The sequence below is a fragment of the Paenibacillus sp. PL2-23 genome (genome assembly GCF_040834005.1).
Taxonomy (GTDB): domain Bacteria; phylum Bacillota; class Bacilli; order Paenibacillales; family Paenibacillaceae; genus Pristimantibacillus.
The window spans coordinates 1,537,226-1,594,896 of sequence record NZ_CP162129.1; the positions used below are offsets into that span (position 1 = coordinate 1,537,226).

49 protein-coding genes and 1 pseudogene (2 of these 50 running past the window's edge) are annotated in these 57,671 nt (G+C 53.0%); 37 read left to right on the forward strand and 13 right to left on the reverse strand.

The genetic code is table 11. From position 1 onward, the window contains the following. Both tatC and AB1S56_RS06495 read right to left on the reverse strand, forming a co-directional pair. On the reverse strand, nt 1-501 hold the 5' portion of the coding sequence (gene tatC / locus AB1S56_RS06490) for a twin-arginine translocase subunit TatC (protein WP_340869617.1). The gene continues 246 nt to the left of window position 1, outside the view; the window shows 501 of its 747 coding nt (coding positions 1-501); the start codon lies at nt 499-501; its stop codon lies beyond the left edge, outside the window. Continuing rightward, nucleotides 498-758 (reverse strand): MerR family transcriptional regulator, encoded by a 261-nt coding sequence (locus AB1S56_RS06495; protein WP_340869619.1) that lies wholly within the window; start codon nt 756-758, stop codon nt 498-500. The genes tatC and AB1S56_RS06495 overlap by 4 nt, the downstream gene beginning before the upstream one ends. Nucleotides 759-1,097: 339 nt before the next feature. On the opposite strand from AB1S56_RS06495, the gene AB1S56_RS06500 reads away from it, so the two are divergent. The 10 genes from AB1S56_RS06500 (at nt 1,098) to AB1S56_RS06545 (ending at nt 13,395) form a co-directional block, all read left to right on the forward strand. Continuing rightward, nucleotides 1,098-2,699, forward strand: a complete 1,602-nt coding sequence (locus AB1S56_RS06500; protein ID WP_340869621.1) for an FAD-dependent oxidoreductase — start codon at nt 1,098-1,100, stop codon at nt 2,697-2,699. Nucleotides 2,700-2,739: 40 nt separating this feature from the next. Continuing rightward, nucleotides 2,740-3,294, forward strand: a complete 555-nt coding sequence (locus tag AB1S56_RS06505) for a RidA family protein (protein ID WP_340869623.1) — start codon at nt 2,740-2,742, stop codon at nt 3,292-3,294. Nucleotides 3,295-3,340: 46 nt separating this feature from the next. Continuing rightward, nucleotides 3,341-3,538: a twin-arginine translocase TatA/TatE family subunit gene (locus AB1S56_RS06510; RefSeq protein ID WP_340869624.1), complete on the forward strand. Its 198-nt coding sequence runs from the start codon at nt 3,341-3,343 to the stop codon at nt 3,536-3,538. Between the two features lie 152 nt (nt 3,539-3,690). After that, nucleotides 3,691-5,469 carry a sensor histidine kinase gene (locus AB1S56_RS06515; RefSeq protein WP_340869625.1) on the forward strand — a complete coding sequence of 593 codons (1,779 nt, stop codon included), beginning with the start codon at nt 3,691-3,693 and terminating at the stop codon, nt 5,467-5,469. Continuing rightward, a complete protein-coding gene (locus tag AB1S56_RS06520; RefSeq protein ID WP_340869626.1) occupies nt 5,466-6,254 on the forward strand; it encodes a response regulator in 789 nt (262 codons plus the stop codon). Before AB1S56_RS06515 ends, AB1S56_RS06520 begins: the two co-directional genes overlap by 4 nt. A 109-nt stretch (nt 6,255-6,363) precedes the next feature. After that, nucleotides 6,364-7,698: an extracellular solute-binding protein gene (locus AB1S56_RS06525; protein WP_340869628.1), complete on the forward strand. Its 1,335-nt coding sequence runs from the start codon at nt 6,364-6,366 to the stop codon at nt 7,696-7,698. Nucleotides 7,699-7,814: 116 nt separating this feature from the next. Continuing rightward, the gene (locus tag AB1S56_RS06530) at nt 7,815-8,696 is read left to right on the forward strand and encodes a sugar ABC transporter permease (protein WP_340869630.1); all 882 of its coding nucleotides are present in this window, start codon (nt 7,815-7,817) and stop codon (nt 8,694-8,696) included. A gap of 20 nt (nt 8,697-8,716) precedes the next feature. Beyond that, nucleotides 8,717-9,601, forward strand: a complete 885-nt coding sequence (locus AB1S56_RS06535; protein WP_340869631.1) for a carbohydrate ABC transporter permease — start codon at nt 8,717-8,719, stop codon at nt 9,599-9,601. A 135-nt stretch (nt 9,602-9,736) separates the two neighbouring features. Further along, nucleotides 9,737-11,470 (forward strand): ABC transporter ATP-binding protein, encoded by a 1,734-nt coding sequence (locus AB1S56_RS06540; protein ID WP_340869632.1) that lies wholly within the window; start codon nt 9,737-9,739, stop codon nt 11,468-11,470. Nucleotides 11,471-11,532: 62 nt separating this feature from the next. Then, nucleotides 11,533-13,395, forward strand: coding sequence for an ABC transporter ATP-binding protein (locus tag AB1S56_RS06545; protein ID WP_340869796.1), 1,863 nt, complete (start codon nt 11,533-11,535; stop codon nt 13,393-13,395). Between the two features lie 71 nt (nt 13,396-13,466). Here AB1S56_RS06545 and AB1S56_RS06550 read toward each other — a convergent pair whose 3' ends face one another. Further along, nucleotides 13,467-14,399: an AEC family transporter gene (locus tag AB1S56_RS06550; protein WP_340869633.1), complete on the reverse strand. Its 933-nt coding sequence runs from the start codon at nt 14,397-14,399 to the stop codon at nt 13,467-13,469. Between the two features lie 129 nt (nt 14,400-14,528). On the opposite strand from AB1S56_RS06550, the gene AB1S56_RS06555 reads away from it, so the two are divergent. Continuing rightward, on the forward strand, nt 14,529-14,687 hold the full coding sequence (locus AB1S56_RS06555; protein ID WP_367903438.1) for a hypothetical protein: 159 nt from the start codon (nt 14,529-14,531) through the stop codon (nt 14,685-14,687). Nucleotides 14,688-15,052: 365 nt separating this feature from the next. Here AB1S56_RS06555 and AB1S56_RS06560 read toward each other — a convergent pair whose 3' ends face one another. Continuing rightward, nucleotides 15,053-15,727 (reverse strand): hypothetical protein, encoded by a 675-nt coding sequence (locus AB1S56_RS06560; protein WP_340869635.1) that lies wholly within the window; start codon nt 15,725-15,727, stop codon nt 15,053-15,055. 269 nt (nt 15,728-15,996) lie between these two features. Here AB1S56_RS06560 and AB1S56_RS06565 point away from each other — a divergent pair, with 269 nt between their 5' ends. Continuing rightward, the gene (locus tag AB1S56_RS06565) at nt 15,997-17,835 is read left to right on the forward strand and encodes an ABC transporter ATP-binding protein (RefSeq protein WP_340869637.1); all 1,839 of its coding nucleotides are present in this window, start codon (nt 15,997-15,999) and stop codon (nt 17,833-17,835) included. Nucleotides 17,836-17,977: 142 nt separating this feature from the next. Here the strand turns inward: AB1S56_RS06565 and AB1S56_RS06570 are convergent, their stop codons facing one another. The 3 genes from AB1S56_RS06570 to AB1S56_RS06580 all read right to left on the reverse strand — a co-directional run bounded on the left by AB1S56_RS06570 (nt 17,978) and on the right by AB1S56_RS06580 (nt 20,423). Continuing rightward, nucleotides 17,978-18,820 (reverse strand): M23 family metallopeptidase, encoded by an 843-nt coding sequence (locus AB1S56_RS06570; RefSeq protein ID WP_340869638.1) that lies wholly within the window; start codon nt 18,818-18,820, stop codon nt 17,978-17,980. Nucleotides 18,821-18,972: 152 nt separating this feature from the next. Further along, complete coding sequence (locus tag AB1S56_RS06575) at nt 18,973-19,968, reverse strand: aldose 1-epimerase (RefSeq protein WP_340869640.1); 996 nt, start codon at nt 19,966-19,968, stop codon at nt 18,973-18,975. Between the two features lie 119 nt (nt 19,969-20,087). Then, the gene (locus tag AB1S56_RS06580; protein ID WP_340869641.1) at nt 20,088-20,423 is read right to left on the reverse strand and encodes a hypothetical protein; all 336 of its coding nucleotides are present in this window, start codon (nt 20,421-20,423) and stop codon (nt 20,088-20,090) included. 156 nt (nt 20,424-20,579) lie between these two features. On the opposite strand from AB1S56_RS06580, the gene AB1S56_RS06585 reads away from it, so the two are divergent. Continuing rightward, on the forward strand, nt 20,580-21,671 hold the full coding sequence (locus tag AB1S56_RS06585; RefSeq protein WP_340869643.1) for a lactonase family protein: 1,092 nt from the start codon (nt 20,580-20,582) through the stop codon (nt 21,669-21,671). A 117-nt stretch (nt 21,672-21,788) separates the two neighbouring features. Further along, nucleotides 21,789-22,934 (forward strand): MFS transporter, encoded by a 1,146-nt coding sequence (locus AB1S56_RS06590; protein ID WP_340869799.1) that lies wholly within the window; start codon nt 21,789-21,791, stop codon nt 22,932-22,934. 105 nt (nt 22,935-23,039) lie between these two features. Here the strand turns inward: AB1S56_RS06590 and AB1S56_RS06595 are convergent, their stop codons facing one another. Then, nucleotides 23,040-24,203 carry an ROK family transcriptional regulator gene (locus AB1S56_RS06595; RefSeq protein ID WP_340869644.1) on the reverse strand — a complete coding sequence of 388 codons (1,164 nt, stop codon included), beginning with the start codon at nt 24,201-24,203 and terminating at the stop codon, nt 23,040-23,042. Nucleotides 24,204-24,379: 176 nt separating this feature from the next. On the opposite strand from AB1S56_RS06595, the gene xylA reads away from it, so the two are divergent. The 8 genes and pseudogenes from xylA to AB1S56_RS06635 all read left to right on the forward strand — a co-directional run bounded on the left by xylA (nt 24,380) and on the right by AB1S56_RS06635 (nt 37,826). After that, on the forward strand, nt 24,380-25,693 hold the full coding sequence (gene xylA / locus AB1S56_RS06600; protein WP_340869645.1) for a xylose isomerase: 1,314 nt from the start codon (nt 24,380-24,382) through the stop codon (nt 25,691-25,693). Between the two features lie 39 nt (nt 25,694-25,732). After that, nucleotides 25,733-27,229, forward strand: a complete 1,497-nt coding sequence (gene xylB / locus AB1S56_RS06605) for a xylulokinase (RefSeq protein ID WP_340869646.1) — start codon at nt 25,733-25,735, stop codon at nt 27,227-27,229. A 607-nt stretch (nt 27,230-27,836) separates the two neighbouring features. Then, nucleotides 27,837-29,168, forward strand: a complete 1,332-nt coding sequence (locus AB1S56_RS06610; RefSeq protein WP_340869647.1) for a DUF2087 domain-containing protein — start codon at nt 27,837-27,839, stop codon at nt 29,166-29,168. Nucleotides 29,169-29,368: 200 nt separating this feature from the next. Continuing rightward, nucleotides 29,369-30,337, forward strand: a complete 969-nt coding sequence (locus tag AB1S56_RS06615) for an S-layer homology domain-containing protein (protein ID WP_340869648.1) — start codon at nt 29,369-29,371, stop codon at nt 30,335-30,337. 24 nt (nt 30,338-30,361) lie between these two features. Further along, entirely contained in the window at nt 30,362-31,618 is a 1,257-nt protein-coding gene (locus tag AB1S56_RS06620; protein WP_340869649.1) for an S-layer homology domain-containing protein, read from the forward strand. 47 nt (nt 31,619-31,665) lie between these two features. Then, nucleotides 31,666-32,496, forward strand: a pseudogene (locus AB1S56_RS06625) (hypothetical protein); the annotation flags it as partial. A 33-nt stretch (nt 32,497-32,529) separates the two neighbouring features. Beyond that, nucleotides 32,530-37,329: a hypothetical protein gene (locus AB1S56_RS06630; protein ID WP_340869650.1), complete on the forward strand. Its 4,800-nt coding sequence runs from the start codon at nt 32,530-32,532 to the stop codon at nt 37,327-37,329. Nucleotides 37,330-37,427: 98 nt separating this feature from the next. Beyond that, a complete protein-coding gene (locus AB1S56_RS06635; RefSeq protein ID WP_340869651.1) occupies nt 37,428-37,826 on the forward strand; it encodes a hypothetical protein in 399 nt (132 codons plus the stop codon). 80 nt (nt 37,827-37,906) lie between these two features. On the opposite strand, the gene AB1S56_RS06640 is transcribed toward AB1S56_RS06635, so the two are convergent. Further along, a complete protein-coding gene (locus AB1S56_RS06640; RefSeq protein ID WP_340869652.1) occupies nt 37,907-39,169 on the reverse strand; it encodes an NAD(P)/FAD-dependent oxidoreductase in 1,263 nt (420 codons plus the stop codon). 117 nt (nt 39,170-39,286) lie between these two features. Here AB1S56_RS06640 and AB1S56_RS06645 point away from each other — a divergent pair, with 117 nt between their 5' ends. The 7 genes from AB1S56_RS06645 to AB1S56_RS06675 all read left to right on the forward strand — a co-directional run bounded on the left by AB1S56_RS06645 (nt 39,287) and on the right by AB1S56_RS06675 (nt 44,196). After that, complete coding sequence (locus AB1S56_RS06645; RefSeq protein ID WP_340869653.1) at nt 39,287-40,138, forward strand: lysophospholipase; 852 nt, start codon at nt 39,287-39,289, stop codon at nt 40,136-40,138. Nucleotides 40,139-40,166: 28 nt separating this feature from the next. Next, nucleotides 40,167-41,828, forward strand: coding sequence for an ATP-binding protein (locus tag AB1S56_RS06650; protein ID WP_340869654.1), 1,662 nt, complete (start codon nt 40,167-40,169; stop codon nt 41,826-41,828). 83 nt (nt 41,829-41,911) lie between these two features. Then, entirely contained in the window at nt 41,912-42,049 is a 138-nt protein-coding gene (locus tag AB1S56_RS06655; protein WP_340869656.1) for a hypothetical protein, read from the forward strand. A 152-nt stretch (nt 42,050-42,201) separates the two neighbouring features. Beyond that, a complete protein-coding gene (locus tag AB1S56_RS06660; protein WP_340869658.1) occupies nt 42,202-42,636 on the forward strand; it encodes a BrxA/BrxB family bacilliredoxin in 435 nt (144 codons plus the stop codon). Between the two features lie 13 nt (nt 42,637-42,649). Further along, a complete protein-coding gene (nadE, locus tag AB1S56_RS06665) occupies nt 42,650-43,459 on the forward strand; it encodes an ammonia-dependent NAD(+) synthetase (protein ID WP_340869661.1) in 810 nt (269 codons plus the stop codon). A 46-nt stretch (nt 43,460-43,505) separates the two neighbouring features. Beyond that, nucleotides 43,506-43,904, forward strand: coding sequence for a holo-ACP synthase (gene acpS, locus AB1S56_RS06670; protein WP_340869663.1), 399 nt, complete (start codon nt 43,506-43,508; stop codon nt 43,902-43,904). A 64-nt stretch (nt 43,905-43,968) separates the two neighbouring features. Beyond that, nucleotides 43,969-44,196, forward strand: coding sequence for a hypothetical protein (locus AB1S56_RS06675; protein ID WP_340869664.1), 228 nt, complete (start codon nt 43,969-43,971; stop codon nt 44,194-44,196). Between the two features lie 157 nt (nt 44,197-44,353). Here the strand turns inward: AB1S56_RS06675 and AB1S56_RS06680 are convergent, their stop codons facing one another. Then, nucleotides 44,354-44,701 carry a cytochrome c gene (locus AB1S56_RS06680; protein ID WP_340869665.1) on the reverse strand — a complete coding sequence of 116 codons (348 nt, stop codon included), beginning with the start codon at nt 44,699-44,701 and terminating at the stop codon, nt 44,354-44,356. Between the two features lie 116 nt (nt 44,702-44,817). Between AB1S56_RS06680 and mutY the strand changes: the two genes are divergently transcribed. The 3 genes from mutY to AB1S56_RS06695 all read left to right on the forward strand — a co-directional run bounded on the left by mutY (nt 44,818) and on the right by AB1S56_RS06695 (nt 47,999). After that, nucleotides 44,818-45,987, forward strand: coding sequence for an A/G-specific adenine glycosylase (gene mutY / locus AB1S56_RS06685; protein WP_340869666.1), 1,170 nt, complete (start codon nt 44,818-44,820; stop codon nt 45,985-45,987). 44 nt (nt 45,988-46,031) lie between these two features. Further along, entirely contained in the window at nt 46,032-46,661 is a 630-nt protein-coding gene (locus AB1S56_RS06690; RefSeq protein ID WP_340869668.1) for a bifunctional 4-hydroxy-2-oxoglutarate aldolase/2-dehydro-3-deoxy-phosphogluconate aldolase, read from the forward strand. 147 nt (nt 46,662-46,808) lie between these two features. Next, entirely contained in the window at nt 46,809-47,999 is a 1,191-nt protein-coding gene (locus AB1S56_RS06695) for a transglutaminase domain-containing protein (protein ID WP_340869669.1), read from the forward strand. A 64-nt stretch (nt 48,000-48,063) separates the two neighbouring features. Here AB1S56_RS06695 and AB1S56_RS06700 read toward each other — a convergent pair whose 3' ends face one another. Continuing rightward, nucleotides 48,064-49,209 carry a conserved virulence factor C family protein gene (locus AB1S56_RS06700; protein WP_340869670.1) on the reverse strand — a complete coding sequence of 382 codons (1,146 nt, stop codon included), beginning with the start codon at nt 49,207-49,209 and terminating at the stop codon, nt 48,064-48,066. Nucleotides 49,210-49,897: 688 nt separating this feature from the next. Here AB1S56_RS06700 and AB1S56_RS06705 point away from each other — a divergent pair. The 5 genes from AB1S56_RS06705 (at nt 49,898) to AB1S56_RS06725 (ending at nt 56,398) form a co-directional block, all read left to right on the forward strand. Beyond that, on the forward strand, nt 49,898-50,995 hold the full coding sequence (locus AB1S56_RS06705) for an MBL fold metallo-hydrolase (RefSeq protein WP_340869671.1): 1,098 nt from the start codon (nt 49,898-49,900) through the stop codon (nt 50,993-50,995). A 73-nt stretch (nt 50,996-51,068) separates the two neighbouring features. Then, entirely contained in the window at nt 51,069-52,136 is a 1,068-nt protein-coding gene (locus AB1S56_RS06710; protein WP_340869673.1) for a Gfo/Idh/MocA family oxidoreductase, read from the forward strand. Nucleotides 52,137-52,301: 165 nt separating this feature from the next. Then, a complete protein-coding gene (locus AB1S56_RS06715; RefSeq protein ID WP_340869674.1) occupies nt 52,302-53,921 on the forward strand; it encodes an ATP-binding cassette domain-containing protein in 1,620 nt (539 codons plus the stop codon). Nucleotides 53,922-54,122: 201 nt separating this feature from the next. After that, nucleotides 54,123-55,010, forward strand: a complete 888-nt coding sequence (locus AB1S56_RS06720; RefSeq protein WP_340869677.1) for a cation diffusion facilitator family transporter — start codon at nt 54,123-54,125, stop codon at nt 55,008-55,010. A gap of 320 nt (nt 55,011-55,330) precedes the next feature. After that, nucleotides 55,331-56,398 carry a C40 family peptidase gene (locus AB1S56_RS06725; protein WP_340869678.1) on the forward strand — a complete coding sequence of 356 codons (1,068 nt, stop codon included), beginning with the start codon at nt 55,331-55,333 and terminating at the stop codon, nt 56,396-56,398. Nucleotides 56,399-56,523: 125 nt separating this feature from the next. On the opposite strand, the gene AB1S56_RS06730 is transcribed toward AB1S56_RS06725, so the two are convergent. Then, entirely contained in the window at nt 56,524-57,123 is a 600-nt protein-coding gene (locus AB1S56_RS06730; RefSeq protein WP_340869679.1) for a VTT domain-containing protein, read from the reverse strand. Nucleotides 57,124-57,311: 188 nt separating this feature from the next. Next, nucleotides 57,312-57,671: the 3' end of an NAD-dependent malic enzyme gene (locus AB1S56_RS06735; RefSeq protein ID WP_340869680.1), read on the reverse strand. Its footprint extends 1,056 nt past the window's final position; 360 of the gene's 1,416 nt are visible here — the last part of the coding sequence; the start codon falls outside the window, past its right edge; the stop codon is at nt 57,312-57,314.

Consider the following 57,671-nt stretch of genomic DNA (forward strand, 5'->3'; position numbering starts at 1 on the left):
GAAGGCGGCTCCCATGGGGAGCACAATATTCATCATGAAGCTGAAATATTGGGTAGCGCCGTAGGTCTCCACAAGGTTCAGCTTAGCGGAGATGTCGCTGACGAAGGAATAGCTGATGGGCAGCAGCACGAAATAACCAAAGGCGAGACCAAGCAGCAGGCCAACTGCGCTGTAAGGCACATATCTCAAGGCAGCTGAGCGTTCATGGGCATGCAGGCCTTGCTTGACGAAGCCCCACAGCAAGTACAGTGCTGACGGAATCGTAACGGTGGCGGCGACCACCATTGCGATGTTCATATACATCCGTACGCCGTCAAACGGGGAGAATACATTCCATTCCAGCTCGGAGGCGGGCGGCCGGCTCTTCAAATAGTCGAGCAAGTATGGCGCGGCCGCCAGGCCCCCGATCAGACTAATGGCAAAAATAATAAGAATAGCGATTAACTGCTTGCGAAGCTCTGCGATATGGGTAAGGAGCGGCATGATCGGCAGCTTGTTCATGAGCGAAAACGCCTCCTTGTACCCCCCTCGTCACTACGATTATCCAGACCTTTGCGAAGCTCGAATGTATGGAAGCCATCCCGCAGCTTGCGATGAATTTCCTTCAGCAGCTCGACGTCCTCGAATGAAAACTTTCTTGCCCCGCCATTCGTTCTCTCCGGAAATACCAGCTGCTTGTCCTCATAATAGCGAATCTGTCGCTCCGACAAACCTGTCAGCTGCTTCACAGTACCAATGCCCATTACCTTAAGACTCATAGCTCCGCCTCCTGGAACGATTAGTGAACAGCCGCTGGAGTGAGATCTGGATGTCACAACTGTGTAATATTATTTCACATTAACAGCTGTTGGGTGAAATTTTAGCAAGGATCGGAAGCTTTTGACAATGGTAGAAACGAACTATCCTTTATAAAGTTGGTATTAATTAGGTCATAAATCTAGGTTATTCAGCCTATATTCAGGAAGTTTATCGAACTGCGCTCATGGTGAAAAATTAATTTATGTTAGGTATCCTTACAAAAGTTTAGATACAGCCGTAAGCTCCGTGTTATCGTTTCGGTGTGTCCACAACGAAGCTGATGAATAGGAGTGAGCGGGATGGAATCGACCAAAACGCCGGAGATGTCAAGGCGGCAATTCTTGAGCACGGTTGGCAAGCTGGGAGGGGGAGCGGCAGTATTCAGCGTCATGGGGACAATGGGGCTGCTGTCGCCGGAAACGTTGAAAGCGGCGGATTTTACTCCGCCAGATAAGAACGAGCTGTCCATGACGAACCGGAATGGCAAAAAAATTATCATTCTGGGTGCCGGCATCGCAGGTATGACCGCAGCCTATGAGCTGGGGCTTGCTGGATACGACTGCACGATTCTGGAGGCCCGCGCAAGATCGGGCGGCCGCGCATGGACGGTTCGCCGCGGCACGACGGTTGCGGAGATCGGTGCCGCCAAGCAGGTGGCGAGATTCGATAACGGGCTTTATTTCAATGCCGGACCGATGCGTATCCCGCAATTCCACGTCACAATGGAGTATATACGCAAGTTCGGGATACCGATCGAGCCGTTCGGGAATGTCAATGATCACGCGTATTATTATAACGAGAAGGTCGGAGAGCTGTCGGGCCGGAAAGTGAGGAAACGCGAGGCGAAGGCCGATGTTCGCGGCTACGTCAGCGAGATGATGGCGAAGGCTGTGAACCAAAACGCGCTGGACATGCCATTAACCGCCGAGGAGAAGGAGAAACTTGTCGCTTATTTAAGAGCGGAGGGAGGCTTGAATTCGGATTTGTTTTATAAGGGGTCGTCGCGAGGCGGCTACAAGGACGAGCCCGGCGCTCGCCTGGACGCCGGCGTGATCCGTGATCCCTTCAGCCTGAAAGCCATCATCAATTCCGGCTTCGGCAATTTCTTCAGCAGTGAATACGGCTATGATCAGCAGATGATGATGTTCCATCCGGTCGGCGGCATGGATGCCATTCCACTGGCGTTCGAGAAGCGGCTGAAGGGCAAGATTAAATTCCATACCGAGGTTACCGAAATTAAGCAAAGCGACAACGGCGTTACGGTCAGCTGCAAAAATCTCGCTACTGGCGAGACAAGCCAGCTGGAAGGCGAATACTGTATCTGTACGATTCCGCTCTCCGTGCTGAAGAAGATTAAATCCGATTTCTCCCCGGAAATGAAGACTGCTATTGACAGTGTCGGCTATGCCTCCGCGGGCAAAATAGGCTTGCAGTTCAAGCGTCGCTTCTGGGAGGAGGATGAGCAAATCTACGGCGGCAACACGCTGACTAACATGGACATCTCGTCCATCTACTACCCGCCCACCGGCTATATGGAGAAGAAGGGGCTGCTGCTTGGCTATTATTCATTCGGAGGCAACGCGGATACGCTGGGCGCCATGACCTTCCAGCAGCGAGAGGCGCATGCGCTGAAGCAGGGGGCCAAGATTCATCCTCAGTACTACAAGGAATTCGAGGCGTCCTTCTCCGTTGACTGGAAGAAGGTCAAGTATAATGAGGGCGGCTGGGTGTCCTACTCCGGCGATCAGCGCCAGACGCTGTACCCGACCTTGTGCAAGCCTGATCGCCGAGTGTATCTAGCGGGCGAGCATATCAGCTATATCACCGCTTGGATGGCGGGGGCTATCGAATCGGCGCGCGCGGTTGTCACGGATATTAACGAGAGAGTCATGAAGGCTTAGAAGCTCAGCACTAATTCTTATGATGAGAGGTCGTGGAACAATGGAATGGAACCGCAATTTGAAGGTTATACTGGCAACAGCTTTGGTATCGTGCTTCGTCGGAGCTACCGTCTATGCGGCAGCAACTCCGAACAAGCTGCCGCTGACTCCTATTCATGAGCCTGAATTTTATGGAAGCCCGAGCTCGTCCATCTCAAGCGGGGTGGCTGTTCCGGAGGGTGTGGCGACGTTCTCGACAAGCGGTACGGTCCCGCCCATGCTGAACAAGGAGGGCAAGACTGTATATGAGCGATATGGCAATACAGAGAAGCAAGCGGAGGGCGTGCTGCTCAACATCGAGAAGCAGTTGAAGGAGCAGGGGCTGTCGCTCAAGGATGTTGTCTATTTGCGGGTGTACGTGACGCCGGACGCAGCATTAGGAGGGAAGTTTGACTATACGGGCTGGTTCAACGCGTATGGGAAGTTTTTTAATACAAAGGACAATCCAGTGAAGCCAGCTCGCTCAACGGTTGGCGTCGCAAGCCTTGTCAGCTCTGATTGGCTGATTGAGATTGAGGCCGTCGCGGTTTATCCCAAAGGCCATAATAAAGATTAGAGTCTAATGAATCCTATATGAACTCATAGATAAGGGGAGAATGTAGATGCTGCAAAATATAGGCCTTCCCGGTCTGCTCATGATTCTGGTTGTTGTGCTGATAATCTTCGGTCCTTCGAAGCTGCCGGAGCTCGGCAGAGCGGTAGGACGGACGCTTCATGAGTTCAAATCCTCCGCCAAGGAACTCGTCTCTGATACGAAGGAAGAGGTGATCGAAAAGCACGAAACGATCAAGCAGAGCTGAATAAGAGTTTAGATGGAATGAGATAGAAGCAGCTGGGCCTTCCCGCAGAGGGCCGCAGCTGTTTCTTTTTTGCGTGCGGGGGGATTTCTTTTTGCTAATTGGATTGTGTATAGTAGTGGCTACGGATGCATTAACGGGAGGAAGCGGGAAGCATGCTGAAGAGCTGGGGGACCATGAACACGCTAAGGAATCAAATATTTGTGGGATTTATGCTCATAATGGCCATGGTGCTCGCATCGGTAGGCTTCTACGCCTACAATCAAGTTTCGGTTCTGCTGCGCAATAACGCGGAGAAGCATATACAGCAGACGGCAGTTCAGGCAACGGGCAAATTAGACGTTCTTCTGCGGGGTGTCGATACATTCACAGCGGAAATCGCCACAAGTGCAACGGTGCAGAGCATGCTGGAGAGCCGGTTGAACGGCAATGAGATAAGCTTTGAAGCCAGACAGCTGCTCCAGCAAGAGGTGCGCAAGGAAGAGGCGTATATGACGGGCATTCGTTCTGTTGAGCTGTATACGACAGACTTTGAACGTCTGCTGCCGCTGACAGATGTCAATTTATTAAGCAGGGTGCCTACGGAATGGATTTCGCGCGTGAACGCTGCGAGGGGAGATATCGTCTGGCTTGGGCTGGACGAGCAGTTTCCAGGTGTTGTCATTGCGATAAGACAGGTGCGTCTGATTGACCGCTCCTTCTCTCACGGCGGTTATCTGATGGTGCAGATTGAGAAAAGTTATTTTGAGCTGACGGAGGCTATAAATCTGTCTGTTGATGATAACCTTATGAGGGAATCAATGGGGCTTATGGACGGTGAGGGCCGAATTATCGCGTCCGACTTCACCGATGAGGCGTTTGTTGCGGAGCGGCTCCGGGAGGAGGAAGGACAGACGGCCGTATTAAGCGGCGAGGATTATTTTGTCGTGAGGAAGAGCTCAGAGGCGACGGGCTGGAGCATTATCATTCTGACGCCTGTCTCCTATGTGATGGAGGGCATAACGGTGCTCCGGACGGCGATACTTGTGTCTGTTGTGGTAGGCGGCCTGCTGTTCCTGGTCCTGACCTTTATTCTGTCGAATATGATTACAAGACCGCTTCTCCATCTGATCAAAGCGATGCGGGGCGTTCGATTGGGTACGCTTAAGCCAATTCCCGTCACCTCCTCTACGATGGAAATCGACGAGCTTGGCAACACATACAATGGGATGGTCGCGTCGCTGAACGAGCTGATTGAGGTTGTCTACCAGAAGGAAATTATTCAAAGCCGAACCGAGCTGAAGGCGCTGCAAGCGCAGATTAATCCTCACTTTCTGTTCAACACGCTGGAGGCGTTCTATTGGGCGCTGGATGAGAAGGGAGAGGAGGAGCTTGCGCAAGTGGTCCTTGCTATGTCGGGGCTGTTCCGTTATGTGATTAGTCGGGCGGATGAGGATGAATGGGTGACGATTGGCGACGAGCTGGATCATGCGGAGCGGTATTTGAAAATTATGTATATGAGGATGATGGATAGGCTGTCTTGGACGATTGAAGCCGATGAAGGGGTCAGAGGAAAGGCGATTCCGAAGCTGCTTGTGCAGCCGCTTGTGGAGAATGCGATTCTGCACGGCGTGGAGCAGAGACGAGGGCAAGGGAAGGTCGTTCTGAGAGCGGTATCCATGGCGGATCCGGGCTATACGCGAATCGAAGTTTCGGATAACGGACCGGGCATGAGTGAAAGCAAGCTTAGCGCCTTAATGGAAAAGCTGGATGCCGGCTCTGCCGATCATACGGCTTCCAGAGGAACCGGAGTTGGGCTTGCCAACGTTCAAAGAAGATTGAAGCTTTATTATAACCAGGCTGTGGACGGACTACACATTCAGAGCGAGCAAGGCCGGGGAACAACGATGGCCTTTGTCATACCGGATAAGCCGAGAGGGGAGCATAAGCGTTGAAAACGATATTAATCGTCGATGATGAGCCGAGAACGAGGGAAGGGGTTCGGAAAGCGCTGGAGGCATGGTCGGGCGGCAAATACCGAATCGCCGTTGCGGAGAGCGGGGTCGAAGCGCTGGAATGGCTGCGGCATAACGAAGCGAATTTGCTTGTGACTGATGTGCGGATGCCGGAGATGGGGGGACTGGATTTGGTAGAGGAGGTCAGCTCGTTCCCTCATCCTCCAGTTACGATCATTATTTCAGGGCATCCGGAATTTGATTACGCCAAGAGGGCGCTTCAATTCGGCGTAGTGGAATATCTCGTCAAGCCGCTGGACAAGTCTAAGCTTGTTCAGGCAGTTGAGCTGGCGCTGCAGCGGGAAGAGGAGCTGAATCAGATCGGCCGCATGAAGAAGCTTGTAGATACGAAGCTGCTGGAAACCTTCCAGAATAATAAAATCTACAGTCCTCCCGTGGAGGAAGGCATTCGATATATCGAGGAGCACTTGGGGGAGCCGCTCTCCATGAAAGAGGCTGCTGAACAGCTTCATATGAACGCAAGCTATTTCAGCGTATTGTTCAAGGAGCAGACGGGCCTGTCCTTCACCGAATACGTAACTCGGCGAAGAATACAGCGAGCGAAGGAGCTGCTTGGCGGAACGGGATTGTCTATCGGGGAAATCGCGGAGCGCGTTGGCTATCAGACGGACAAATATTTTGTGAAGGTATTCCGAACCTTGGAGGGAATGAGTCCTGGCCAGTATCGGAAGCATGTCTCCGCACCCGGAGAGACAATCCAATAAAAGTGGTACGATTCCCAATGGCTATGACCTTATCGCTGTGTAGGCAGGTTGCTACAATGTACATGTGAGAGGAATTCCTTAACCTATCAGCAGAAAAGGGGATGTAAACGTGTTCAAGAAAAAGTGGGCAACATGGATGCTGTCTCTCAGTCTTGCAATTGTTGCAGCCGGCTGCGGCAGCAACGCAAGCGATGGAGGCGAGGGCAATGGCTCAGCTAACGGGGGCAGCAATGTAAGCGGTGACAAGGTGACGGTCAGCTTCATGCATTTATGGCCGGAGGGTGTGTCTGCAGGGCAGAACAGAATTGTGAATCAAATTATCGATGAATACCAAACGGATAATCCGAACGTTACGATCAAGCAGGAAGTGCTGGATAATGAGCAATATAAAAATAAGCTGAAGGTGCTCTCCGCTTCAAACCAGCTGCCGGATGTAGGCGTTACCTGGGCTGCTGGCTTCATGCAGCCTTATGTGGAGGGTGAGCTCTTCACGCCGATTGATGATCTGCTAAGCGGCGAGCTGAACGGAAAATTCGTGGCGGGTACGACGGAGGCTTATGCGATGAACGGCAACACATACGCTCTTCCGCTTGAGTTCAATATCGCGCCGGTCTATTACAACAAGGCGATCTTCGAGCAATACGGGCTTGAGGCTCCTGCAACCTATGAGGAATTCAAAACCGTTGTGAACACACTGGCGGCTAACGGGATCGCCCCGATTGCGCTGGGCAACAAGGACCGCTGGACGGGTTCGCTGTGGTATATGTATTTGGCCGATCGCATAGCGGGCCAAGAAACGTTGGCGCAGGCGATTACTGGCGAAGCCTCCTTCACGGATGAAGCCCTTGTGAAGGCGGCTGAGGAAGTGCAGGGGCTTGTTGAGGCGAACGCGTTCGTCAAGGGCTTCAACGGCTTGTCGAACGAGGAAGCGAAATCCGAGTTTCTGAACGGCAAAGCTGCTATGTTCCTGATGGGTACCTGGGAGCTGCCTAATTTCACAACCAATGAGGATATTCCGCAGGAGTTCCGCGACAGTGTAGGCTTCTTCAAATTTCCTGCCGTTGAAGGCGGCAAAGGCAATGTGGACAGTTGGGTAGGCGGTCCGGGAGTGGGGCTGTTCGTATCGGAGAATTCCAAGGTGAAGGAAGAAGCGAAGAAGTTCGTGGAATACTTTGTGATGAGATGGGGCGAGCAATCCGTAACAGGTGCAGGCGTTATCCCGGCCACGAAGGTCGATACGTCAGCGCTGGAGCTGCCTCAGCTGTACATCGATCTCTTCACGGAGATGAACAAGGCCAGCAGCGTTACGCTGTTCGCGGATGTTCAGATGAAAGCGGACGCGGCTGAAACACACTTGAACCAAATTCAATCGCTGTTCGGTCAGGCGTCCACTCCTGATTCCTTCGCCAGCGAGCATGATAAAGCGATTTCGGCAGGCAAATAAGAAATACGGCGCCTGAAGCCGCACAAGAGAGAAGAGTAAACGCTTATCCGGTCTGCCCGACTATGGGGGCCGGATAAGGCTTTCCTTATGAAGGAGAGAGAGGAGTCGGATTAGAAGTGAATACGGTCATGTCCAACAAGAAGGTCATTGCGCTCTATGTGCTGCCGGCCTTGGTGCTAATACTCGCTATCGTCTATATTCCTATTATTCTGACCGGTTATTACGGTTTAACGAAGTGGAACGGAATAGGGAGCCCCGTGTTTATTGGCTTCGACAATTATGGAGCTCTGCTGAGGGACTCTATGTTCTGGAGCAGTGCATGGCATTCCTTGCTTCTTGCTTTATTCTCAGGTATTAGCCTCGTCCTGTATTTGGCTATTGCGATGGTGCTTGCCTCCAGAATCAAAGGAGCGAATTTGTTTCGCAAAATATATTTGATTCCGATGCTGTTGTCCTCAGTAGCTATCGCTCAGCTGTGGCTTCGCATCTATCATCCCACCAACGGCATTCTGAACAGCGTGCTGAGCTCTATTGGCATTGACAATCCGCCCGCATGGCTTGCTGAGCCCAAGCTTGTGCTGCTTGCGATATTTGTTCCGATTCTATGGCAATATGCGGGCTTCTATATTCTCATCTATTATGCCGCTCTGAAGAACATTCCGGCTTCCCTGGAGGAAGCGGCGAAGATTGATGGAGCGAATGCATTGCAAATTGCTTGGAAGATTAAGCTGCCGCTTGCGATGGAGGTTGTGAAAGTGACAATCGTGCTTGCGGTAGTGGGTTCATTAAAATATTTTGACCTGATCTATGTCATGACCAGCGGCGGACCAAACGGCGCAAGCGAAGTGATGGCGTCTTATATGTACAAGGAAGCGTTCAAGGCTTATGACTTCGGCTATGGCAGCGCAACGGGCTTCTTCCTCCTGGTCATCTGTCTTATCGCAACATGGATCATCCGCAAATTGACCGCATCCAAAGATACGATTCAATATTCTTAAGCAGAAGGAGGCACTGCATCATGACGTCCGAAACCGCATCGCAGCTGAGTAGAGGGGCAGAGGGCTTCGGTATCATAAAAGCTTGGAGGCTGGGCTATGCGTTGCTGTATGCTATTCTAATAGCTGTAGCAATCCTGCAATTATTCCCGCTAGTATGGCTGCTGTTCTTCTCGCTCAAAAACAATCAGGAGGTATTCCAGCTTCCGCCGCTCTCCTTGCCAATGAATCCCCGCTGGGAAAACTATAGCAAGGTGTGGAGCGCAGGCAATATCGATGTCTATTTCTTGAACAGTGTATGGATTACGCTTGCGGCGACTGCGCTGACAGTCGTAATCGCGAGTCTGGTGACGTTCGCCATTACACGGATGAGGTGGAAGCTCAGCTCCTTGGTGCTGGGGCTGTTCATGGTGGCGATGATGATTCCGGTCCATTCCACGCTTATTCCGCTGTTCAGCATGTTCAACAAAGCAAGCCTGATCGATAATCCGATTTCACTGATTCTGACTTATGTGGCATTCAATATGCCTATCACCATTATGATTCTGCTTGGCTTCTATTACGCCTTGCCGAAGGAAGTGGAGGAGGCTTCCGTCATCGACGGCTGCTCCGTTAACCGAATGTTCTTCCGTATTGTGCTGCCGATGACCAACTCGGTGCTTGCAACGACAGCTATTATCAACATTATATATAACTGGAATGAATTTATATTCGTCAATACGTTTATCAGCTCGGATCACTACAAGACGTTAACTGTGGGTGTGCAGAACTTTATCGGGCAATATACAACGGACTGGGGCGCAATCGGCGCCACGCTTATGATCAGCATTCTGCCCATTCTGGTGGCGTTTCTGTTCCTGAGCGACCGAATAGTGGAAGGAATCGCGGCAGGTTCAGTGAAGGGTTAGGAGCATTGCTTGCGCTTCTATGAATAAAAAGCTGTTTTACCAGCTAAAACTGGTAAGATGGCTTTTTTTCGTTATAATTAAAGTATTGAAAGGTTTACGACTAAAGTAAATGATAGACGGGAGCTGGATGAGGGCATGCTGAAATTGTTCCGTTTCTTGAGGCCTTACCGCGCGGTTATCGCGCTGGTCATGGCGCTCATCTTATTGCAGTCGCTGTCAGAGCTGTATCTGCCAACTATTATGGCGGATATTGTGAATGTCGGCGTCATTGAGGGGAGGACGTCCTACATCTGGAAGATGGGAGGCTTCATGCTGGCCGTCACACTGGCGGGAACAGCTGTGTCGATTCTGGCCAGCTATCATTCCTCACAAATCTCTTCGGCGTTCGGGCGCATTGTGAGAGGCAAGGTGTTCTCGCATGTGGAAAGCTTCTCGCTGCGAGAATTCGGCGAGCTCGGGACGGCCTCGCTCATTACGAGAACAACAAACGACATCAATCAGGTGCAGCAGGTGCTGATGATGATGCTGCGCATGATGGTGATGGCGCCCATGATGTGTATCGGGGGCATTATTATGGCGTTGTACAAGGACGCGCAGTTGACGCTTGTGCTGCTTGTAGCGCTCCCTGTGCTCGCCGGCGCCATATGGCTGGTTGCCTCCAAAGGGCTTCCTTACTTCCGTGTTATTCAGAAGAAGCTGGATCGATTGAACCTCGTGCTGCGGGAAGGCTTGACAGGCATCCGGGTTATTCGCTCCTTCAACCGGACCGAGCATGAGAAGGGAAGGTTCGAGGAGGCCAATCGCGATTTGATGGATACAGCTGTCAAAGTGAATCAAATTATGGCCGTTATGATGCCGCTAATGATGCTCATTATGAACCTTGCGATTGTCGCCATTGTCTGGTTCGGCGGGTTGCGAATTGACGCCGGCGGCATGCTGGTGGGCGATCTGATGGCATTTATCTCTTACGCGATGCAAATTATGTTCTCCCTGCTGATGTTCTCCATGATGTTCGTTATGGTGCCGAGAGCCTCCGCGTCCGCGGCGCGGATTGGCGAGGTGCTTCAGCTGTCGCCGACGATCGAGGATATGCCTGACGCCTCTGGCGGAGAGGAAGAGATGTTGAACGGAGAAGTTGAATTCCGCAACGTATCGTTCAGCTACCCGGGCGCCGAGAAGCCCGCTCTGTCTGGCATCAGCTTCCATGCCAAGGCGGGTGAGCTGACCGCCATTATCGGCGGAACCGGCTCCGGCAAAACCTCGCTTCTTCATCTGGTGCCTCGCTTCTTCGATACGGAGAGCGGATCGGTTATTGTAGGCGGCAAGGATGTGCGGAGCTGGACACAGGAGGAGCTTCGGCGGCATATATCGCTTGTGCCTCAGAAGGCGGTATTGTTCTCGGGTACGGTGAATGCGAATATCCGATATGGCAAGGAGGACGCTTCGGATGAAGAGGTCCGCCGGGCGGCTGCCATAGCGCAGGCTTTGGATTTCGTGGAGGCGATGCCGGAGGGCTTCGAATCCGAGCTGTCTCAAGGCGGCGTCAATCTGTCCGGCGGCCAGAAGCAGCGCCTGTCTATTGCAAGAGCGCTCGTGCGCAGGCCAATGGTCTACTTGTTCGACGACAGCTTCTCGGCGCTGGATTACAAGACAGACGCGAAGCTGCGCGCGGCGCTCAAGGAAGAGACGCGCGACGCGGCCGTGCTCGTTGTGGCGCAGAGAGTAAGCACCGTTATGGACGCCGATCGTATCGTTGTGCTTGATGAAGGGCGCATAGCAGGCATCGGACGCCATGACGAGTTAATGGAGACCTGCTCCGTATACCGTGAAATCGTTGCATCCCAGCTGTCGGAGGAGGAGATTGCATGAGTAGTTCCCATCATGAAAAAATGGGGGGTCGGGGGAACGCTGACGGACCTCCGGCCAGACCTATGGGCGGACCTCCCGGCGGGAGACCAATGGGCTTCGGCGGTCCCGGTATGATGAGCATGCCGGGACAGAAGGCTCAGAACTTTAAGAAATCGCTGCGCCGGCTGGCGGGCTACCTGCGGCCATTTCGCCTGAAGCTGGCGGCGGTGATTGGAGCGGCTATTCTCAGTACGGTGTTTTCTATCATCAGCCCCAAAATATTGGGAGGGGCCACCGATATTTTGTTCACGGGCATGATGCAGAAGCTGGAGGGCATACCGGGAGCCAGCATTGATTTCAAGGAAATTGCTTATATTCTGGCTTTGCTCGCTGGACTATATGTGATCAGTGCAATGTTCGGCTTCTTCCAGCAATATCTGATGGCTGGCGTAGCGCAGAAGGTTGTGTACCGGCTGCGGAACGAAGTGAGCGAGAAGCTTGGCCGGCTGCCGCTGAAGTTTTTTGACAGGCGATCGCATGGCGATATTCTGAGCCGTGTCGTGAATGACGTCGACAATATTAGCAATACGCTGCAGCAGAGCTTGACGCAGATGATTACATCGGTCATTACACTGATCGGCATTATCGTGATGATGCTGACGATTAGCCCGCTGCTGACGCTTATACTGGTGCTTACACTGCCCCTTAGCTTCATCGTAATCGCGATGGTGGCGAAGCGCTCGCAGGTTCATTTTGCCAGTCAACAGGCTGAGCTTGGGCAATTGAACGGACATGTGGAGGAGATGTACACCGGACACACCGTTGTGAAAGCGTTCGGGAGCGAGCGGGATTCGGTGGAGCGGTTCGAGGCGATTAATGGAAGGCTGTATGAATCCAGCTGGAAGGCGCAATTCATATCCGGCATCATTATGCCGCTGATGAGCTTTATCGGCAATATCGGTTATGTGCTGATCTGTGTTGTAGGAGGCTTGCTGGTCACGCGGGGCTCCATTACAGTCGGGGACATTCAGGCATTCATTCAATATTCCAGGCAGTTCACCATGCCGATAACGCAGACGGCGAATATCGCCAACATTATCCAGTCGACGATTGCGTCAGCGGAGCGGGTGTTCGAGCTGCTGGACGAGGAGGAGGAGGCGCCGGATAGCGCTCGCAGAGAATCCATGGCTGCCTTCCGCGGGGATGTTGCGTTCAGAGGCGTGAAGTTCGGCTACAACGCTGACGCTCCACTAATCGAGGATATGAATATCGACGTTTCCAGCGGACAGACGGTTGCCATTGTGGGACCAACGGGGGCTGGCAAGACGACGCTTGTTAATTTGCTGATGAGGTTCTATGAGGTGAACGGCGGCACTATTACGATTGACGGCAATAATATTCGAAGCATGGAGCGCTCGCAGCTGCGCAGCTTGTTCGGTATGGTGCTTCAGGATACTTGGCTGTTCAACGGCACGATCCGAGACAATATCGCTTATGGGCGCGCAGGCGCAAGCGAAGAGGAAGTTGTGCAGGCTGCCGTTGCGGCTCATGCCGACCACTTCATTCGGACGCTGCCGGAGGGATATGATACGGTGCTGAACGAAGAGGCATCGAATATCTCGCAGGGCCAGAAGCAGCTGCTCACGATCGCTCGCGCCATTCTCGCCGACCCGGCTATCCTCATCCTGGATGAAGCGACAAGCAGCGTCGATACGCGGACAGAGATTCAGATTCAGCATGCGATGAATCATCTCATGCAGGGCCGCACGAGCTTCGTCATCGCTCATAGGCTCTCGACGATCCGCGACGCCGATCTCATCCTCGTTATGGACAAAGGCTCGGTCATTGAGCAGGGTACCCACGAAGAGCTGCTGGAGCGCGGCGGCTTTTACGCCGACCTGTACAACAGCCAGTTCGCGGCGGGGGCGCAGCTGGGGGCTGGGTAATGGAGCGGGCCAGCGCTGCCCAGGCTGCTGCAGCCTATAATCTCTAAACACTATGTTCTAGATGCTGCACTTTACGCATCAATGCGCAGGAAGAAGATAACGGCCGTAACGGTTAGAATCGAGACCAGCGTCGATACGAACACTGCTTGGGAGGCAAATTCCTTCTCGTTGTCGAACTCTACGGCGAGAAGGACGCTGCTGAGTGAGGTTGGCACGGCCGATGATACGATTAGAGCAGCAGCCGTGAGCTTGTCGAGACCCATCAGCCAGACAATTAGCCATGCGAGTGCTGGACCGGCGATAAGTCTGAGAATGCCGGACAAGCTGACGTCGATAAGAAGGGAACGGTTAATGCGCCATTCCATGCTGCCGAGCTGAACGCCGAGCGTAATAAGCGCTGTCCCGATGAAGGCATCCGATAGATAGCCAATTGGCGTTGCGATAGGACCGGGCACGGGAACCTCGAAGACTCGCATGAGAAACGCAAGCGGAATGACGTAGATGACAGGCATAGATAGAATGGTTCGCCACACCTGCTTCATGTCCGCTTTATGCGCATTGACGCTGTATACACCATACGTGTTCGGCACGAAGGACTGCGTCATCATGATCAGTACCTGGATGGCGAGCGTCTCCTTGTTGCCCGAGAATGCAAGCTGGTTAAGCGGGATGCCGTAATTGGCGCTGTTATAGAACAGGACGCTGTTGCGCATCGCGCTTTTCATGCTGGGACCGTATCCGCGAGCGCGAATGGCCGCCTCTACCAAGATGTATTGACCGGCCATGAAGATGACAAAAAACAGCAGCACTTGGCCGAGCAGCCCGACCGAAATCGCTGTATGGTATATCAAATCGAACATAATCGCCGGGGAAAACAAATAAAAGTTCAGCTTCGACAGCGTCTTGATGTCTAGGGAGAAGGATCGCTGCAATATAATGCCGAGCCCCACCATAATGCCCATGGGCAGTACGTTGGTCAATAAGATATGAATGAAAATAGCCATAGCTGCATCTGCTTCTTTCGTTTGGTCTTGCGTCGTACGCGGCGCTGGTTCCCATTGTACCCCCGTTCGGCGAAGCCGTAAAGAAAAGATTGCGAGGGTGGCTGATTGTAGCCAGCCAGCCCGCAGGCTGTGGCAGCCAGCCCGCAGGCTGTAGCAGCCAGCCCGCAGGCTGTAGCAGCCAGCCCGCAGTCTGTAGCAGCCAGCCCGCAGTCTGTAGCAGCCAGCCCGCAGTCTGTAGCAGCCAGCCCGCAGTCTGTAGCAGCCAGCCCACGGGCTGTAGCAGCTTAAGGATTTAAAAAAATAATGCAATTGTACATGATTATTTGCTGCTGCTTCAGAGGCTGGATCAAATCCTGCAATTGTGCAGGAATTTGGAGCGATTTTTCGCTCAACCCCTTTATTTCGTCGAGATTGATGTATTTTTTGCAGTATTATCCTGCAAAATGCCCAAAACCCGGGGAAATAATGCACTATTGCATTATTTTGAAAATGACTGGAAGACTGAAAAAAGACGTGAAAAAAGACCTGAAAATAGACTGAAAAAAGCCCTGAAAAAAACCTGAAAAAAGACCTAAAAAAAGACGCTGCCAAGCCCTGAAAAAAGACCTGAAAAAACCTAAAAAACCTGAAAAATGACCCATTATCCATGACTGCTATAAAATTTGAAATGCGGCTGGCTGGAGCTCATACCTAACATTGTATTTGCCGCTTGCTCCCGTTATGGGCCTCAGGAAGCCCTTCTCCATAAGCGAATGAAGCACGCGAACGGCTGTGCGATGGTTTATCTGGAGCTCAGCGGCGGCGTCAATGGGACGAATGGGGCGTGCAAGCCTGACTGCTAGACGAATGATTTCTCGCTCCAAGACATAATGCGGCTCATGCGGTCCGGAATGCCCCTGATAACGGCTCATGACCATTCGGAGCAGCGTCACACAAATCTCAGGCCGCTGGGCAACGTCGTCGTAGGAGAATGAGATAAGCTGGTAGCCCATTGCGACAAGAAAGGTTTCTCTGTTCAACTCCTTGCAATACTTCAGTCGATCCATGTCGCGCACGTGCGGGCCGAAGCCCTTGATTTCAATAATGAGGCGGACCGCCCCTGAGAGCCATAGGAAATCGCAAAAATAAGATTGACCGCGCCAATCCAGCACCTCGTATTCGGGGTGCAGCTGCTCGAAGCTGCCGGTCAGAGGCCACCACACGTTCTGACAAAACAACCGTTCAGCTTCCTGATGTCCGCGCTCCAAGCGTCCACGCCGTTCACCGGTTCTACTGGCGAGATGCTGCTGGACAAATGCTTCGTGTGCTTCGTTGAAATGTACCGTCATTCCTGGATTCCCCCTTAAAAATAAAAACGTCCCGTCTGCATTCACAAGGGAATACAGCGGGACGTGCTTCGTCATTGCTTCCATTATAAAGGGATTTCATTTGGAGATCCATTGAAAATTGAGTCAGCTGAAATATCTTCTGAAATATCAGCTGAAATATCTGCTGAAATATGAATTGTGACTTCCACATACATATCGGATAATATGGGGTGAGTAAGGCCAAGGGTTGGTGGTTAGTTGGAAGACCTAATAGGAAAGAGGTGCAGCCAATGATGGGCAATCAAGAATTTCAATCGCATTCCGGCAGAGGCATGGGCGTCCGCAGATTCGGTACGGGCGAGAAGGTAAAGCCGGCGAGCATCTTTGCGATGTTCCTTCGTATATTCGAGCATGCTCGCAACGACTGGAAGGCGCTTACAACTGCTCTTATCTGTATCGTGCTAACCTCGCTGCTGGAATTTGTTGTGCCGCAGCTGACCAAATATACAATTGATCATATTATACCGGGCAAGCTGTTCGGACAGCTGGCGTGGATAGGGGCTGGCGTGCTTGGAGCGGCGCTTGCACTCGGCTTCCTGCGCTACCTTAGCACATCTGTAATGGCGGCAATTGGACAGAAGGTGCTGTACCGGCTCCGCAATGATCTGTACCGTCACCTGCAGCGGCTGGATGTCGCGTATTACGACCGCAACCGGACGGGAGATTTAATGTCCAGAGTGACTAGCGATGTCAGCATTCTCCAGCAGCTGATCTCCTCCAGTATGATGCAGCTGTTTACGGACGTTTTTACATTCGCGGCGATCGCCATCTATATGCTGGTCATCGACTGGAAGCTGACCGTGCTGCTGCTGGCCACATTCCCCTTCATGATCTGGACGACAAGACTGTTCGGCAAGCGGATTCGCTCGTCCTTCCGCAAGGTGCAGGAGTCGCTCGCCGACGTCAGCGATCATCTGCAGACGACGCTGACGGGCATTCGCCTTGTGAAGTCGTTTACGGCGGAGGATTATGAGGCAGAGCGCTTTAATGAACGCACACAGCGGAATATGGATGCCAACGTTCAGGTTGTGCGGCTGCGCGCCATGTATGAGCCCATTATTGATTCCATCAACTTTCTGGGGCTTGCGATTGTGCTTGTATTCGGCGCATGGCTTGTGATGAAGGATGCGATGACGGTGGGGACTGTTGTTGCTTTTATCGCATACTTGAGGCTGCTGCAAAACCCGGTTCGCCATTTCAGCCGCATTATGAATACAATTCAGCAGGCGGCAGCCGCCTATGAGCGTGTAGTGGAGGTGCTGCATACATCTGCGGAAATTGCGGACCGGGAGGATGCCAGAGAGCTGCCGCCAGTCCAGGGCCGTATTAAGTTCCAAGACGTCAGCTTCAGCTATTCCCCGGACGCGGATTCTGATGTGCTGCGAAGGTTCGAGCTGGAGCTGCAGCCGGGTGAGGTGACGGCGCTCGTCGGCTCCTCGGGCTCTGGCAAGACGACGATTGCCCATCTTGTCACAAGATTTTATGATGTGCAGGAGGGGAGCGTCACCATTGACGGTTACGATGTAAGAGACGTTACGCTTCATTCCCTCAGGGAGCAGATCGGCATTGTGTCCCAGGATATCGTCTTATTCAACGGCTCTGTAGAAGAAAATATTCGATACGGCAACCAGAACGCGACGGATGAAGAGGTGTGGGCGGCCGCTGAAGCGGCGAACGCGGCGGAGTTTATATCGGGCTTCAAGGAGGGCTACCAGACGCAGATCGGCGAACGTGGCGTCAAGCTGTCCGGAGGGCAGAAGCAGAGAATTTCCATAGCGAGAGCCATTTTAAAAAATCCGAAAATTATTATATTAGATGAAGCGACAGCTTCGCTCGACACGGAGTCGGAGCAGCTGATCCAAGCCGCACTGGCGAAGCTGCTCAAGGGGCGCACCTGTCTCGTCATCGCCCATCGTCTCTCTACTATTCAACAAGCGGATCATATCTATGTGCTGGAGGACGGGCGAATCGAGGAGCATGGGACGCATGATTACCTCATGGAGCTGCGCGGCCGCTACCGTGAGCTGTATGAGCTGCAATTCCCTGCGGCTGGGACGCAGGTCATCTGACGAAAGGGGCAATCGCTCCAATCGTCGATCCACAGGCTGTCTTACCTGAACCGGGAAGCCTGTCCGTTTAATTTTTTGCCAAAAAAAGAAAAAATATAACAGGGACGAGGCAGACTGAGAGCTGCTTCGTCCCTTTTTGGCGTTAACCCAGCTCCCACCATTTCATGTAGAGATAAGGATCGATTGATGCGTAGGCTGGTGTGCGTTTGTATATACCGAAGTGTAGATGGGGCAGGAATTTGCCGCTTGTACCCTCCGGACCGTAGCCGGTGCTGCCCACATAGCCGATGAGCCCGCCGGCAGCTACCTGAGCGCCAACCTTCATGCCAGAAGCGTAACCCGACATATGGGCGTAATAAAATTCCGTATTGTCGTCGACTCGAATGGTAAGGCGCCAGCCGCCATATTCATTCCAGCCGGCTTTGACGACGGTGCCTCCCACCGAGGCGTATACCGGCGTTCCTTCCTTGGCGAAGATGTCTACGCCCTCATGGGCGCGTGCTGCGGTGCCGTCCGGATTCCAGCTGCGTCCATCGGAGTAGGTCGATACGTATGGCGTGTAAGTGCCTGCTGCAAGCGGGTGCCTGCCGTTTAAGTAAGCGTTCGGTTTTTTGGGAATGTGGATCGACAGTCCGGTCCATATGTTGTTGGGGTTCGTAATTTGAGGATTAGCCGCAATCAGCTTGTTAAGCGGCACGGAATACCGAACGGCGATCTTCCACATGGTGTCGCCTGCTTGAACCGTCGCCACGTCGTATTCGGCTGGCGTTGGAAGCTTGAGTGTCTGGCCGATGTAAAGCATGTCCGAAGTCAGGCCGTTTAATGCCTTCAGCTCGGCGATCGTCGTTCCGTATTGCGTGCTGATCTTCCAGAGATTATCGCCCGACTTGACGGTGTATGTCTGGGCTGCCGAAGCGATCGGCGAGGCGACCAGCATGGACAATAAAGCGGTTGCAGCTACAAGCTTCTTCATTCTCTTGTTCATACGAAATCTCCCTCTTCTGCTAGTCGTTAGATGATAGAGTCATACGACTTCATTGTAAGGGGGAGCACTAGAGAATGTTAGCGGTAAATTGTGGGCGACAGTAATGAAAATCCCCTTCCGCCTGGCCGGCAGAAGGGGATAGGGCCATTCCATTAGCGCAGGTAGAGTCTGCTGGTTGCTTCCCAGATTTTGCCCGGCTCCAGAGCCAACAAGCCGATAGCTTCGGCAGGCAAGTCGACGTTCGGAGCGTTCACGAGGTTCACTTGAGGCTCCGGACAGAAGAAGCCTGGCGTCGCGCCGTTGTTATAGATCATCCACTGCTTATATTGTGTTCCGACATCGTAGATGAGCGTTGCTCCCGCGCGATGGTCGGTAAGCTCCATCTTGTTGCGGCCGTTTTTGGTCCCGCTTGTATAATGATTATCCATAGCTGCCCAGAATGGCGAAATGCCCGTTGTGCGCATTTGCTCCTCCTCCGGAAGCAGCGCCTGGAACTTGCCTGTTGGAAGCATACGGTCGTTCAGCTCCCAGCGCTCCTGCGTTGTCAGGGTGAAGGTATAATCATCGGCAGAGCTCTCAGGTGCAAACGGAGCGTTAATCGTCGTGTGGAAGGCAAGCAGGCATGGCAGAGCATCCTCGCCTTCGTTCTTCACCAGAACATGCTGAAGCAATCCGTTGCTGCTTAGCGAATAACGGAGCAGAATGGTGAAGCGATGGGGCAAATATTGATAGATCGGGTGCTGCTCGTCAATTGTAATGCTGAGGCTGACATAGCTCTCCAGCTCATTGACGCCATAGTTGTCGATACGCCACTTTGCAGTATGGAAGAAGCCATGAAGGTGATTGCCTGTTGCCTCTTCATTAACGGGGAAGGTGTAGGTTCTGCCGTTCCATGTGAAGGTGCCGTCCTCGTAACGATTGGGAGGGAACAGAATAGGAATGCCATGCACAGCCGGTTTCTCCCGGAAGCTGTCCATCTCATCTGCTGCAGGCTCTCTTAGCAGGGTGAACTTCCTGTCATTCTCGCGGAATGCGATCAGGTTGGCGCCTACGCATGGTAATACAGCCGCCTCGTATGCACCCCATTCCAGCCAGAGGGCGGATTCATCGTGAAACATCGCTTCATATGCTTTGCCTTGAACAGTCATTATGTACTTGTCCTCCTCGAAATAATAGCGATACCTACAGCATAGCAGGGTGCGGAGCTACGAACAATAGCCCGGCTCAACTTGAGCCGGGCTGCTGTTCAGAAACGACGGAAGGACGATTAGGCCTTATGGGTAACCAGCTGCTCAATGACAACCTGCTGGCGCTTATTCACCGTAAGCTGCTTGCCCTCCGAGCTGGCCGAGCCGAAGTAGATCGTTCCGCTCGCAATGGACTTGATTTTGCCAATATTGATGTAGCAGCTCGAGCTGATCTGGAAATAGCCCTTCCGTCCAGTTAGCTCTTGGATCTCTTGGGCAGACAATCTCTTCTTTCTATTGTAGTTCCTGCCGTGAAAGCTGACGAGGCCATGAGTGCCAATCTTGAAGAAGAGCACGTCCTTCTCCAGATCAAAATCTTCGTACACATTCCGTTCCTGCAGCGCTACATTCATCATCCCAAATCCCCCTTAGAAAAGTGATAGCGTGAAATGTTAGCGCTTACATTGTAGCATACCTTTTATCTTTTGTGAAGTATTCTTTCGCAAATAGACATTGTTTCGCTAGAATGCATGTGCTATGGTGCATTTAAAGGAATAATTGGTTGGAAAGGAATGAGCAGTCTTATGCCAAGTGAAGGCTTATTGTATGTCGGCTCCTACGGGGAGAACAACGAGGCTACCATTCATGTCTGCAAGCTTGACCCGGCAACGGGAGAGCTGACCATCGTCCAGCGCGTACAGGGCGTGGAGAATGCGTCGTTCCTTGCTTTGCATCCTGGCGGAGAGCGGCTGTACGCCGTCAAGGAGCTTGCGGAAGCCAATGGGGAAGCTGGAGGTGAAGTGGTTGCTATTACTATAGACCGGGAAAGCGGCCTGCTTGGCGAGGTGACGAGCTCGGCCTCGACCAAGGGGGCGCATCCTTGTTATGTCAGCGTGAATGTGGACGGCACGGCGCTATATACGGCGAACTATACAGGTGGAAGCGTCTCGATGCATCCTCTCGACAGCTATGGCGAGGTGCTTCCCGCGGCCTCATTCATTCAGCACGCTTGCGCTCCAGGTCCAGTGGCTGACCGACAGGAAGCGCCGCATGCGCACTGTATCTCGCCCGTCGCGGGCACCCCATTTCTTCATGCTGTAGATCTGGGCATGGACGCGGTTGTCGCTTACGCGCACGAGCCGGGAACAGCCAAGCTCGTCAAGGTGGGGGAGACGAATATGCCGCCAGGCTCCGGACCTCGGCACATTGCTTATCATCCCGGGCTGGAGGCGGCATATGTCGCGAATGAGCTGGCCTCAACTGTCTCGCAGCTGCAATTGAACCGGAATACAGGCGAGCTGAAGATGCTGCACACCTATTCGACGCTTCCTGGCGACTATGACGGCTACAATGATTGCGCGGACATCCATGTCTCGCCGGACGGACGATATCTGTATGTCTCCAATCGCGGACATAACAGCATTGCCGTATTTGCCATCCATCCCGCAATGTATGAGCTGACCCTGGTCGAGCACACCCACTCCGGCGGCGAGCTGCCGCGTAATTTCGGCATATCGCCGGATGGCAAGCTATTGCTTGCCGCTAACGGGAAAAGTGGCTGCATCGCCGTATTCCATCGGGACAGCGACAGCGGCAAGCTGACCGCGACGGGGCAGGTGCTCCAGCTGAATACCCCGGTATGCATTCGTTTTGCTATATCCTAATAATATTTGAACAGTGGTTCAATGAAAGGCAGGTCCTGCAGCTTGTCCAGTCCAACACCAGTGGCCCCATCCGTAAAAGATAATGTCCGCTCGGCCACCGTATACGCCATTTTATTTATGATCAGCTCGGTTCATTTGTTGAACGACGCGATGCAGACAGTCGTGGTCGCGCTGTTCCCCATATTCGAGGAATCGCTGAAGCTCACGTACGGCCAGATCGGCTGGATCGCGTTTACATTGAATATGACGTCCTCCATTATGCAGCCTGTTGTCGGCGTGCTGTCGGACAGAAGCCCCAAGCCCTGGATGCTGCCCATAGGCATGCTGTGCAGTATGGCCGGCATGGCCGGTCTTGCTGTAGCGCCTAACTTCACTCTGCTCATACTTTCCGTCGTGTTTGTGGGATTAGGCTCGGCCGTCTTCCATCCGGAGGGCTCGCGAGTTGTTCATATGGCGGCGGGCAGCCGCAGAGCGTTCTCGCAGTCCATCTATCAGGTCGGAGGCAACTTCGGCCAGTCGCTGGGTCCCATTATGACAGCGGCTATCTTCATCCCGCTTGGCCAGCGAGGCGCCGCATGGGGCATGCTGCTGGCGGCCGTGGCGATCGCGATTTTGTTCAAGGTTGTGCCATGGTATGCGGCAAGACTGGCTGAGCATGGCGGCAAAGTGCCCAAGAAGAAGCCTGCGGCAGGATCAAGTCAAGTTAATCAAATGATTGTGCTCGCCTTGTCCATTCTGCTGCTTGTTGTATTCGCACGCTCCTGGTATGCCGCCGCAATCGGCAGCTTCTATCAATTTTATGCCAGGGACCATTATGAGATCACGATTCAAAGCGCGCAAATTCTGTTGTTCTTGTTCATGATATTCGGTGTCATCGGCACCTTCCTGGGTGGAATTATGGCAGATCGAATCGGCCGCAAAAAAATGATGTTAATCTCGATTCTGGGAGCTGCGCCATTCGCGCTGGTGCTGCCGCACTTGCCTCTCTTCTGGGTGTATCCGTCTATCGCATTGCTGGGCTTCATTCTGCAGTCCGGCTTCTCCGTCAGCGTCGTGTACGCGCAAGAGCTGATGCCCGGCAAGGTGGGCATGGCGTCTGGACTCATCACGGGGCTTGCGTTCGGAATGGGCGCGTTAGGGTCCGTCGTGCTGGGCAATATGGCGGACGCGGAGGGCATGGACAGCGTTATGCTTCTGGCGAGCTTCCTGCCGCTGATCGGCATATTGGCGCTGTGGCTGCCGAAGGATCGTAAGGAAGTCTGATCACCAAGGGATAAGAAACAATTTATAACAAACGCAAAAAGATCGCTTCTCTTTGGCTGTTGCCATGAGCTTGCGATCTTTTTTTTGGCAAACATAGACGGTCAGCTAGACGCTCTTGATCTTGGAAATGAAATGGCTGATGGCGTAATAAGCGGCTCCGCGAACGGCGGCTTGGTCCTTCAGCTCGGCGAATAAAAGGTCAAGCTTCTCTCTATGATAAGAGAGCGTGCGGCGATCTACGGACTGCTGCAGAGCGGGCGCAATCCATTCAGCGGCACGGCTCATCCGGTTGCCGATAATAACGGCGCTCGGGTTAAAGACGTTCACAATATTAGCGATCCCTGCCCCAAGCAGGGAGCCAATTCGATAGAACAATTCACGCACCTCGTCGTTGCCGGCTTCTGCTGCCTGCAGAAGGTCTTCCAGGCTGTCGAAGCCCAGCTCTGCGCCTTGCTCCAGAAGCGCATTCTCGGAGGCATAAAGCTCCCAGCAGCCGTTGTTGCCGCAAGAGCATGGTTTGCCGTCATATTGAATGGAGAGGTGGCCCAGCTCGCCGGAGAAGCCTGAAGAGCCCTTGTATAGCTCGCCGTTCAGAATAATGCCTGTACCGATACCAATGCCTACGCTGACATAGATTTGATTCGCTATGTGCTGGCCAGCGCCGTATTTCTGCTCGCCCTGCGCCCCTGCGTTAGCCTCGTTGTCGATCGTTACCGGCAGGCTGAATCGCTCCTCCAGCTGTCGCTTTAATTCCACCTGACGCCATTTCATATTGGGCGCAAACAGGATAACCCCGTCATCGTCGACAATGCCGGGAACGCCGATACCGATGCCGACCACCCCGTATTCGCTGTCGGGGGCGCGCTGGATCAGCGACTGGATGATGGCGGAGAGATGCTCCAGCACATTCCCCGTGTGGACGGGCTTCAGCTTGATGGACAGCTCTTCTATTACATTGCCGGACAAATCAGCCAGTATGCCCTTGATATAGTTGACCCCAAGGTCGATGCCCACGGCATAGCCGGTCTTCTCATGGAACAGGAGAAGGGTCGGCTTGCGGCCCCCGCTGGATGCGCCAGGTCCAATCTCCTGCACCAGGTGGCGATCGATCAGGTCCTGCACAAGATTGGAGACGGTTGCCTTATTGAGGCCTGTCTTCTCGGATATTTGAGCCCGTGACAGCGGCGCGTATTGAATGACGGCGTCGAGCACGATGGCGGTGTTCATTTTTTTGATCAGCGCTAGATCTCCAGTTGATTTCGGTTTCACAGTATGGCCTCCGTCCTGGTCCTATCTATTTAAGATAGCATACTGCAAAGCATACTCGAAAAAAAAGATTTTGTCGAACTTAGTTTGTTTAATAGACAAACTAAGTTGGGCGTGTTATTCTGTACATGTAAACGGATACGTGAAAGATTGAAAACACATATAGGGAGGATTTATTAATGGCTTATTTCCAAGGCATCAACAAAATTCAATTCGAAGGCAAAGGCTCTGACAATCCACTGGCGTTCAAGCATTACGATCCCAAGCAGGTTGTACTGGGCAAAACAATGGAAGAGCATCTTCGTTACGCGGTTGCATACTGGCATACCTTCAACGCAAACGGCTCAGACCCGTTCGGCGTGGGCACAATGGTTCGCGGCTGGGACGCTTACGATGGTCTTGACCGCTCCAAGGCTCGTGTAGAAGCAAACTTCGAGTTCATGGAGAAGCTGGACATTCCTTACTACTGCTTCCATGATATCGACATCGCGCCTGAAGGCGAGACGCTTCAAGAAACGAACAAAAACCTGGACATCATCGTAGCTATGCTGAAGGACAGCATGAAAGCCAGCGGCAAAAAGCTGCTCTGGAACACAGTTAACATGTTCACAAACCCTCGTTATGTACACGGCGCCGGCACAACCTGCAATGCCGACGTATACGCCTATGCGGGCGCTCAGTTGAAGAAAGGCCTTGAAGTAGGCAAGGAGCTTGGTGCTGAGAACTATGTATTCTGGGGCGGCCGCGAAGGCTATGAGACGCTGCTGAACACAGATATGGGCTTCGAGCTTGATAACCTGGCTCGCCTGTACCATATGGCGATCGCGTATGCCAAGGAAATTGGCTTCGACGCGCAATTCCTGATCGAGCCTAAGCCGAAGGAGCCGACCAAGCATCAATACGACTTCGACGCTGCGACAACAATCGCGTTCCTGCAGAAGTACGGCCTCAAGGATCACTTCAAGCTGAACCTGGAAGCCAACCACGCGACGCTTGCGGGCCATACCTTCGAGCACGAAATTCGTACAGCTGCTATCAACGGCATGCTGGGCTCGCTTGACGCGAACCAAGGCGACCTGCTGCTTGGCTGGGATACGGACGAATTCCCAACCGACCTGTATTCCACAACGCTGACGATGTACGAAGTACTGAAGGCTGGCGGTCTGGGCCGCGGCGGCGTGAACTTCGACGCCAAGGTACGTCGTGGCTCGTTCGAAGCGGAAGACCTGTTCCTGGCTCATATCGCTGGTATGGACAGCTTCGCTTGGGGGTTGAAAGCGGCAGCTAAGCTGATCGAAGAGAAGACGCTTGACAGCATCGTTACAGACCGCTATGCAAGCTTCCAAGAAGGCATTGGCGCGGATATCGTATCCGGCAAAGCAACGCTTGCTTCCCTGGAGCAATACGCGCTGCAGAACCACAAAATCGTGAATAAATCCGGTCGTCAAGAGCGTATTCGCCTCATGCTGAGCGAGGTCATCTTCAGCGTATAATCTCCACTGGATTGGGGGCATAAGGAGGCTGGAACAGCCATGAGTTATGTTATTGGTATTGACCTTGGAACAAGCGCCGTCAAGGCGCTTCTGGTCAATCGCGACGGCAATGTTGCCGCGGAGGCTTCGCGAAGCTACCCGCTCTTCCACGAACGCTCCGGCTGGAGCGAGCAGCGCGCCGACGATTGGGTTCAAGGCACGCTGGAAGCTATTGCGGAGCTCGTGTCCGGCAACGGCATCGACGCTGCAGCAATCGAAGGCATCAGCTTCTCGGGTCAAATGCATGGCCTCGTTCTTCTGGACGAGGCGGGCAATCCGGTACGGAACGCTATATTATGGAACGATACCCGTACGACGGAGCAATGCCGTGAAATCGAGCGCGTGCTTGGCGACAAGCTCCTGTCGGTTACGCGCAATCCGGCGCTTGAAGGGTTCACCTTGCCGAAGATTCTGTGGGTGCGCCAGCATGAGCCGGAAGCCTTCAGCAAGTCATCCCTATTCGTATTGCCGAAGGATTATGTGCGCTACCGGCTAACGGGACAGCTTCATATGGATTATTCCGACGCTGCGGGCACACTTATGCTGGACGTTGCTGGAAAGGTATGGAGCCAGGACGTGCTGGAAGCGTTCGGCTTGCCTGCAAGCTTCTGTCCTCCACTTGTGGAATCGCACGGCTACGTCGGCAACCTGCTGCCGGATGCCGCGGCGAAGGCCGGCTTAACGGAAGCGACAAAGGTATTCGCAGGAGGCGCGGACAATGCTTGCGGAGCGATTGGCTCTGGCATTTTGTCTGAGGGACTGACGTTGTGCTCCATTGGCACCTCCGGCGTTATTCTCTCCTATGAGAAGGATGAGACGAGCGATTACCAGGGCAAGGTTCATTTCTTTAACCACGGACAGGAGAACGCGTTCTATGCGATGGGCGTCACTCTTGCGGCTGGCTACAGCTTGAGCTGGTTCAAGAAGACATTCGCCCCAGGAGAATCGTACGATCAGCTTCTGGATGGAGTAGGGGCTGTGAAGCCTGGCGCGGGCGGTCTTCTGTTCACACCGTATTTGGTGGGTGAGCGTACGCCTCATGCGGATTCATCGATCCGTGCCAGCTTTATCGGGATGGACGGCTCTCATGAGCGCATCCATTTTGCCCGTGCGGTGATGGAGGGGATCACGTTCTCGCTCGGGGAGTCCGTTCATATGCTGAGAAGCGCAGGCAAGTCCGTCGACAAAATTGTATCCATCGGCGGCGGCGCCCAGAATCCCGTCTGGCTGCAAATGCAGGCCGACATCTTCGACGCAACCGTCGTGTCGCTAGAGAACGAGCAAGGCCCAGGTCTCGGCGCGGCCATGCTGGCTGCGTACGGCTGCGGCTGGTTCGACAGCCTGGAGGCTTGCTCCAAGAGCTTCGTGAAATACGCCAGCGCATACACGCCACAGCCTGAAGCAGTACAGACGTATCGCGAGCTGTTCAGTGTATATCAGCAGGTGTATCATCAGACGAGGTCTATGAACGAGGCTTTGGCAGCGTTCAGATCATAAGCTTGGCTTGGTTGACTAATCCGTCCCACCCCATTGTGGGGGAAGGGGCGGATTTTTTGTTGTTGCTTCACAGGCACGTCTAATCGCTCCCATTAGGCCTCCCAGGCAAAAATAGACGTTTGTGGCACGTCTAAATGCTCCGAGCCGCCCTTCCTGGCATAAATAGACGTTTTCGATCAAATCCCCTTCACATCGAGCGAATCCGCACCATTATAGACAATATTTCGTTCAAAGCGCCTCACTTCGAGCTCCTGCACCAGTTATTTGAACGATATTTCGTTCCCGGCATAATAGACGTTCCTGGCACGTCTAAATGCTCCCAATCATCCTCCCCGGCGCAAATAGATGTTTCTGGCACGTCTAAATGCTATAAACCGCCCTTCTCAGCACGAATAGACGTTTCTGACACGTCTAAATGCTCCCTATCGACCTCTCTGGCACAAATAGAAGTTTGTGGCACGCTTAATCGCGCCGAACCGCCCCCCAAAAACAATCACTCTCACCTGTTTCTTGAATAAAAACAAACAAAGTGATAATATATCTACATAATAACAAACATAAATTAAATTTGTTTGTATAATATTCTGTAGGAAAGGCAGTGGTAGGAGTGGCTAATAGCGGGAATGCGAGCCTGGATGAACGCTTCTGGGAAGCGTCACTGACCGATATAAAAAATGGATTTCTGTTCGTAGAGGACCAAGCTGGCTATTGCTGTTTGATTTGCGGCGCCTTGTTCGAGGAAGGCGAGATCTTCAAGCTGCCAGGCGAGGAACGATACTTCGATGCGAGAAAATATGCTTCTTATCACGTGAGCAAGGAGCATGGCACCATGCTGGAATGCCTCTTAAGCCTCGACAAAAAAGCGACAGGGCTGACAGACATCCAGAAGGAAATGATCCGTGATTTTGCAGCGGGTCTTGGTGACAACGAGATCGTGAAGCGGACTGGTGGCAGTGCTTCGACTGTGCGGAATCACCGGTTTGTTCTGAAGGAGAAGGCGAAGCAAGCCAAGCTGCTCCTTGCGATTATGGAGCTAATGGAAGCGGGTACGACGCAGGAGCCAAGGTTTGTGCCCATTCACCGAACAAGCACCATCATGGATGAACGGTTTGCTCTAACGGAGGACGAATACAAGGATATGATTCGGCGATATTTTCCGGAGGGGCCTGAGGGACCGCTGGATGGCATTCCGAGCAAGCAGAAGCGCAAGGTCGCCGTGCTGCGTCACATCGCTTCGTTCTTCCAGACTGGCGAAGCTTATTCAGAAGAGGAAGTGAACGAGAAGCTGAAGCGTTTTTCACCGGAGGAATATGTGACGATTCGCAGGTATTTGGTCGATTACGGGTATTTGGACCGCAAGAGCGATGGCTCTCAATATTGGGTGCCAACTATAGGAAGGGATGAGGATGGAATGAAGGATAGGTATATTGGTGAACTTGTAGGAGCTAAGAAGAGAGAGAAAGCCGCGGCTGCTGCCCAGACTGGCGAGGAACAGATGGAGGCTGTGGCAATGCCCGAAGCTGCCAGGTCTGGTCCCGATAAAGCCGCCCGGAAGGCTCTGACTGCAGAATATCAGGAGCGGGAGCGGGAGATGGGCGTCTATCAGATCAAAAATGAAGCGAACGGTCGTGTATTTATCGGGGCGTCGACCAATATGAACGGGCTGTGGAACAAGGAGAAGTTCGTGCTAGGACTAGGCTCTCATATGAACAAGGAGCTTCAGAAGGATTGGAAGCTGTTTGGCGAAGAGCAGTTCTCCTTCCATATCCTTGATACGGTTAAAACAGACGGTACCGTCCGTTATGACTATAAAGACGTCTATGACGAGGAAGGCAAGGAGCAGGCGGGGGTAACGAAGGGTTATCGCCGGGAAGTTGAGGCATTGAAGGACAAATGGCTGGAGAAGCTGAAGCCTTTTGGAGACAAAGGATATCATTAATGGCTGATGTGCAGGCATTTATTGACAGAGGACTTGTTGTACAGTAATCTAGTGGAAGAAGAAAAACATCGCGTAACGAAAATCAATAGGTAACACAGCGAAGCACGCTTACTCCATGTCCGTTCTGGACTGGTGAGAAGTGTGCTTTTTTTTTGCTTGCTGCAGGTGTTGAAATTAAAAATTGGCAAGGAGTGTAAATCATGTTACAAATGAAAAGAAACGTTATTGCTGCTATGTCTGGCATTGTTTTAACGCTGGCTGTGCTCATGAATATGGGGATCAAGGGCGTCGATGCGTCAGAGCGGGCAACTATTGTCAAAACGTTCGAGCTGGCCAATCCGATCGAATTATTGACCTTGACGGTGGAAGGCTACGATGGCCTGTTTCGTTCGCGCTTGATGCTGCCTGACGGGCATGTCATTCATGGGCCGGAGAGTACTCGAATCCAGTATGAGGACGAAGCTCGTTGGTCAACTGTTTATTCGGTCTCTCGGGCGGCGAAGGGACTCTATACGATCACGATCGATGCTCCAATCCAAGCCTTTTATAATCTTATCGTCGACGTGCCATTGTTTTCGGATATTGCGGGGCACTGGGCGAGGGAGGTCATCAGCGACTACGTCAGCCGCGGCATTGTGAATGGCTATGGGGATGGTCGGTTTGGTCCGGAGGATGCGGTGACTGGCGAAGCGCTTATTAAAATGATGGTGCTGGCGTTAACGGAGGAGCAGCCTAATGGGCTATTTATTTGGTCAAAACCGTTCCGTTGGAGGATGCAAGACGAAGAGCTAAGTCTCCAAATGGGCTGGAAGGAATATGACTTCTTGAGCAAAACGAGCAAGCCCTGGTCCGCATCGTATCTTAGCGCAGCTGCTGATTTAGGCATAACAAAAGACTGGGACGAGGGGCAGATGAAGGCGTCATTCAAAAGGAAGGACGTCGCGCTGTTAATCGGGAATATGATGAGTCTGCTGGTAATGGATACATCGAAGACGGTACATTTTACGGATACATCGACTCTTAGCAAAAAATATCTGGATGCCATTAGTCTGATTAGCAGCCAATCCATTATTACCGGCTATCCCGACAAAACATTTCGTCCGGAAGCTCCGGTTACAAGAGCCGAAACAATCAAAATGATTGCCCGACTTGAAGGCTTTCTTAAATAACACAAATCATTGGAGGAAAGACAGATGAAGAAGCTGATTGTATTTGGTATGACACTTATGCTTGTATTAGGCGCGATTGCACCAGTTGGACAAGCCAACGTGGCTGGGGCTGAAGAGCTTCCATTTAGTGATATTGCTAAACATTGGGCCAAGGACAATATCCTCAAGGCTTACGAGAGCGGTCTTGTCGATGGATTTCCGGATGGCACATTTCGACCGGATGCTGTGGTGACGGGTGATCAATTTCTGGTTATGATGCTTCGTGCGCATAGCGTTACTGTGGATGGGAAGACGGAGTTTGATCCGGAGTGGTTTGATAAATTAGAGGAGTATCAACCAACGTTTTTAAATACTATCAAGCTGACCGTCAAAAAGCAAAACTTTAATTTTCAAAATGCCAGTAATGACTATTGGGCTAAACCGTATGTTGATTTTATTTATGATACGCCAGTATTGAAAACGTGGGATACGGTTTTTCCAAAAGACTACGCCCTCTATAAAAAGCAGATTAAGAGGGAAGAGGCATCATATTTATTAGGCCAATGGTTCACTTCCTTAGAAAACAGCTATCAAGATATGTACATTGAATACGTAATTAAAAACTCGGGTCTAAAGGATTTTAATAATTTTGGTTTAGATGTAGGTGCTCATCGAGCATCTATGCTTATTTCAGGAATTATGAATGGTTATCCGACCATGTATTTCTACCCTAAACGGTATGTTACGAGAGCAGAAGCATTAACAATGGCTCAGCGACTTAGAGATCCATCTCTTCGTAAGCCCTTTACTCCAAATTTGCAGGGTCAATATTACACATTGGTTGATACCAACTATTACCTTTTCAGTGATAAGTATAAATTTGATTTCTATAATACTGCCCTAAACCTCGCAAAAAAACACGTAACAACCGGGTTCATTCATCTATCTGGAGGAAACGCAATCGAGATTTTCAAGTCGGAGGATGAAAGAGATAAATTTATATATATGACGAAAACAATGCAATTCACAAATAGACCTCTACCCGAATTGATTGTTTCAGTTGATCCGTATGATTACAAAACAGTCAGTATCGACTTTCCATTTGATACAACATTCCCGAACACTAAAGCCTATTTGAATGCGGCATATGAGTTGCTTGCAGGAGGCGGTAAGGGGGCTCAACTTAAATCCAAGGTCGATTCGCTTGTAAAGGAAGGACTACCCGAAAACTTTACTTTTAATGGGAAAAAATACACTTTCTATAATCACGGAAAAACCATCGAATTAACGATGTACTACTAGGAGTTGAGTAAATGAGCAGAAAAAATAACCAACGTATAGCATGGTTGATGTTAGTTGCATTTACTTTATCATTTAGTTCTTATTTTTATTGGCCATCTGATCTAGTTGAAGCGAGCACAACACCAACACCAACAACAATTAATGGATATCCAAACAAATGCCTATATAATCCTAGTGTTGACGGCCCGATACCTGCTGACGTTGCCCCATGCTCGCTGCCCTCAAAGGACAACAAGAATGGATTCAAGTTCAATTCGAAATTTTATTACGATGCTGTAATTATAGACAACGATCCTTATACCGTCGTACCAGCTAGAAAGCTAATTGTTTATGGGACGCCTTTCAGCGTTCCTTCCAAGATTCAAGGCTTTAAGAAAGGTATGCAGCCCGATGGCGGTCAAATTATTCCCGATCAGGGCCACTTTTACGTATATAGTAACGATCATGGCGGGTATGTTTTTGGAGAATACCGTTACCTTGGCTTCACCTATGATAACAACCTTTATTCAAACATTAACTTTATCGTAGATGCGGACCTTGGAATACCGATAGCAAACAAACATTGGATTTACTTGCCTTGGAAAGAAATACCGGACTCCGTGTATGCCCGTAAACCGGCTACACCTGGACCTATGTATGAAAATGGAGCAGATGCTAACGTTACTCTCCCAGTATACGACCCCATTAAAGAATATATCGATAATAAGTTGCAGATTTCATTTAATCAAAGCGTTCGATACTCCGATCGATATAAAATACTTTCTGGAAGCCAATACAAAGACTCAAGACAATATATGTCCCTGCACCAGCCACCCACAACCAAAGAACGCGGCATAGGCACCATGTATCACTACAGCTGGGATAGCCATTCCATTTGGTATCAAACATTCTTTATGCCTAAGCTCGACGAAATGACAAAGGACCGTAGCGTAGTACCGGCCTCTTGCGCCGTTGTTCCAGTAAATTCAAAGCCAATTGCCATCGGAAAAAGTAAAAAGGTTAAGGTCGAAGTAAAGCTCACCGGAACCTTGCTGGACGAGGACTACTACGGCGACCCATTGGATGAATTCCTCTACTATACCCGCAAGGACATCGACTACTGGCGTTTGGACTTACTCAATCCATCGGGCGGAGGGTACACGCAGCTGGCTTCCAACAAAGCCAAGGATGGAGTCATCGTGCAGAACAATGCCGCCTCGGCCATATACACCATTGAAGTTGATACAGAGAAGCTGGATCGATCAAGCAGCCAGGTATGGAAATATAAATCCAGCGCAGGCGTGTTCGCCTTCTATTATGACCATACCTACAACAATCCGTCTTACACGGCTCAATATTGTAACCTTGAAGTGAATTTTGAGCCAACAGAAAAGCAGCCTATGCTGAGCAGCTTCGGCGTCGTTCCAGAAATCCACTTCGAGCGTTTGTCGCAGTTCACAAGTCGGATGCTCGGCTATGAGGATCACTCTTACGGAACAGACGTCGATTATTATGAATTCGAAATTACCAATACGAATGACGGCAGCAAAGCAACAAGGAGATTTGATCCTGCGATACCGGAGATTAAAGCGCCCAACGCGGGATATTTGGACCAGGAGGCTGTACAGAGCTTTTTGTACCAATTCATGAAGACTAAGCTGACTCAAGAGATGGTTGCCGCTCCAATCTCACAGCAATTCGAGATTAAGCAGACCATCGTCGATCGAGACGCTGCCGTCAACAACAAATCCATGGCTATACAGACCGTCACCTTGATTCATTCTCCAGTAGCCGGTTGCGGTGTAGATCATGATACGCTTCCAGCACCCCCGCAATACATCTCGCCCAAAGCTGACTGGCCATTTGACTGGTATGACGTCGTCCCCTTCCCCGTAACCGATTCAGGACCAGATTTGATCCCCCATAAAGGGTGCGAGGAGCCGGCAGGCTATGACGAGTTTACAAAACGAGTGTTTATCGACGGGACGGAGATTGATGCTCATGCCTTTTACAGCGGCAACTACATCTTTGGCGAAGATGAATTAGGCATAAGGGAAGTGAAAACGACCTTCACCGCTCCGGACGGCACGGAGTCGTTCAAAATTCAGCATGCCGTCATTCATGAATCGAAGCCCCGGGTTTCCCTGAAGCTCGAAGGCTTGTACAAGCAAAACCGTACGATGAAAGCAATCGATGGATCAGCCGCCAGCAATGACCAGTGGGTGGAGCAGCAAGCCCCTCTGGAAATTACATCGTTCAGCTATGTGCAGCCAGCCGATCCCAAGCTGAAGTGCCGAACCGGTTATTGCGAAGCAAACAAGTCCGAAAAGCTGTTTATGTACAAGGAGCCCGGCCAGTATCAAATGAGCATAGCAGCGAAACGCGTCATTACCTATGGCGGCGGCAAAACGATTACACGTTATTCCGATCCCTACGTCGTAGATTATGAAATCATGCCCGACTATAAGCCGGCTCTCATCGCTCATGCTTACAACTCGGAGATCAGCCGATTGGACAAGCTGGAGCTGCTTTATGATGCCGTCAGCACGGACGGAGATTTTATCTCCCAACAAAATATGAAGGTCTACCATGATTCAGACAATGATGGTGACTTTGACGAGCTTGTATTTGAGACGGATCAACCGGTAACAGAGCTTCCTCAGCTGACCAAGCTGGGTCAATACCAGATCGTCGTCAATGCCAAGGAAGGCACTGCTCAGGATCGGCTTATGGAGTTCATTGCGCCAGCAGATGATCAGACACATACGATTGAATCGTATTTCTTCATCGACAACTATGCGCCGTCAAGCGATTTGTATTTGGATGTGCCTAACGAAAAGGCAGATATGGATGTCTTCATCATGCTCGACGCCAACCTGAAGCAGGAGTCAACAGATTATGTGCGAGGCAACAAAGTCACGCTCACCAATGCCTTCAACAGCGCGAATATGCTGGCCAATATCGGCATATGGGATATGAGGACCTATACGTACAGCCAGTCTGCCAGCACGAGCGACAGTACGGGAACATCCTACCCGGGCAGCTTTATATCATACAGCTCGGAGGGCTATTCGGGAACGCTGGCGAGAACCAGTGTATCCAATTCCCCATATGATCGGGATGAAGGGAAATTTATATCCAAAACAGACTCAAAAACAGAGACAGGAACATGCTCGAGTACCGTTACCACCTATTATGATGAGAAAGGTAACTTCCATAGCTCAAGCAGCTGGAGCAACTGTGACAGCACTCAGCCTTATAGTGATGGAAAATATAGCGGGACATTATCACGAACCGGCGAAACCCCTAATGGTCCAAGCTGCGGAACCTCAGGTCCCAAAAACGGATCATGCTCCAGAGGCTGGACCGCACATTATTCCGGCACCGTGTATTGGACCCGTGATGTTTGGGAGCCCAAGATGGTGACTTACGACAGCTACACGGGGTATTACAGCGGCACCATTTACAAAGACGTAAGGCAGCCATACGATACACACTTCATGCGTGCCGTTCCAACAAAGTATGTCATTTATATTTCCGATGGCGGGGCAACCCAATTGTCGGATCTGCAAAATGTCATGAACAAACATAATGCGCGGCTCATACTTGTTGGCTCGAATACCTTGCCCTCACAAATCAGCAATGACAAGTTTATACCAAATGACGACGCTATCGAAAATATTATGAGCGAAGTCATCCAGTATATCGCGGAAAGCAATCCCGCTAATCCGAAAGTGCTGAAGCTTGTGGGAGAAACGGTTGGTACAGCTACTGCCACCTTTGATGCAGAGAGAGATCCCGTGCCAGACGAAAATGACCAGCTGCAAATCATACAGGATCCCAGCTATTACGATAATTCCATGGGGTTCGACACGTTCGGAGGGAGGTCTCTTATCTCCCATAAGAGCGCGGCGAACTGGCAGCCCTATCAATCCAGCGTGACGCTGAGCAAGCCGGGCAAATACCAGTTCATCAGGCGTACCAAAGACCTGCCAAGCAGCGATCCCCGGTTCGCGGACTACGCTTATTTTTCAAATGAATCCGTTATCGATGTGTATGTGCATCGCAAGCCGATACCGGATGTAACGCTGGACTTCGATTATATGCTGAACGAAAATCGTTACCGGACGACGTGGGTGGACATGAGCTATGATCTTGACCATAACGTAACGAGGGCGGCGACGGATCGCGGCATACAGAGCCGTTCGATTAAGCTGACGAACCAAGGAACCGGCGAGGTGTTTACGAGAATACCGGAAGCGGTTGAGCCTGGGACGTACCTGCTAGATTATATGGTGCAGGATATTGAAGGCGAGTGGTCCGACCCCATTCAGCGCACCTACGAGCTGCCCAGCACGGTTCCCGTGCAGATGGCATCCAAGCTGAAAACAACGTACAGCGGCTTTTCTCTGGGCAGCGTGCCGGCCAGCGAAGGTCTAACGGCTTATGAGCTGTGGACCCGCTATCCTTATGCGATCAGCCTACAGTTCAATATGGGGCATATCTTGGCACGGTCCGTTCCCCACTATACAGGAACAAAGACGGGCAACGATATTCGCTGGGCGGATGAAATGTTTACGATACCTCATACGACGCCTGACGGTCCCTATACGTTTACGATACGCGGCAATGGCTCCGTATCAGGCTCTACGGCAACGCAAACCTATACCGTAAACGTGGTGACGCCCATTGATCTGTCGGGACGAATCGATTCCGGCGACAGCTCCCTCCAGGATATTGGCGAGCTCGTTGTAGGAGAGGGCTACAGGCTGCATGCCGGTACAACCAAATATCCGGATCAGACGGTGAACGCTGGGGCAACGACCGTTGTTATGTTCAAGGGCACTCCTTATGAGCGAACGGTCATTCTAAACTCCATAACGAACTCGACAGTTGGATATGGGCGCAAAAGCTGGAGCGGCTCCTTTACGGTGGGCAATATGCCGGATGGCAGTTATACCTTTGAGTGGAGATCGCGTACGCCGAACGGGAATGTTCAGACGGTAAGCAAGGGGGTTGAGGTCGTCAATAATCGCCCGCCAACCGCCGACTTTATTTGGACACCGAATCCGGTATACGAGGGCGACCTGGTGCAAATTGTTCCCAGTGTGCAGGATCTCGATGGAGATGGGCTGAATGTGCAATACGAGCTGACAAGTCCAAGCGGAAGCAAGCAGGTATTCCAGTACAACCTAACGCCGAATTACGCCCACACTGGACCGCAAGCCCGTATGGTAGAGACCGGCGTCTGGCGGATGAGGCTCAGCGTCAGCGACGGCAGAGCTCCGGCTGTCATAGTCGAGAAGTCCTGGGAGGCCAGGGCGCTGCATGTCGGAGGGCAAGTGCTTCATACCGACTTGTGGAATGAGCATCGTCTAGCCTACAACCTCAAGAAGAGCGGGAATTCGGAATCGCCTCGCGGCTACGGAGTGTTCTGGGCGGGAGAAAGGTTCCTGCTCCAGGCGGATACCACACTGACGGGCACGGCAACGCGGGCGGAGCGGGTAGAGGTCGCATTCGGCGAATATCGAGCGACGCTGACGGCTGTCGACGCGGCACGGACGAGTTGGATGGGCGAGCTGTGGGACGAGGCATTCGAGAGCTTGCCGGATGGTCCCGCTAGCTTTTTGTTTACGGCCTATTATTCCAACGGGACAGTCAAGACGACGGAAGTGACCGTGACGCTTCAGGGAGATGTGTCGCAAATCGTTGGCGTGCATCGGGTGAAATAGATCCCATATGGGCAGACATGAATTACTGCAAAAATTGGCATGCTATGACTGTTAAGCGTGATATTACAGTAGAGGCTGGCGAAAGGAAGGGATGTTGGTTGTCGCATCATTCAGCTATTATGTTCGATTTCAGCGATAACGGAAGCGCGGAATTGGCAAGAAGCTTGCTGCAGGAGCTGGGCTATGATCCTGTGATGCATAACGAAACCCGTATGCATATTCATGTGGATGGAGGCGATCTGACCTCGGCGCTGGAGATCGCGCAGTCGCATGGCGGACAGCTTGTGGAGCAGGCGGATATCCGTCAGGAAGCCATTACGAACACGGCTTATTCCCTTGACGGCATTACGATACCGGCTCATATGGTGAACGAGGATTGGATAGACGAAGAGGGTCTGGGCCTTCACAACCGGGATACCGGGGCTATATACGACACGGATGAGCTTAGACCCGATCCGGAGCATTACAGCCATTTCTCAGGCGACGTTCATACTTGATCACGTACTGTACATTCGGATAAAAGAAATAGAGCGCTCTTCGGCGAGGTGAATAACCGGAGGGCGCCCTTTCTCATGCTCTATTGGCGGCTTTCAGCGGCATGCTTGCCGGCATTGTAGCCTGTAGTGAACGCCGCAGTAATATTGTAGCCGCCGGTATAACCGTGGATGTCCAATATTTCACCGCAGAAATACAGCCCTTTCATCAGCTTGGACTGCAGCGTCCGAGGATCGATTTCCTTCAGATTGACGCCGCCTCCGGTTACGAACGCCTCTTCAATGGACAGCGTGCCGTTCACCAGCACAGGGAACGCCTTGGCTGTCTTGGCCAGCTCCAGCCAGGCATGCTTCGGAATATTGTCGTACGTAATATCCTCGCGTACACCGGCCTTACTTAGCAGAAGCGGAATAAGCCGCTCGGGGAAATAGCCCTTGAGCGCGTTTTTGACCGACTTACGGGACTCTGTCTGGCAGATAGCCAATGTTTCCTTATAGATTTCGTCAGCCGACAGGCTAGGCAGCAGATCGATGGTCGTGCGGACAGGCTCTCCGCCGTTCTGCTTCAGGCCCTTGACGACGAATTGGCTGCATCGCAGCGCTATGGGGCCCGATAAGCCGAAATGAGTGAAGAGCATATCGCCTTCATGCTCGATTGTCTTCTTGCCCTTGGCGTTCCACACAGACAATGAAACGCCGCGAAGCGACAGCCCCTGAAGCTCCTTGCTGCGGATAAAGGGCTCCTTCGAGGTGAGCGGCACCTCCGTAGGGAAAAGCTCCACAATCGTATGCCCCGCCTCCTCCGCCCATTCGTAGCCATCGCCGGTAGAGCCTGTGTGCGGAACGGATTTGCCGCCTGCCGCTACAATAACGGAGCTTGCACGAATCGTCTCCCCCGATTTCAGCTGGACGCCAATCACTCGGCCATTCCCGTATAACACGCGGGCAACGGGACTATTGACGCGAATGTCTACGCCAAGCGAGCGCACCTTGCCGACCAGAGCGTCGACCACGGTTTTGGCTTTGTCGCTGACGGGGAACATTCGGCCGTTGTCCTCCTCCTTAAGCCGGATGCCCAGCTCCTCGAAGAAGCTCATAATATGCCTGTTGCCGAAGGCTGTCAGGGCGCTGTACAAATATTTGCCGTTCCCGGGAATATTTTTAATGAGCTCGTCAAGCTCCTTGGCATTGGTCACATTGCACCTTCCGCCGCCTGATATGCCAAGCTTGCGGCCAAGCTTGTCCCCTTTGTCCAGCAGCAGCACCTTCGCCCCTGCCTCGCCCGCCGATACGCTGGCCATCAGACCTGCAGAACCTGCGCCAACTACGATAATGTCATAGCTCATGTTAGACTCCTGTAACAAGTTAATTAAGTTGAGAATAGTCATTAATTTTCTCTATATTCAAATGTATGATTTCCAGTATAATTTAATTAGAAAATGACGGCAAGGAGGCCAGTCCCCATGCAGCGAGAACAATGGCACGCTCATGGAGCGTCGGGAACAAGCTTGTATGCCAGAACGTGGACGCCTGCCGGCCGGCAGCCTGAAGCATTAGTAGTGATTGTGCATGGACAAGGCGAGCATGGAGAACGGTATCGCCATGTAGCGGAGAGGATGACGAACACTGGGCTGGCCGTCGCCTGCGCGGACCTGCGCGGACACGGACGCTCCGAAGGCATTCGCGGGCATATAGCCGCAATTGACGAAATAATCGAAGACACGGCAGCGATCATTGCGTTCGCCAGAGAGAGCTTTCCGGATGCCCCTGTTATCCTGTACGGACACAGCATGGGAGGGAATATTGCCTTAAATGCGGTACTCAGGCGGCAGCTGAATGTGTCCGCGCTTATTCTGTCCAGCCCGTGGCTGCGCCTGGCATTCAAGCCGCCCGCAATCAAGGAATGGATAGGAAGAGGGGTAGCCAAGCTATGGCCGGCACTCCGCATGTCGTCCGGACTGAAGCCCGACGAGCTGTTCCGTCCAAGCGAGCTCAGACTCCCAGCCATAAGCGAGGACCCGCTTAATCATACCTATATAACCCCCAAGGCTTATCTAGAGATTCAGAGGGCAGGCGAATGGGCGCTGGGCAATCATGGGCTGCTGCAGCTCCCGGTACTGCTGCTGCATGGCGATGCCGATCGCATCACCTCCCACGCTGCAAGCCAGCAGCTTGCGCAAGGAATGGGCTCTCGCTGTCAATGGATTTCTGTCGAGGGCGGCCTGCATGAGCTTCATAATGACCAGGGAGGAGACCGGACAATTGACCTCATTATAGATTGGATACAGCTTCAGCTATCATTGAATGGCGATTAAATAGCCTGGTCAGGAGGCGCGGACTTAAGTGCTAAAGGATTTGCTGCTCCAATTTTTTCTATCCGTGCTTCCCGTTTTCGCGTTTCTGCTTTGGCATGACAAGGACCGCAGCTGGGAGGGCTTCCGCCCGTTCATTGCTATAACGTCCGGACTGGCCATGCTGCTGTGCTTGTTACTGTCTACTCCCTCAGTGAATGATTACGAGGTCGATTTCCGCATTGTGCCTTTTGTAATCGGTTCCTTATATGGCGGCTATCGGGCATTGGCTGTCTTGTCCATCCTGCACGTTGTCCTTAGAGCTCCAACGCTGAGCTCGGTTGAGGAGGCTGTCAGCTTTTCTTTGTTTTTGGCGTTTGCTGTCCTTCTGCTGACCGGATTTATGGGGCGCTTCCAACGAGAGTCGCCAGAGGGCAGAGAGAGAATTGGCGTTACCGTTATTTCCTTTCAAATCATCATTACTATTTCGATGATGACGGTGATTATGGGGATGAATGGAAGGCCGTGGACGCTCACAATCGTTCTTGACTTGTTGGTTGCTATGGCAGGCTTATTGCTTGCGACCTGGCTGTCCGTCTACATAATAGAAGGCATTAAGGAAAAGCAGCAGCTACATAACAAAGTGGATCATTTGTCTCTTAGCTACCGCAATGAGGTAGAGAAGCTGCAGCAGTTTATTGATAAAGCCCCTATCGCGGTTATGATCGTCGACCGGGATGCGAGAATTACGCATGTGAACGAAGAAGGGCTGCGGCTGTTCAATTTGATGCCCTCCTACACCAGCGTTGACAGTCTCAAAAACAAACCGTATGCCGTCGTCTTCCTGGAAGGCGCCGGCGACATGTGCTTCACGATTCTGGAGCAGGCCTTGAAGGGACGCCCCACCGGCACCGTGCCTCATATGGAGGACGGCAAAACGTTTCTCTACACGGCGATAACGCTGCGTGAAGTGGGCAGTCTGAGGGTCACCGGCGCCGCCATTATCGCCCAGGATATTACGGAGCTGAGCGTGTTGCGGGACGAGCTGGGGCGAATGGAGAGACTGAGCCTTGTCGGCCAGATGGCCGCCAGCATTACACATGAGATCCGCAATCCCATGGCGGTTATTCGCGGCTTTGTTCAGCTGATACAGGAGCGGAGCCCGCAGAACCAGCATGAATATTTCCGCGTCATTATGGAAGAGCTGGACCGCGCCAACATGATTATTAACGATTTCCTCTCTCTCGCGCAGAATCGGGATCTGAAGATGGAGATGGGCTCTCTGAACAGCAGTATTCGCGACCTGGAGCCGTTGCTGCTCGCGGACGCCAACCTGAGAGGCCAGTCGCTGGAGGTCAGTCTCTGCGAGGATTTGCCTCCTATGAGGATGAACGACCGAGAGATCAAGCAAATGCTGCTGAATATTGCCCGTAACGGCATGGAAGCAATGGAGGAGAAGGGGATTCTCCGAATCCGCACCACGTATGATAACGGAGAAATCAGCATTACAATTTCAGACGAAGGTGTGGGCATTCCGCACGACATTATGGGCAGCCTGTTCGAGCCGTTCTTCACTACCAAAACTCGCGGGACGGGGCTTGGCTTGCCGCTGTGTCTCAGCATTGCAGAGCGGCATGGCGGCAGGATTGATGTGCAGAGCCAGGAAGGGCAGGGCACAACTTTTATCGTGAGCTTCAACATATTGGCGCAATAGGATGAGCATAATACTCCTTGAATGGCGCACTGCGGCTGCGTGTCCCCACGCAGCCGCAGCCTACTCGAAGGAGGAAGAATGACATGTCTGAGCATTTCAAGACAAACGGCGATTCCGCCGAGCAGAAGCGGCAGGCGGCCCAGAATGAATCCAAGGCGAACCGAGCGGGCGGCGCGGCCGTCGACAAGAAGCTGAACGGACCGAATCGTCCATCCACGTAACGTGGCATACCGCGCCCGCTTGTGAAGGCTGACGTTGTGCGAGCGGGACGCTGGCGGAAGAAGGCAATCGGAGGTGCAACTCCGGTTGCTTTCTTTTCGTAAGGGGCGTTATAATAGCTAAAAATAACCTTATTTCCGAGGAGTGAAGTGTAATGTCGATGTCATTCGAGAGATATATGATGGATATGATTCAACCCATGCGTGACGATCTTACTAAGCTGGGTATTCAAGAGCTGCGCACGCCCGAAGAGGTGGAAGCGAACGTGCCGGACGCCAAGGGTACTGCTCTGATCGTTATTAATTCCGTATGCGGCTGCGCTGCGGGCCAATGCCGTCCTGGCGTTGCTCAGGCTCTCCAGAACGAGAAAATTCCTAACCATCTGTTCACGGTGTTCGCCGGTCAAGACAAGGAAGCAACGGCGAAGGCTCGCGAATATTTGGCCCCGTACCCGCCGTCCTCCCCTTCCATCGCACTGATGAAGGATGGCGAGCTGGTGCACTTCATCGAACGCCATCAAATCGAGAATCGTTCCGCAGCGGACATCGCGGCTGATCTGACAGAAGCCTTCGATAAGTATTGCGGTTAACGGGAGCTGCCATATGACCCTACAAGAGCAAATCATTGAGCGTCTTGGCGTACAGCCCTCCATCAATCCCGAGGAGGAGGTTCGCAAGCGCGTTGACTTCCTGAAGCGTTATGTGCTGGACTCCGGCACGACGGGGCTGCTGATTGCAATCAGCGGCGGAATCGACAGCGCGGTGGCGACTGGCTTATGCAAGCGAGCGACGGATGAGCTGTCGGAGGAGACGGGCAAGGCGTATATGACGCTTGGCGTATTCCAGCCTTACGGCGAGCAATCCGATATTGCGGACAGCTACGCGGTAGCGGAAGCGTTCGGACTGACTCACAAGGTAGAGACGAATATCGGCGAAGCGGTTGACGAAATCGCGCTGGAGGTTGAACACTCCTTCAAGGCGCTTGGCATGCCACGGCATATTAGCCGCGGCGGCAAAGGCAACGTCAAGGCCAGAACGCGTATGGTCATGCAGTATGCGCTGGCTTTCGATCTGAATCTGCTGGTCGTTGGCACGGATCACGCTTCCGAGGCCATTACGGGCTTCTACACGAAGTGGGGCGACGGGGCGGTTGACATTACGCCGCTCAGCACGCTGAACAAGCGTCAGGTTCGCCAGTTAGCGGCTTACCTGGGAGTGCCGGACAGCGTGCTTAAGAAGGCGCCGACAGCAGGTCTATGGGAAGGCCAGACGGACGAGGATGAGCTTGGAATCAAGTATGACGACAACAGCGACTACCTGGAAGGCAAGGCTGTAGCGCCTGCGGTCAGCGAGAAGCTGGAGAAGCAATATTTGAAGACGGAGCACAAACGTTCGCCGATCCCCGGGATCTAAGAGCTGATGGATGGGACGCCTTCGTAACCTAAAGGAGGCAATGAGCTTGATCGCAGGAATCGGACATGACTTGACGGATGTGGATCGAATCTCCCTTATGCTGGAGGGCCGATATGGGGATAGGCTGATGCAACGCATATTGACCGAAGGCGAGCGGGAGCTGGCAGCAGCCTATCAGGGTGCGCGGCTGCAGCAATTTGTTGCGGGACGCTTCGCCGCCAAGGAAGCCGTCTCCAAAGCCTTCGGCTGCGGCATTGGACGTCAGCTCGGCTTCAGAGATATCGACATACAGCGGGACAAGAACGGCAAGCCGTTCGTCAAGCTGTCTGAGGCGGCATGGAGCAGGCTGTCGCTCAGGGAGACCGACATGTCCGTTCATTTGACGATTACGCATGAGCGTGCGCTTGCTTCCGCATTTGTTGTGGTGGAGCGATTAAACAGGTAACCTTTGGCCCATACTTGCATGTAATAGTAAGTAAGTGCAAGCATGCGGCGAAAGGAGAATGGCCATGCACAGAGGACGTCAAGAAGGCTCGAAACGAAGATTTAGAACAGGTCAGTGGGTACAGCAAGAGGGATTATATTCCAATGACTGGGGCGACGATCTCCTTCTGGTGCAGGGCGATCTCTTCCCCTCTCATCCACAGATGGGAGAGACGAGCTGGACGTACGCCGGGCCGGCCGTCGAGCATCTGTGGAAGCCAACCAAATCGAACGGCCATGACATTGGCTATTGAAGCCGGACAGAAGCCTTCCGCATTCCCGAGACATAAGGGGGCGGGAGGCTTTTTTTCAAATGAAAGTATTAGTCTTCTCTAAACTGGGCTTATATTTCAACACGAAGCTTATGCTGCTCCGCCAAAGGATGGCGCAGCCGTGTACGCTTGCTTCAAGTCACTGCTGTCCCGACAGCCACTGAGCCAGCGTCTCAAGCTCCTCCTGCGTTAAACGGTCCTTGAAGGCCGGCATGACGCCTTTACCCTCCTCTATCCGGAGCTTAAGCTGCTCGGAGTCCAGACGCGAGCCAACCCTCTGCAAATTGGATTTCGATCCAACCCGTCCCTCCAGGTCGGTGCCGTGACAGCTGATGCAATTCGTCTTGTACAGGCTTGCCGCCTCGGCTGGAGCAGCCGCGAGGGTATTCCCCGATCCTTGATGACTATCGCTCCCTCCGCAGCCCGCCAGTACGGCTAGCAGAACGAAAGCGATTCCTCCTTTTGCTCCGATCCAACGATTTTTCACGAATTTTTGCCTCCATTCCTCATTCTCTCCCTTTGCCATAGGCATAACAGGCATTCACTCGTATAATAGAGCATATTGGCACAACTAACAATGACAGAGCGGAAGGATTCGATAGAATGGCTATACAAGAGGCATCAGCCTATTTCAGCAGGGAGCTGCTGAGCTGGTATCAGAGAGGCAATCGGAATCTGCCCTGGCGGAGGAACAAGGATCCGTACCGGATTTGGGTATCCGAAATTATGCTGCAGCAGACGAGAGTCGATACCGTTATTCCTTACTTTGAACGCTTTATGGCGAAATTCCCTACGGTACAAGCCTTGGCGGAGGCGCCGGAGGAAGAGGTGCTGAAAAGCTGGGAGGGGCTTGGCTATTATTCCAGAGCCCGTAATTTGCAGGCCGGCGCCCGTATGGTGATGAGTCTCTATGGCGGTATTATACCGGATGACAAGGCAGCGGTAGCCGGTCTGAAGGGAGTCGGGCCTTATACAGCAGGCGCCATTATGAGCATCGCCTTTAATCGGCCGGAGCCGGCGGTGGACGGCAATGTGATGAGAGTGCTGTCCCGTTATTTCTGCCTGGAGGACGATATTGCGAAGCCGAAGACCCGGGTTGGCATTGAGAAGCTGGCGGCCTCCCTCATTCCGGAGGGGGCTGCCGGGGATTTCAATCAAGCGCTGATGGAGCTTGGCGCTCTGGTGTGTACGCCGAAATCGCCAAGCTGTCTGCCGTGCCCGGTGATGGAGCATTGCGAGGCGAGGCTTCAGGGACGAGAGACCGAGCTTCCGATCAAAACAAAAGCGAAGCCGCCGCGCCATGAATATCGTGTGGCCGTTATTGTCCGTGGAAGCGGGGAGCGCGCGGACCAGGTGCTTCTCCGGCAGCGTCCGGAGAATGGCCTGCTGGCGCAGATGTGGGAGCTGCCGCATGTTTTGTCGGATGACCCATCGGGAGAATGGTTCCGAGAGGAGGCTCCGAAGGAGGACGCCAGGCTTGCCGAGTCGCTGGGGCGGGAGCTGGAGCGGGAGACGGGGCTGCTGATCCGGCCCACCGGCTGGCTTGTTGACGAAGAGCATGTATTCAGCCATATTCATTGGCATATGCGCGTATATGTAGCAGATTTGGGACCAAGCGAGATCTCCAGGGGCAATAGCCTTGCCGCGGAGTCAGGCTTGGCCTATGAGACGGGACAGGCCCAAGGCCCGTACCGCTGGATGGGCAGAGAGGCGCTGGACACGCTTCCGTTCCCGAATGTATTCCTGCGTATACTGGAGCGTTATTGGAGCTAGAAATCGAGGGATAGAAATTGATTAAGATAAGGGGAGAACGAGAGATGAGCAGCATGCTGAAAGAATTACTGGAGCACAAGATTGTAGCGATACTAAGGGGCATTGAAGACAGCCGCGCCGACGACACAGCCAAGGCGCTGATCGAAGGCGGCATCAGGCTGATGGAAATTACGATGAATACGGAGGGCGCGGCGGCGATGATCTGCCGCTGGCGCGAGAGATTCGGGGATGCGGCCCGCATCGGTGCGGGGACGGTTATCGACGTAGAAGCCGCCCAGCAAGCGGTCGCTGCCGGTGCGGAGTTTCTGATCTCGCCGAATCTCGATGAGGCGGTCATAGCGTACGGCAAGGAGCGCGGCATTGCGGTATGGCCCGGCGTTATGACGCCAACGGAAATTGTGAAGGCGGTTAAGGCTGGAGCGGACGCGGTGAAGCTGTTTCCGATGGGGACGCTTGGTGTTAACTATTTGAAGGAGCTTCGCGGACCGCTTCAGGATGTTCCGTTCCTGGCTACAGGCGGCGTGGATCTGCACAACATTGGGGAGTATTTCCGCGCGGGTGCAAATGCGGTCGGCATGGGCGGCAAGCTGGTCAATTTGGATTGGGTGAAGGAGGGACGCTTCGATTTGGTGGCGGAGCGTGCTAGAGCTTTTGTTGACGCGGTGCGAGAGTAGATAATCAGCGCCTTATTCCCGGCATTTTTTGAGTATACAAGCATAGGATGTTAGGAATAGGCGCGGCATTCCGGCGGCCGCTTGAAGCTGCCAGAAGCCGCAGCCGACCGTATGGCGGATGACTCCGTTAGCTTGGGGGAGGAACGAATGCGAAAAGGATGGGTCACGCTGTTGCTGCTAGCTATCATCATTGCGGGGGCATACAGCTTGAACAAACAGATTAACGTGTTCCCTACGATCGTCAGCACTGAGGTAGCTGTGCAATCGGCCGAAGGGGGCGCCGAGCCTGTGAAGGAAGGGGTCAGCGCGGGAGAGGCGGAGGTGAGCGAGCGTCCTTACGGCAAGCTGGAGCAGGACCTTGCGGCCGGCTTCAAGGAGCGCTCCGAGCGATTCACCGCCACTTATGTTGGAGACAAGTCCGAGCTGTCGGAGCATATGACGTCTATTATTCGCGAGGCGCTTACCTATGACGACTACTCCGCTTATATTCTGGAATCCTATTTGTATACGATCAGAAGCTGGGGCAGCAAGTCGACCATCACTGTAGAAGCGCGATATCGCGAATCGCTGGAGGAGACGGCGGAGGTTGACCGTGTGGTGGAGGAAGCGCTGGCTCAGCTTCTAAAGCCCGGCATGAACGAGCACGAGAAGGTCAAAGCGATTCATGATTGGATTGTCACACGCGTCGAATACGATCAGTCGCTAAGCTATTATACGGCCTACGATGCGGCAGTCTTGGGCAAGGCGGTCTGTCAAGGGTATTCCTTGCTTGGCTATCGGATGCTGGAGCAGGCAGGCATACCTGTTCGAATCGCGGAGGGTACCGTCGATACGGGAGAGCATGCCTGGAACATGGTGCGTCTGGACGGCCAATGGTACCATCTTGATCTGACCTGGGACGATCCTGTAGGAGCGGAGGATGATCGGATCAGATATACCTATTACCTGAAGACCGACGAGGAGCTGCGAGCCGATCATAGCTGGACCCGGACATATCCAGAGGCTTCGGTGAGCTATGCGGACACGCTGGCTGGCCTGGCGGCGGAGGACGCAGGTGAAGCGGACCGGTTCGCCAAGCTGAAGCTGTCGCTTGGCCTTCATTGGCTGGACGCTGAGCATACGGTTACGGACGGCTCGGCTCTGAAGGCAAAGATTCAATCGGCCGTTCGAGCTCGCACCACTCATCTGGCGTTCCGTTATAAGCAGGGGGATGACTTTCCGGAGCAGCTCAAAGCCGCGTTCAAGGATGTAGGAGCGGCGGTGGGCTATCGGGCGAGCTATGAGAAATATGGGAGCGATAACTCGCTGCTCGTTAATGTGCATCTGAATTATCCGTAATAGAGAGGAAGCCCGCATAGCCGCGAGGTCCAATGGGACCACGCGTCTGCGCGGGCTTCTGTCGTTATGAATGGGATTGGCGTGCTGCCGTCATCTGCTGCCAGACCGTGCCCGCAGCCTCCTCGCCGCTCCTGATCCTCTCCAAAGCGATCTGGGCTTGAAGCTGAATCTCGAACTCACTGTCTCTGGTCGCCTCCTGGAGCGCTTCGATCGCCGACTCGTCTCCAATTTCGTACAGGTATCGGGCTGCTCTCCAGCGCACAAGCTTGTTTTTGTCCTTCAGCGCTTCTATCATCGGCCCGATCGCCGAGGGATCGCCCATATCGGATAATGTATCGCCGGCGGTCCTTCGAACAGAGGAAGAGCGGTCCTTCAGCGCTTCGAACAGGAGCGGCAGCGCTTCCGGTGAACGAAGATCGCCCAGGTAGACGACGGCAAGCCTCCGAATAGAGGCATTCTCGTCGCGCAGAGCGCGGGCAAGAAGAGGAATGCCCTCCGGCGCGCTTGTGTAACGCTCCAGCGCCGCGTAGCGAGCCTGCCAATCCTCCGACTGGAACTGCCGTTCCGTCTCTTCCAGTGTCAAAGGCGATGGTCTTGGCGCCGGGGGTGCAGCTTGCTCACCAGGGCCGGCCGCAAGCGATGCTTCGATTAGAGAGGCAAGTCGCTCCTCTGTATAGGTCGCGTCAAGCTCGCGAACAATTTCCTCCGCGATTTCCTCAGGCTCGCCATATCTCACGCCGAATTCCTCCAGCTTGCGTTCCCGGATCATGCTGGAGCCAGCAGCGGCTGTTACGGCTTCGGCGAATTTGGACGGAAGAGCGGAGCGCACCTCGCCATCGTTCATACGGACCCGAACCTGCATGGGAATGCCCCGGAACATCTGCACGAGCACCTGCGCCTCGCCGAAGCCCGCGTTCATTCCCCCTGCCGCCGCCGGGGCGTCGTTCCCTTCCCCTCCTTGAAGCAGCGTTCGGGCATCTCCCAGAATGCGGGCCCAGTCTGCGCCCGGCTTGCGATCGAGAGCGATGAAGTCAGCGGTGCGGAACAGGCTTCGTACGCCTTCAATTGCCAGCAGGCTTTTGAGAGGCTCGGGCGCGCTTTCGGCATCCGCCGTTAGATAGGTATGGCGGCGTCCACGCGGCAGTGTTTCGTCGACGTTTAATTTCATCGAGTTGGGACTTGGTGTAGGTTCTATGGAGATCAGTTTCATGAGTGTTTGCCTCCTGTCTTAAGAAATTTGCCATTGTCGTATGCTTTAAGTGCGAGTTCAAAAAGTCCAGTTTTCAGCACCAGAGTTCATGCTTACGATGCTGCGTTTTTTTCAAAAACGCTGTAGAAGATCGATTGAAGCTAGGAAGTGAGGAGCGGTACACGTTTTCGGAGAAAACGACATCGTAAGCATCCTCTTAGTGGAGCTACGTGAGCACCTTAAAGGTTTCTGAAAGAAACCTGCTTCGTAAGCATAAGCTTGTTTCCGGAGGAAACACACTTCGTAAGCATACGCTTGTTCCGGCTGAAACCGGGCCCCGCGAAAGTAATCGGAATAAGCTTCGAAGCTCCCCTTCACTTTCGTGGGTATCAAGAGATATTCGATGCCGAGTATGCTTCCTGATTGGCCTCGTGATGATAAAACCTATTTCGAGGCCTTTCATTGATGAGCGACCGCATTTAAAGGTAGGTTTTATCGCCAATAAGAATTTAAATTCTTATGTGGGCAAAAGTGGGCTTTTTGAACAACCTCTTTAACTATACCATGTCAGCTGCGGATAATCCCAATAATCAGCACAGACGTCACCTCGCCGCGAGTAAACTGATTGTAGCGGGGCGATTTGCAATACATGCCAATCCCTTGGTATCTTAATGATAAGTCGAACTCGGATGGGGAGGGGAAGCTGGACTTGAGATTTAGAAGATTTGTCAACCAAGATCAGGTACAACAGCATAATTCCTTTAAGCAATTCCAGAGATGGCGTCAAGAACGACTCCGGAAGCTGAGGCAGAAGGATTATTCCTATATAGTTCCCAGTGTTGAACCCGATCTGGCGTTTCTGTCGGAGAACAGGGGATTGCCGGCCATTACATGGATCGGGCATTCCACCTTCCTGCTCCAGATTGGCGGGCTGAATATTGTGACGGACCCCGTATGGTCGGGGCAGATGGCGTTCCAGAAGCGTCTGTCAGCACCAGGCATTCCAATCGACAGAATGCCGCCGGTTGATGTCGTGCTGGTGTCGCATTCGCATTATGATCATCTCAGCATAGCGTCGCTCCGAAGACTGACGGGGGCCAAGCGGCTGCTGGTACCGGCAGGACTGAGCGCGAAGCTGCGGCTGAAGGGCTTCTCGAACATTCAGGAGTTTGAATGGTGGGAGACGACGCTTGTGAATGGCGTTGCCTTCACATTCGTGCCCTCGCAGCATTGGACCAGACGGAATCCTTGGGACACGAACAGCTCTCATTGGGGCGGCTGGATTATTGAGCCGCCAGGCGCGTCTGCCGCCTCCTGGGCGGATGCCTATTCGCAGGATCAAGGCGGGAAGTCGATCAATGAAGCTGCGGCATCTGCCCAGGCCGCAGCTGGCCAGCCTTCCGCGAGTGCCTCAAAGCCAAGCTCGCGCAGACCGCTTGTATCGAGCTCCCCTACCCTCTACTTCGCTGGGGACAGCGGATATTTCCGGGGCTTCAAGGAAATTGGCAGCCGGTTCCGTATCGATGTTGCTCTAATGCCGATTGGCGCTTATGAGCCGGAATGGTTCATGGGGCCGCAGCATGTTACGCCGGAAGAATCGCTTCAGGCATTCCAGGACATCGGGGCCGAATGGTTTGTTCCGATGCACTACGGCACGTTCAAGCTGGCGGACGATACGCCGAAGGAAGCGCTGGACCGGCTTGAACAAGGCAGAAAGCAAAGCGGCATAGAGGAGGAGCGCGTCGTTGTGCTGCCGCTTGGGGAGACGTGGAGACTGGCGGAATGGCCGACTGATCAACCTCTATAGGATGTACGTATCCTCATATAGACGATATACTTTCATTATCAACCATATAGCATTCATTCCAGGAGGAACGTTCATGACAGAGAAGAAGATACAAGTCGGCATTATCGGAGCGGGAGCGATTGGCAACGTTCATATGAGGACGTTGGCTGGGATTGACGACATGGAGACAACAGCGGTGACGGATGCTTCTTTGCCGCTTGCTCAGCAAAGAGCGGAGGAGCATGGCATCGGCAGGGTTCACGAATCGCCGCAAGCTCTCCTTGAGGATGAGACGATTGATGCCGTCATTATCGGCGTGCCGAACCAGTATCATGCGGCGCTTGCGATTGAGGCGCTGAGAAGAGGCAAGCATGTCCTGCTGGAGAAGCCGATGGCCATTGATTCCGTGGCAGCCCAGGCCATCTTCGAGGCAGCAGGGGAATCCGGCCGAATTCTGATGATGTCTCACCAAATGCGCTGGCAGGGTCTCAGCCGAGCTGTGAAGGCAAGAATCGAGAACGGCGACATGGGCCGAATCTACAACGCCAAGGCAGGCTGGCTGCGGAAGAAGGGCATTCCAGGCTGGGGCTCCTGGTTCACGCGCAAGGATCAATCCGGAGGCGGCCCTCTCATCGATATCGGCGTGCATATGCTGGACTTGTCCCTTTATTTGATGGGCAATCCGAAGCCGATTACCGTATTCGGCTCCACCTACGCGGAGTTTGGACCTAACAAGGAAGGCATCGGTACCTGGGGTACGCCGAACTGGGACGGCTATTACGACGTCGAGGATCTTGCGTCCGCGCTGATTAAGCTAGATAACGGCGCTACGCTGTCGCTGGAGGTCAGTTGGGCGGCGCATGCAGCAGGCTTGCCGGAGGCGCCGTTTATTTATCTCATGGGCACCAAAGGCGGAATTTCGATTGTAGGGGAACGGGCGACGTACGTCACCTATCAGGATAATGAGGTCGTCGAGACGGAAATCGTGCCCCTGGAGGGCGAAGAGGAACGGATTCTCATGTTCCGCCACTTTGCGGAATGTATCCGCGAGCACAAGACGCCTATCTCCTCAGCTTTGACCGGCTATACGAACAACCGCATTCTCGACGCGATCTATGAATCCTCGAGAACGGGCAACGAAGTGAAGCTAAGCTGGAGCTAGCCAGGCATTAAGCAGCAACGCCACCTCCCTTGAATCAGCGCGCCAACGTTGCTTGAGGGAGGTTTTTTGGCGGGCAACGCCCGAAACATGAGGAGAAACCAAACATTCTGTGCTATAATGGTTCGAGAAAATGCGATTTTGTAGTGAAGGACGGGATTAAATACTATGATTAGCACAAGTGGCATAACGCTTCGTTACGGGAAGCGCGCGCTTTTTGAAGATGTGAATATTAAGTTTACGCCGGGCAACTGCTACGGTCTGATCGGTGCGAACGGCGCCGGCAAATCAACCTTCCTGAAAATTTTGTCCGGAGAAGTGGAGCAGACCTCCGGAGAGGTTCATATTACGCCGGGCGAGCGTCTGGCCGTATTGAAGCAGAACCATTATGAATACGACCAGTTCAAGGTGCTGGAGACGGTCATTATGGGCCACAAGAAGCTGTACGAGGTCATGAAGGAGAAGGACGCCATCTACACCAAAGCGGATTTCACCGATGAAGACGGTATGCGCGCGGGCGAGCTGGAGGCTGAGTTTGCGGACATGAACGGCTGGGAAGCGGAGTCCGAAGCCGCAGAGATGCTGAATGGCCTTGGCATCGGCACGGAGCTGCACGACAAGCTGATGGCGGATCTGGGCGGCAATGAGAAGGTTCGCGTTCTGCTTGCGCAGGCTTTGTTCGGATCGCCGCAAATTCTGCTCCTCGACGAGCCTACGAACCATTTGGACATTGAATCTATCCGCTGGCTGGAGGACTTCCTCTCCAGATATGAAGGCACCGTTATTGTAGTCAGCCATGACCGTCACTTCCTGAACCAGGTATGTACCCATATCGCCGATATCGACTTTGGCAAAATTCAGATGTACGTGGGCAACTACGACTTCTGGTACGAGTCCAGCCAACTGGCGCTGTCTCTTATGCGCTCCGAGAACAAGAAGAAGGAAGACAAGATCAAGGAGCTGCAGGCGTTCATCCAGCGCTTCAGCGCGAACAAATCCAAGTCCAAGCAGGCGACTTCCCGGAAGAAGCTCCTGGACAAGATTACGCTGGACGACATTCGTCCTTCCAACCGCAAATATCCGTTTATTCTGTTCAAGGGCGAGCGCGAGGCGGGCAAGCAGCTGCTGCTCGTTGAAGGCTTGACGAAGTCCATCGAGGGCGACAAGATTATCGATAATCTGACGATCACCATCAACAAAGGCGACAAGGTTGCGTTTGTTGGGCCGAACAGCCTGCCGAAGACAACGTTCTTCCAGCTGCTGGCCGGCGAGCTGGAGCCGGATGCGGGCACGTATTCGTGGGGCGTTACGACAACACGCGCGTATTTCCCCAAGGACAACTCCAAATATTTTGAAGGTGTAGAGCTTAACCTGGTGGATTGGCTGCGCCAATACTCCAAGGACCCGGATGAGACGTTCCTGCGCGGCTTCCTCGGACGTATGCTGTTCTCCGGCGATGACGCCATGAAGAAAGCAAGCGTGCTGTCCGGCGGGGAGAAGGTTCGCTGCATGCTGTCGAAGATGATGCTGGAGGGCGCGAACGTGTTCATCCTGGATGAGCCGACGAACCATCTTGATTTGGAGTCTATCACAGCCCTTAACAACGGCTTGATCGATACGGACTGCACGATTCTGTTCACCTCGCATGACCATCAGTTCGTGCAGACAATTGCCAACCGCATAATTGAAATTACGCCAAACGGCGTGATTGATCGGATGATGACATACGACGAATATCTTGAAAGCGCCGAAATCAAAGAAATCCGCGAGCGTATGTACGCCGTATAGTAAGCGCACAATAACCGTCTTAGGAGCTTCCTGGAGCCCAAGGCGGTTTTTGTTTGCGGACAAGAGAGCGGATTTGGCGGATGTCCCACTCTTTTGCCTGCATGCACAAAAGTGCGTACCGGGTCAACACTGTTTCTCTAGACCCACACGGATACGATCGGGTATGATACCAAGAGATGTTCGCTGGCAGGAGGGTATGTTTTGACACAATATGATGACATTAAACAAGGCGAGAAGGGCGCATGGGTCAGTATCGCCGCTTATATCGTATTATCCGCGCTCAAGCTGGGGGCCGGCTACTGGTTTGTATCGGGCGCCCTCGTCGCGGACGGCTACAATAACTTAACGGATATTGTCGCCTCGCTGGCAGTATTAATTGGACTGCGTATTTCGCAGAAGCCGCCGGATAAGGATCATCCTTACGGCCATTTCCGAGCGGAGACGATAGCGGCGCTAATCGCCTCCTTCATCATGGCCAGCGTCGGCCTGCAGGTGCTTATATCCGCTGTCAGATCTCTTGCGTCAGGTGAGCATGGCACGCCGAATCTGATTACGGCCTGGGTGGCGCTGTTCTCCTCCGTGTGTATGGGCGCCGTCTATCTGTACAACAGCCGCTTGGCCAAGCGGATTAACAATCAGGCTTTGATGGCGGCAGCGAAGGATAATTTGTCCGACGCGTTAGTCAGTACAGGCGCAGCGGTAGGCATCATCGGAGCGCAGTTCGGAATGCCATGGCTGGATCCCGTGGCAGCCTTTGCCGTGGGCATTATTATTTGCAAGACGGCATGGAGCATATTTTACAGCTCGACGCACGCGCTGACGGACGGCTTCGACGAAAAGGAGCTCAAGACGTTCCAGTCCACCATCGAGGGAACGAAGGGCGTCAGAACGATCAAGGACATCAAGGCCCGCGTGCACGGCAGCAATGTGCTGGTAGATGTCATTATTCAAGTGGATCCCGGCTTGTCCCTGATTGAGAGCCATCAAATCGCTGACGATATCGAGCGAAGACTCGGCCGCAAGCATAATATTATGGGGGTTCATGTTCATGTAGAGCCGTTGGACGGCGCTGGTAAATGTCACCATTAGAATAGTCCTGTATCCAAAATGGTTCTATAGTCCTATTTTCGAATGAGACACCTCTCATTTTTTGTCCGTGTGAATCGCTTTCAGTGATTCAAGCGGCTGTAAGCAAAGCTTGCTTCCAATGATGGCACAAGAAGGCATCTCCCCCGCGGAGATGCCTTTTATTAATATTCTCTCAGCAAGAAGGATACGTCTTTTCTCCCAAATTACCTCAGTCCTATTTGGGAGCCTGGATGGATGCTTGCTCCACTTAGCCGACCTTACAATGGTTGTAGAACGCCGGTTACCGGCAGCAAGCTTACACAACAAGGAGGCGTATTCTCATGAAGTATACAATGAAGCATAAGATAGCTACCGTAACAGTGACAGCAGCAATGATGTTCGGCTCGTTGACGGTATTGCCAGCTCCTGCGGCGCACGCCGCGCAATCTGCAGAGGTGACATGGGGCGTGAACATGCGGACAGCGCCGTCCGCCTCGGCAAATGTCATTCGCATGCTCAAGAAGGGCGAGACGATCTCTATCATTGAAAGCTCCGGCAGCAGCTGGTACAAAATAAGCGATGCTAATGGGCGGACGGGCTATATTTCGTCTTCGTCCAAATATACGGATATTATTGCTGGCAGCTCTGGCTCAGGCTCCTCATCGGGTGGGACAAGCTCGGAAGCCGGTGCTGTGACAGCGGCGATTGGCACGGTTAAGAAGTCGGTATCGTTCCGGGAAGGGGCATCCACCTCCGCCGACCGCATTCGTTATCTGAAAGCAGGCGAGCAGATGCAAATTACGGGACAGCCGAACAGCTATTGGTATGAGGCGGTTGACGCAAGAGGGGTCAAAGGCTACGTGTCTTCTCAATCGCAATATATGACTGTCAGCAACGGTACGATCGGCAGCGGCTCCGCGGGCTCGGGCGGTGGCAGCGCGCCGTCCACAGAGACGCCGCCGGCATCGTCCAGCGATGTGGAGAAGGTGATTGCCGCAGGCATGAAATATTTGGGCACGCCATACGAATATGGCTCCAGCCGCAGCACGACGACCACCTTCGACTGCTCCGACTTCGTCAGACAAGCGTTCAAGGACGCGCTTGGCCTTACGCTGCCGGCTGATTCGCGAGGTCAGGGCTCCTATGTGAAAAGTAAAGGGAGCTACACAACAAGCATTAGCGGGCTGAAACGCGGCGACCTTATGTTCTTCATGTCGTACAGGGGCTCCAGCGCATCGTCGTACAGCGGCATTAACAAGCAGGCGCAGACCATTACGCATGTAGGCATCTATCTGGGAGACGGCAAGATTCTTCACACGTACTCCAAAGAAAGCGGCGGCGTCACAACAGGCACGATTACCGGCAAGCATTGGGAGCATCGCTTCATATTCGGAGGCAGTGCTCTGTAGGGCCAGCAAGAGGGCAAGCACCAATAAAGCTAGCAACAAAAAAGCAATCCCTTTGGCCGTGACCTTAACGGCCAGGGGGATAGCTTTCTGTTCGTAGTTCGTATGACAGCGAGACAAGGGCTTCATCAAGCCTGCAGATCCTTCTGCAGCTCCGCTGCCCGTTTCTTCTTCTTGCGCAATACGCTCCGTATAATGAGAAAAGCGGCAATGAGAGGTATGCTGCCAAGAAATATATACAAGGACACGTCTTTGACCATAGATTCCGCCGCGCGTCCGTAGAAGTAGAACAATGCGCCTACCGCATAGAACTTGACAGCCCTGCCGATGGCTGCATAACCGATAAGCCGCCATAAAGGGAAGTTCAAGCATCCCGATAATATCGTAAACACCTTGAACGGAATCGGCGTAAAGGAGCCAATCAGGATGGCGGATTCACCGCTTTTCTGGAATCGGGTAGTCGCCGCGTCGATCCATTCCGCTTTCAGGAATCGGTAAAGGACGGACTTGCCCATAAGCTTGCCCAAATAGTAGCCTACCGGAGTGCCCAGCAAGCAGGCGATATAGCCAACGGTAGCCAGCCATAGCGCGGAAGTGGGATTCACGATGCTGAGCGATACTTGAAGGAAGAATGCGGGGATGGGGAAGATGACCGCATCCAGGAAGGAATGCGCGAACAAGCCCCAGGGACCGTAATCCTCCAGAAAATCGACAATTGCTTGAAACATGAAGTAGGCTCCTTTTCGTTTCACTTGCCTGCTAAGTATAGCATACCGCCAGCAATTCCGCGTATGCAAAAATAGCCCACAGATACATACGTAAGAGTCGATTCCAAGGTTTCAAAAAAATAAACTTGAAATAACGGCGCAGACGCTCCGAATTTCAAGTTTATATTCCAGCCCAGCTCCGTAGCGCCCTATTCCCGCAGCTTGCGGCGCGACACGCCGGTGCGCTGGGCGGCGGCGACCACTCTGCGGCGCACCTCCTCGACGACCTTCGTATTGAAGACGCTCGGAATGATATACATGCGGTTAAGCTCGTCCTCGCTGATGACGGAGGCGATAGCTTCCGCTGCCGCCAGCTTCATCTCCTCGTTAATCTCGGAGGCTCGGCTGTCGAGCGCTCCCCTGAATATGCCCGGGAAGCAGAGGACGTTGTTGATCTGGTTGGGATAGTCAGAGCGGCCGGTAGCGAATACGCCTACGATGTCCTCGATCAGCTCCGGCCGAATCTCCGGCTCTGGATTCGCCATGGCGAAGACGACGGGATTAGGCGC

Coding starts and splice junctions, on each gene's coding strand:
- AB1S56_RS06540 (WP_340869632.1), top strand. CDS start 9,737: ATGCTGAAATTGTTCCGTTTCTTGAGGCCTTACCGCGCGGTTATCGCG.
- AB1S56_RS06660 (WP_340869658.1), top strand. CDS start 42,202: ATGTCGATGTCATTCGAGAGATATATGATGGATATGATTCAACCCATG.
- AB1S56_RS06590 (WP_340869799.1), top strand. CDS start 21,789: ATGATCAGCTCGGTTCATTTGTTGAACGACGCGATGCAGACAGTCGTG.
- AB1S56_RS06640 (WP_340869652.1), bottom strand. CDS start 39,169: ATGAGCTATGACATTATCGTAGTTGGCGCAGGTTCTGCAGGTCTGATG.
- AB1S56_RS06615 (WP_340869648.1), top strand. CDS start 29,369: ATGTTACAAATGAAAAGAAACGTTATTGCTGCTATGTCTGGCATTGTT.
- AB1S56_RS06645 (WP_340869653.1), top strand. CDS start 39,287: ATGCAGCGAGAACAATGGCACGCTCATGGAGCGTCGGGAACAAGCTTG.
- AB1S56_RS06580 (WP_340869641.1), bottom strand. CDS start 20,423: ATGATGAATGTAGCGCTGCAGGAACGGAATGTGTACGAAGATTTTGAT.
- AB1S56_RS06565 (WP_340869637.1), top strand. CDS start 15,997: ATGATGGGCAATCAAGAATTTCAATCGCATTCCGGCAGAGGCATGGGC.
- AB1S56_RS06505 (WP_340869623.1), top strand. CDS start 2,740: ATGGAATGGAACCGCAATTTGAAGGTTATACTGGCAACAGCTTTGGTA.
- AB1S56_RS06570 (WP_340869638.1), bottom strand. CDS start 18,820: ATGAACAAGAGAATGAAGAAGCTTGTAGCTGCAACCGCTTTATTGTCC.
- AB1S56_RS06710 (WP_340869673.1), top strand. CDS start 51,069: ATGACAGAGAAGAAGATACAAGTCGGCATTATCGGAGCGGGAGCGATT.
- mutY (WP_340869666.1), top strand. CDS start 44,818: ATGGCTATACAAGAGGCATCAGCCTATTTCAGCAGGGAGCTGCTGAGC.
- AB1S56_RS06675 (WP_340869664.1), top strand. CDS start 43,969: ATGCACAGAGGACGTCAAGAAGGCTCGAAACGAAGATTTAGAACAGGT.
- AB1S56_RS06535 (WP_340869631.1), top strand. CDS start 8,717: ATGACGTCCGAAACCGCATCGCAGCTGAGTAGAGGGGCAGAGGGCTTC.
- AB1S56_RS06515 (WP_340869625.1), top strand. CDS start 3,691: ATGCTGAAGAGCTGGGGGACCATGAACACGCTAAGGAATCAAATATTT.
- AB1S56_RS06695 (WP_340869669.1), top strand. CDS start 46,809: ATGCGAAAAGGATGGGTCACGCTGTTGCTGCTAGCTATCATCATTGCG.
- AB1S56_RS06500 (WP_340869621.1), top strand. CDS start 1,098: ATGGAATCGACCAAAACGCCGGAGATGTCAAGGCGGCAATTCTTGAGC.
- AB1S56_RS06700 (WP_340869670.1), bottom strand. CDS start 49,209: ATGAAACTGATCTCCATAGAACCTACACCAAGTCCCAACTCGATGAAA.
- AB1S56_RS06560 (WP_340869635.1), bottom strand. CDS start 15,727: ATGACGGTACATTTCAACGAAGCACACGAAGCATTTGTCCAGCAGCAT.
- xylB (WP_340869646.1), top strand. CDS start 25,733: ATGAGTTATGTTATTGGTATTGACCTTGGAACAAGCGCCGTCAAGGCG.
- nadE (WP_340869661.1), top strand. CDS start 42,650: ATGACCCTACAAGAGCAAATCATTGAGCGTCTTGGCGTACAGCCCTCC.
- AB1S56_RS06725 (WP_340869678.1), top strand. CDS start 55,331: ATGAAGTATACAATGAAGCATAAGATAGCTACCGTAACAGTGACAGCA.
- AB1S56_RS06715 (WP_340869674.1), top strand. CDS start 52,302: ATGATTAGCACAAGTGGCATAACGCTTCGTTACGGGAAGCGCGCGCTT.
- AB1S56_RS06550 (WP_340869633.1), bottom strand. CDS start 14,399: ATGGCTATTTTCATTCATATCTTATTGACCAACGTACTGCCCATGGGC.
- AB1S56_RS06575 (WP_340869640.1), bottom strand. CDS start 19,968: ATGACTGTTCAAGGCAAAGCATATGAAGCGATGTTTCACGATGAATCC.
- AB1S56_RS06620 (WP_340869649.1), top strand. CDS start 30,362: ATGAAGAAGCTGATTGTATTTGGTATGACACTTATGCTTGTATTAGGC.
- AB1S56_RS06545 (WP_340869796.1), top strand. CDS start 11,533: ATGGGCGGACCTCCCGGCGGGAGACCAATGGGCTTCGGCGGTCCCGGT.
- AB1S56_RS06690 (WP_340869668.1), top strand. CDS start 46,032: ATGAGCAGCATGCTGAAAGAATTACTGGAGCACAAGATTGTAGCGATA.
- xylA (WP_340869645.1), top strand. CDS start 24,380: ATGGCTTATTTCCAAGGCATCAACAAAATTCAATTCGAAGGCAAAGGC.
- AB1S56_RS06630 (WP_340869650.1), top strand. CDS start 32,530: ATGACAAAGGACCGTAGCGTAGTACCGGCCTCTTGCGCCGTTGTTCCA.
- AB1S56_RS06655 (WP_340869656.1), top strand. CDS start 41,912: ATGTCTGAGCATTTCAAGACAAACGGCGATTCCGCCGAGCAGAAGCGG.
- AB1S56_RS06495 (WP_340869619.1), bottom strand. CDS start 758: ATGAGTCTTAAGGTAATGGGCATTGGTACTGTGAAGCAGCTGACAGGT.
- AB1S56_RS06730 (WP_340869679.1), bottom strand. CDS start 57,123: ATGTTTCAAGCAATTGTCGATTTTCTGGAGGATTACGGTCCCTGGGGC.
- AB1S56_RS06585 (WP_340869643.1), top strand. CDS start 20,580: ATGAGCAGTCTTATGCCAAGTGAAGGCTTATTGTATGTCGGCTCCTAC.
- AB1S56_RS06510 (WP_340869624.1), top strand. CDS start 3,341: ATGCTGCAAAATATAGGCCTTCCCGGTCTGCTCATGATTCTGGTTGTT.